At 40.9% G+C, this 57,671-nt stretch carries 51 protein-coding genes (1 of these 51 running past the window's edge); 30 read left to right on the forward strand and 21 right to left on the reverse strand.

Going from position 1 to position 57,671, the window contains the following annotated elements; all coding sequences use genetic code 11:
- Together AC1DRQ_RS13140 and AC1DRQ_RS13145 are read right to left on the reverse strand one after the other, a co-directional pair.
- Positions 1-2,061, reverse strand: a 2,061-nt coding sequence (locus tag AC1DRQ_RS13140; protein ID WP_477425017.1) for a glycoside hydrolase family 2 protein, incomplete at its 3' end; no start/stop codon positions are given.
- A gap of 188 nt (positions 2,062-2,249) precedes the next feature.
- Positions 2,250-3,290 (reverse strand): LacI family DNA-binding transcriptional regulator, encoded by a 1,041-nt coding sequence (locus tag AC1DRQ_RS13145; protein WP_477425019.1) that lies wholly within the window; start codon positions 3,288-3,290, stop codon positions 2,250-2,252.
- A gap of 310 nt (positions 3,291-3,600) precedes the next feature.
- Between AC1DRQ_RS13145 and AC1DRQ_RS13150 the strand changes: the two genes are divergently transcribed.
- The 8 genes from AC1DRQ_RS13150 to AC1DRQ_RS13185 all read left to right on the forward strand — a co-directional run bounded on the left by AC1DRQ_RS13150 (position 3,601) and on the right by AC1DRQ_RS13185 (position 12,493).
- The gene (locus AC1DRQ_RS13150) at positions 3,601-4,812 is read left to right on the forward strand and encodes a glycoside hydrolase family 88 protein (RefSeq protein ID WP_477425021.1); all 1,212 of its coding nucleotides are present in this window, start codon (positions 3,601-3,603) and stop codon (positions 4,810-4,812) included.
- Positions 4,813-4,820: 8 nt separating this feature from the next.
- Positions 4,821-5,918: an alginate lyase family protein gene (locus AC1DRQ_RS13155; protein ID WP_477425023.1), complete on the forward strand. Its 1,098-nt coding sequence runs from the start codon at positions 4,821-4,823 to the stop codon at positions 5,916-5,918.
- 124 nt (positions 5,919-6,042) lie between these two features.
- On the forward strand, positions 6,043-6,732 hold the full coding sequence (locus tag AC1DRQ_RS13160; protein WP_477425025.1) for a TapB family protein: 690 nt from the start codon (positions 6,043-6,045) through the stop codon (positions 6,730-6,732).
- A 231-nt stretch (positions 6,733-6,963) separates the two neighbouring features.
- On the forward strand, positions 6,964-7,515 hold the full coding sequence (locus AC1DRQ_RS13165; RefSeq protein ID WP_477425027.1) for an RNA polymerase sigma factor: 552 nt from the start codon (positions 6,964-6,966) through the stop codon (positions 7,513-7,515).
- 8 nt (positions 7,516-7,523) lie between these two features.
- A complete protein-coding gene (locus tag AC1DRQ_RS13170) occupies positions 7,524-8,342 on the forward strand; it encodes a zf-HC2 domain-containing protein (RefSeq protein WP_477425029.1) in 819 nt (272 codons plus the stop codon).
- A gap of 11 nt (positions 8,343-8,353) precedes the next feature.
- Positions 8,354-9,208, forward strand: a complete 855-nt coding sequence (locus tag AC1DRQ_RS13175) for a DUF4097 family beta strand repeat-containing protein (protein ID WP_477425031.1) — start codon at positions 8,354-8,356, stop codon at positions 9,206-9,208.
- A gap of 11 nt (positions 9,209-9,219) precedes the next feature.
- Positions 9,220-10,050, forward strand: coding sequence for a DUF4097 family beta strand repeat-containing protein (locus AC1DRQ_RS13180; RefSeq protein WP_477425033.1), 831 nt, complete (start codon positions 9,220-9,222; stop codon positions 10,048-10,050).
- An 85-nt stretch (positions 10,051-10,135) separates the two neighbouring features.
- Entirely contained in the window at positions 10,136-12,493 is a 2,358-nt protein-coding gene (locus AC1DRQ_RS13185; protein WP_477425034.1) for an ABC transporter permease, read from the forward strand.
- 6 nt (positions 12,494-12,499) lie between these two features.
- Here AC1DRQ_RS13185 and AC1DRQ_RS13190 read toward each other — a convergent pair whose 3' ends face one another.
- The gene (locus AC1DRQ_RS13190) at positions 12,500-13,354 is read right to left on the reverse strand and encodes a pirin family protein (RefSeq protein ID WP_477425036.1); all 855 of its coding nucleotides are present in this window, start codon (positions 13,352-13,354) and stop codon (positions 12,500-12,502) included.
- Between the two features lie 124 nt (positions 13,355-13,478).
- Positions 13,479-14,168 carry a class I SAM-dependent methyltransferase gene (locus tag AC1DRQ_RS13195; RefSeq protein WP_477425038.1) on the reverse strand — a complete coding sequence of 230 codons (690 nt, stop codon included), beginning with the start codon at positions 14,166-14,168 and terminating at the stop codon, positions 13,479-13,481.
- 82 nt (positions 14,169-14,250) lie between these two features.
- Here AC1DRQ_RS13195 and AC1DRQ_RS13200 point away from each other — a divergent pair, with 82 nt between their 5' ends.
- On the forward strand, positions 14,251-14,961 hold the full coding sequence (locus AC1DRQ_RS13200; protein WP_477425040.1) for a DUF92 domain-containing protein: 711 nt from the start codon (positions 14,251-14,253) through the stop codon (positions 14,959-14,961).
- 19 nt (positions 14,962-14,980) lie between these two features.
- Positions 14,981-15,772: a M90 family metallopeptidase gene (locus AC1DRQ_RS13205; RefSeq protein ID WP_477425041.1), complete on the forward strand. Its 792-nt coding sequence runs from the start codon at positions 14,981-14,983 to the stop codon at positions 15,770-15,772.
- Between the two features lie 134 nt (positions 15,773-15,906).
- Here AC1DRQ_RS13205 and AC1DRQ_RS13210 read toward each other — a convergent pair whose 3' ends face one another.
- Entirely contained in the window at positions 15,907-16,725 is an 819-nt protein-coding gene (locus tag AC1DRQ_RS13210; protein ID WP_477425043.1) for an MBL fold metallo-hydrolase, read from the reverse strand.
- 109 nt (positions 16,726-16,834) lie between these two features.
- Here AC1DRQ_RS13210 and AC1DRQ_RS13215 point away from each other — a divergent pair, with 109 nt between their 5' ends.
- Complete coding sequence (locus AC1DRQ_RS13215; RefSeq protein ID WP_477425045.1) at positions 16,835-17,488, forward strand: YceH family protein; 654 nt, start codon at positions 16,835-16,837, stop codon at positions 17,486-17,488.
- 109 nt (positions 17,489-17,597) lie between these two features.
- Here AC1DRQ_RS13215 and AC1DRQ_RS13220 read toward each other — a convergent pair whose 3' ends face one another.
- Both AC1DRQ_RS13220 and AC1DRQ_RS13225 read right to left on the reverse strand, forming a co-directional pair.
- A complete protein-coding gene (locus AC1DRQ_RS13220) occupies positions 17,598-17,900 on the reverse strand; it encodes a hypothetical protein (RefSeq protein ID WP_429401146.1) in 303 nt (100 codons plus the stop codon).
- 275 nt (positions 17,901-18,175) lie between these two features.
- Positions 18,176-22,468: a hybrid sensor histidine kinase/response regulator gene (locus AC1DRQ_RS13225; protein ID WP_477425047.1), complete on the reverse strand. Its 4,293-nt coding sequence runs from the start codon at positions 22,466-22,468 to the stop codon at positions 18,176-18,178.
- 250 nt (positions 22,469-22,718) lie between these two features.
- Between AC1DRQ_RS13225 and AC1DRQ_RS13230 the strand changes: the two genes are divergently transcribed.
- A complete protein-coding gene (locus tag AC1DRQ_RS13230) occupies positions 22,719-22,937 on the forward strand; it encodes a VF530 family protein (RefSeq protein ID WP_429401143.1) in 219 nt (72 codons plus the stop codon).
- On the opposite strand, the gene AC1DRQ_RS13235 is transcribed toward AC1DRQ_RS13230, so the two are convergent.
- The 4 genes from AC1DRQ_RS13235 to AC1DRQ_RS13250 form a co-directional block, all read right to left on the reverse strand.
- Positions 22,938-24,242: a DEAD/DEAH box helicase gene (locus tag AC1DRQ_RS13235; RefSeq protein WP_477425048.1), complete on the reverse strand. Its 1,305-nt coding sequence runs from the start codon at positions 24,240-24,242 to the stop codon at positions 22,938-22,940.
- An 82-nt stretch (positions 24,243-24,324) separates the two neighbouring features.
- Positions 24,325-25,134: a tRNA pseudouridine synthase A gene (locus AC1DRQ_RS13240; protein WP_477425050.1), complete on the reverse strand. Its 810-nt coding sequence runs from the start codon at positions 25,132-25,134 to the stop codon at positions 24,325-24,327.
- A gap of 110 nt (positions 25,135-25,244) precedes the next feature.
- Entirely contained in the window at positions 25,245-25,469 is a 225-nt protein-coding gene (locus tag AC1DRQ_RS13245; RefSeq protein ID WP_429401137.1) for a CDGSH iron-sulfur domain-containing protein, read from the reverse strand.
- A 114-nt stretch (positions 25,470-25,583) separates the two neighbouring features.
- On the reverse strand, positions 25,584-25,811 hold the full coding sequence (locus tag AC1DRQ_RS13250; protein ID WP_429401135.1) for a hypothetical protein: 228 nt from the start codon (positions 25,809-25,811) through the stop codon (positions 25,584-25,586).
- 183 nt (positions 25,812-25,994) lie between these two features.
- On the opposite strand from AC1DRQ_RS13250, the gene AC1DRQ_RS13255 reads away from it, so the two are divergent.
- The 4 genes from AC1DRQ_RS13255 to AC1DRQ_RS13270 all read left to right on the forward strand — a co-directional run bounded on the left by AC1DRQ_RS13255 (position 25,995) and on the right by AC1DRQ_RS13270 (position 30,537).
- The gene (locus AC1DRQ_RS13255) at positions 25,995-27,026 is read left to right on the forward strand and encodes an aldo/keto reductase (RefSeq protein WP_477425052.1); all 1,032 of its coding nucleotides are present in this window, start codon (positions 25,995-25,997) and stop codon (positions 27,024-27,026) included.
- A gap of 109 nt (positions 27,027-27,135) precedes the next feature.
- Positions 27,136-27,501, forward strand: coding sequence for an MmcQ/YjbR family DNA-binding protein (locus AC1DRQ_RS13260; protein ID WP_477425054.1), 366 nt, complete (start codon positions 27,136-27,138; stop codon positions 27,499-27,501).
- A 129-nt stretch (positions 27,502-27,630) separates the two neighbouring features.
- Positions 27,631-28,959 carry a Gfo/Idh/MocA family protein gene (locus AC1DRQ_RS13265; protein WP_477425055.1) on the forward strand — a complete coding sequence of 443 codons (1,329 nt, stop codon included), beginning with the start codon at positions 27,631-27,633 and terminating at the stop codon, positions 28,957-28,959.
- A gap of 210 nt (positions 28,960-29,169) precedes the next feature.
- Entirely contained in the window at positions 29,170-30,537 is a 1,368-nt protein-coding gene (locus AC1DRQ_RS13270; protein ID WP_477425057.1) for a 3-keto-disaccharide hydrolase, read from the forward strand.
- 108 nt (positions 30,538-30,645) lie between these two features.
- Here the strand turns inward: AC1DRQ_RS13270 and AC1DRQ_RS13275 are convergent, their stop codons facing one another.
- Both AC1DRQ_RS13275 and AC1DRQ_RS13280 read right to left on the reverse strand, forming a co-directional pair.
- Positions 30,646-31,188 carry a hypothetical protein gene (locus AC1DRQ_RS13275; RefSeq protein ID WP_477425058.1) on the reverse strand — a complete coding sequence of 181 codons (543 nt, stop codon included), beginning with the start codon at positions 31,186-31,188 and terminating at the stop codon, positions 30,646-30,648.
- Between the two features lie 173 nt (positions 31,189-31,361).
- The gene (locus tag AC1DRQ_RS13280) at positions 31,362-32,390 is read right to left on the reverse strand and encodes a GntR family transcriptional regulator (protein ID WP_477425060.1); all 1,029 of its coding nucleotides are present in this window, start codon (positions 32,388-32,390) and stop codon (positions 31,362-31,364) included.
- Positions 32,391-32,556: 166 nt separating this feature from the next.
- On the opposite strand from AC1DRQ_RS13280, the gene AC1DRQ_RS13285 reads away from it, so the two are divergent.
- Positions 32,557-34,215, forward strand: a complete 1,659-nt coding sequence (locus AC1DRQ_RS13285; protein WP_477425062.1) for an alpha-L-rhamnosidase-related protein — start codon at positions 32,557-32,559, stop codon at positions 34,213-34,215.
- A 255-nt stretch (positions 34,216-34,470) separates the two neighbouring features.
- Here AC1DRQ_RS13285 and AC1DRQ_RS13290 read toward each other — a convergent pair whose 3' ends face one another.
- The 4 genes from AC1DRQ_RS13290 to AC1DRQ_RS13305 form a co-directional block, all read right to left on the reverse strand.
- On the reverse strand, positions 34,471-35,499 hold the full coding sequence (locus AC1DRQ_RS13290) for a cytochrome d ubiquinol oxidase subunit II (protein WP_477425064.1): 1,029 nt from the start codon (positions 35,497-35,499) through the stop codon (positions 34,471-34,473).
- An 11-nt stretch (positions 35,500-35,510) separates the two neighbouring features.
- On the reverse strand, positions 35,511-36,818 hold the full coding sequence (locus AC1DRQ_RS13295; protein ID WP_429401119.1) for a cytochrome ubiquinol oxidase subunit I: 1,308 nt from the start codon (positions 36,816-36,818) through the stop codon (positions 35,511-35,513).
- A 142-nt stretch (positions 36,819-36,960) separates the two neighbouring features.
- On the reverse strand, positions 36,961-37,446 hold the full coding sequence (locus AC1DRQ_RS13300; protein WP_477425067.1) for a CYTH domain-containing protein: 486 nt from the start codon (positions 37,444-37,446) through the stop codon (positions 36,961-36,963).
- Positions 37,447-37,559: 113 nt separating this feature from the next.
- A complete protein-coding gene (locus tag AC1DRQ_RS13305; protein WP_477425069.1) occupies positions 37,560-38,597 on the reverse strand; it encodes a LacI family DNA-binding transcriptional regulator in 1,038 nt (345 codons plus the stop codon).
- Between the two features lie 130 nt (positions 38,598-38,727).
- Between AC1DRQ_RS13305 and AC1DRQ_RS13310 the strand changes: the two genes are divergently transcribed.
- From AC1DRQ_RS13310 to AC1DRQ_RS13345, 8 genes are all read left to right on the forward strand, one after another.
- Complete coding sequence (locus AC1DRQ_RS13310; protein WP_477425071.1) at positions 38,728-40,212, forward strand: xylulokinase; 1,485 nt, start codon at positions 38,728-38,730, stop codon at positions 40,210-40,212.
- Positions 40,213-40,293: 81 nt separating this feature from the next.
- Positions 40,294-41,622: a xylose isomerase gene (gene xylA / locus AC1DRQ_RS13315; protein ID WP_477425073.1), complete on the forward strand. Its 1,329-nt coding sequence runs from the start codon at positions 40,294-40,296 to the stop codon at positions 41,620-41,622.
- Between the two features lie 51 nt (positions 41,623-41,673).
- Positions 41,674-43,374, forward strand: coding sequence for a sodium/sugar symporter (locus AC1DRQ_RS13320; protein ID WP_429401399.1), 1,701 nt, complete (start codon positions 41,674-41,676; stop codon positions 43,372-43,374).
- A gap of 248 nt (positions 43,375-43,622) precedes the next feature.
- Positions 43,623-44,822, forward strand: coding sequence for a mannonate dehydratase (uxuA, locus tag AC1DRQ_RS13325; protein WP_477425075.1), 1,200 nt, complete (start codon positions 43,623-43,625; stop codon positions 44,820-44,822).
- Between the two features lie 132 nt (positions 44,823-44,954).
- The gene (gene uxaC, locus AC1DRQ_RS13330; protein WP_477425077.1) at positions 44,955-46,364 is read left to right on the forward strand and encodes a glucuronate isomerase; all 1,410 of its coding nucleotides are present in this window, start codon (positions 44,955-44,957) and stop codon (positions 46,362-46,364) included.
- Positions 46,364-47,404, forward strand: coding sequence for a PfkB family carbohydrate kinase (locus AC1DRQ_RS13335; RefSeq protein WP_477425079.1), 1,041 nt, complete (start codon positions 46,364-46,366; stop codon positions 47,402-47,404). The genes uxaC and AC1DRQ_RS13335 overlap by 1 nt, the downstream gene beginning before the upstream one ends.
- A complete protein-coding gene (locus AC1DRQ_RS13340) occupies positions 47,401-48,060 on the forward strand; it encodes a beta/alpha barrel domain-containing protein (protein ID WP_477425081.1) in 660 nt (219 codons plus the stop codon). Before AC1DRQ_RS13335 ends, AC1DRQ_RS13340 begins: the two co-directional genes overlap by 4 nt.
- Positions 48,061-48,080: 20 nt before the next feature.
- Positions 48,081-49,370 carry an MFS transporter gene (locus AC1DRQ_RS13345; protein ID WP_477425084.1) on the forward strand — a complete coding sequence of 430 codons (1,290 nt, stop codon included), beginning with the start codon at positions 48,081-48,083 and terminating at the stop codon, positions 49,368-49,370.
- A 100-nt stretch (positions 49,371-49,470) separates the two neighbouring features.
- Here the strand turns inward: AC1DRQ_RS13345 and AC1DRQ_RS13350 are convergent, their stop codons facing one another.
- A complete protein-coding gene (locus AC1DRQ_RS13350; RefSeq protein WP_477425086.1) occupies positions 49,471-49,704 on the reverse strand; it encodes a hypothetical protein in 234 nt (77 codons plus the stop codon).
- A gap of 172 nt (positions 49,705-49,876) precedes the next feature.
- Between AC1DRQ_RS13350 and AC1DRQ_RS13355 the strand changes: the two genes are divergently transcribed.
- The 3 genes from AC1DRQ_RS13355 to msrA all read left to right on the forward strand — a co-directional run bounded on the left by AC1DRQ_RS13355 (position 49,877) and on the right by msrA (position 51,885).
- A complete protein-coding gene (locus AC1DRQ_RS13355; RefSeq protein WP_477425088.1) occupies positions 49,877-50,812 on the forward strand; it encodes an MBL fold metallo-hydrolase in 936 nt (311 codons plus the stop codon).
- Between the two features lie 92 nt (positions 50,813-50,904).
- Entirely contained in the window at positions 50,905-51,144 is a 240-nt protein-coding gene (locus AC1DRQ_RS13360; protein ID WP_477425090.1) for a DUF3820 family protein, read from the forward strand.
- A 93-nt stretch (positions 51,145-51,237) separates the two neighbouring features.
- On the forward strand, positions 51,238-51,885 hold the full coding sequence (msrA, locus tag AC1DRQ_RS13365) for a peptide-methionine (S)-S-oxide reductase MsrA (protein WP_429401097.1): 648 nt from the start codon (positions 51,238-51,240) through the stop codon (positions 51,883-51,885).
- Between the two features lie 110 nt (positions 51,886-51,995).
- Here the strand turns inward: msrA and corA are convergent, their stop codons facing one another.
- Both corA and AC1DRQ_RS13375 read right to left on the reverse strand, forming a co-directional pair.
- Positions 51,996-53,129, reverse strand: a complete 1,134-nt coding sequence (gene corA, locus AC1DRQ_RS13370; protein ID WP_477425093.1) for a magnesium/cobalt transporter CorA — start codon at positions 53,127-53,129, stop codon at positions 51,996-51,998.
- Positions 53,130-53,768 (reverse strand): WbqC family protein, encoded by a 639-nt coding sequence (locus tag AC1DRQ_RS13375; protein ID WP_477425095.1) that lies wholly within the window; start codon positions 53,766-53,768, stop codon positions 53,130-53,132.
- A gap of 14 nt (positions 53,769-53,782) precedes the next feature.
- On the opposite strand from AC1DRQ_RS13375, the gene AC1DRQ_RS13380 reads away from it, so the two are divergent.
- Positions 53,783-54,667, forward strand: a complete 885-nt coding sequence (locus AC1DRQ_RS13380; protein ID WP_477425097.1) for a lysophospholipid acyltransferase family protein — start codon at positions 53,783-53,785, stop codon at positions 54,665-54,667.
- Positions 54,664-55,749 carry a glycosyltransferase family 2 protein gene (locus AC1DRQ_RS13385; protein WP_477425099.1) on the forward strand — a complete coding sequence of 362 codons (1,086 nt, stop codon included), beginning with the start codon at positions 54,664-54,666 and terminating at the stop codon, positions 55,747-55,749. Before AC1DRQ_RS13380 ends, AC1DRQ_RS13385 begins: the two co-directional genes overlap by 4 nt.
- Here the strand turns inward: AC1DRQ_RS13385 and AC1DRQ_RS13390 are convergent.
- On the reverse strand, positions 55,718-57,671 hold the 3' portion of the coding sequence (locus tag AC1DRQ_RS13390) for a mechanosensitive ion channel family protein (RefSeq protein ID WP_477425101.1). Its footprint extends 599 nt past the window's final position; only the last 1,954 of its 2,553 coding nucleotides appear in the window; its start codon lies beyond the right edge, outside the window; its stop codon occupies positions 55,718-55,720. The genes AC1DRQ_RS13385 and AC1DRQ_RS13390 overlap by 32 nt on opposite strands.

Below are 57,671 nucleotides of genomic sequence, written 5' to 3' on the forward strand. Positions count from 1 at the left end.
GCGTAATCCTGCAGCCGGGAAATCCTGGCTGTTGCGTTTTTTTGTACCATAACTTTTACCGTTCACAAAAAGCTCGGCATTATCACAGTTGGAGTATACTTTAACCATCTTTTGCTCACCTGCATCGCCCCAGCGAACAGGCCACGTGTGTCCGTAAATATGGGCCATCGGCTTATCTGTCCAGTAGGATTGAAATACGTAATAGGATTCCTTTGGAGTAAGATCACGTTCTACCACGCCCTTTTGGTTCATGTAGGGGATAGGGTTATCCGGGCGGATAGGGGTTGAGAAATCTTTAAAGATCCAAAAGGCCGCGCCTGTTAACCAGGGCATGTTTTCCTGTTCTTTCAGGTGCCAGTCGAACAGGTTACAGATATAGCTTTCGCTCCAGTCGCCGTCTTTTGATGCACGGGCCGCGCCTCCATATAATGAAGCATCTCCCAGGCGTTCATCGGTACCGCTACCGGTTTTTATCAAACTAAGTGCTTTATCCGGGTTTTCGGAGTGACGCAGGGCATGGCTGTCGCCGCCCCATTCGGCATGAAAAAAGTGTTTTACTTTCTTAAATTCATCTTCGCTGGTCTGTTTGTACTCAGTATATAAGCCACGGTACCAACCCGCCCAGATGGATGGTGAGTACACATCAGGTATATCTTTACAAAAATCACAACGCCTGATGGTTGTTTTGCGCGATGGATCAAGCTGATGAGCAAGATCGTTCTGCGCTTTCATGAACGTTCTTATCTTTTCTTTATCAAATACCGGGAAATCGCCCTCCCAGTCGTTCTCATTACCCAAACCCCATAAAATGATAGCCGGATGATTGTAATGTTGCTCAATCATGTTGGTCATCATTTGTTTGGCCTCATTTTGATAAATTTCACCACCCAAGCCACCACGACACCATGGTTCTTCTTCCCAAACCAAAATGCCCAGGCTATCGCATAAATTCAATATGGTTCTGGATTGCTGATAATGGCCCAGTCTGATGAAGTTGACGCCCATGTCTTTCATCATTTGCATTTCCTGGCGCATCATGCTGTCGGTCATGGCCTCGGCTACACCGGCCTGATCCTCATGGCGGTGCGTACCGCGTAATAGCAAGCGTTTGCCATTAAGGTAAAAAGGTCCGTTATCAGCAAATTCATAATTGCGAAAGCCCACTTTTTCTGTTTGTACATAAACCCGATCGCCTGATTTAACCGACACCTCCACCGTGTACAAAGCCGGGCTTCCCGGCGACCATAGCTTAGGCTTTTTAACCTGAAAATCGCCGATGGCAGCATCCCCGGCTATACTGTTCAGCTTATAAGTTTTTTGGGTAACAACCTTGCCTTGTGGGTCAGTAAGCTTAATGGAACCTTCGGCAGTAGGGCTATTAGCAGGGTTATAAAACCTTGCTTTAATTTGAAGCTGCCCCTGTTTGCCTTCTTTGTCCGTTTGGGTGGCAGCAAATATTTTATCTATGGAAAATGAAGGCACATACACAAGGTTCAGGTACCGGTAAAGGCCGCCATAAACATTAAAATCAGATAATTGTGAAGGAATGGTTTCCAGATCGCGGGAGTTATCACACCTGACCTCAATTGGTATACGTCCTTTAAACCGTTTCTGGTATGCATCTGTTTTTTTGAAATCCTCTACTGCTTTGGTAATGTCAACCGTCCACTCATCGTACCCGCCCAGATGGGCGCCCACTTTAGTGGTATATACATATACCTCTGTTTTTTGCCCGGCCCCCTCAAAATGCAGTAAGGTTTGTCCGTTAGCGTATGGGTTTTGAATATCGAGCTGGGTACGGTACCAGCCGGGGCCTTGATAATAGTTTACATCAGGATCAACCGCGTCACGGGCATTAAAGCAATGTGGAAGGATTACCTTTTGCCAAACCGGTACACTTTCAGGGTTACCAGGGGTAACCGGGCGAACGGCTTCCCATACGCCACCAATATCTTGTTTTAAAAATTCCCAGTTATTGGTAAGCCTTGTTTTTTTCTGAGCGTAACTAAAGCTGTACGAAATACAAATAAAAATTAAAAATAGTAATACTGATCTTCTCATAGGTGCAATAAATTCCTGATAAGTGTAATTGGATTTCTAATGAAAGGGGTACGATCAAAAGTATATACTAAAAATAATTAGCCATTAAACTTTAGGTTGTTTATTTACGCAATCGTTTTCGGGAGGTAATAAACGTTGCGGCGGCTTCGGTATATTAACTTAATATAGCACAATTCAATAGCTGTTAGTTATGCTTTTATTGATTTTAATGAAGAATTACGGATAAATAACTCAGTGGGTAAAACCACGTTTTCAAATTCGGTAACGGGGCGCTTGCTGTTAATAATGCTCAAAAGCATTTCGGTAGCTTTTCTGCCAATTTCAAAAGCGGGTTGATGTACCGAGGTTAATGACGGATTTAAAACATCGGCCAATACGGTATTGGTAAAGCCAACTAAAGCTATATCCTGAGGTATTTTTACGTTTAGTTTATGTAATAAAGTTAAAGTAGAAGTGGTGATCCTGTCAGAGGCCGTAACTATAGCATCCGGTTTTATATCTAACAATAGCAGTTCATCAATAGCTTGCTGAATTTCATCCAGGTCCTTTCCACCATGATGACAATATTTAATATATCGCTCATCTATCTCCAATCCGCTTTCGCTAAGTGCCTGCTTATAGCCAGATAACCTTTCATAGGTAACTGACGAGCTCACGGAACTGGTAATATGTGCAATATGTTTGAAACCCGAATCAAGTAAATGCATGGTGGCTTCAAATGCTCCTTTAGCATTGTCAACAATAACCTTATGGGTTTCAATTTCATTACTTACACGGTCGAAAAAAACAATGGGTAAACCCTGATTTTGCAGTTTTCTAAGATGTTCTACATTATTGGTTTCTGTGGATATTGAAATTAAAAGCCCATCAATGGCACGATGTATCAGGTGGCCTACATTTTGTACCTCCAGATCATATGACTCATGACTTTGCGTAATGATCACGTTATAGCCCTGGCTATACGCCTCTGATTCCATACCGTTAATTACCTGGGAAAAAAATTGATTGTCGATACTTGAAACTACAATACCGATAGATTTGCTATGCCCCCTTTTGAGACTTTGTGCCATAGGATTAGGCCGGTAATTGTTTTCCTGAGCATACTCCAGTACCAACTTCTTGGTCTTTTCGCTAATCTCATAACTATCTCTCAACGCTTTGGACACTGTTGATACGGATAGATGTAATTCTTTGGCAATGTCCCTTATAGTAATGGCATTAAAATTCATAATTGGCTCTTCACCGGCAAATCAACAAAATAAATAACAGCACAAGCCGGTTTTTCATAAAAATAGATAAAAAACTTCGAATCATAATGCTATTTAAACCTGTTTTTGAAATATAATAATACTTTTTGGCTGATTTTAAATCTTATTGTTTTACAGATAAAATAACCAACTCAAACGTTTTCGTAAAAATTAACCGGGTATACTTTTAATTTGGTGCTAATACATCGTAATATTGAACTAACCATCAGGGCCTTTAACTTCCCCTAAATTTTAAGGTACTAAAACTGATCATGAACTTCATGTATAAACTATGAGAACCAATTATTTCATTGCTTTTTTTTTGCTGAATTTATCGGCCATAAAAGCCTTTTCACAAACTGATGTAGCCCAGGCTTTTTCATTTGCCGAAAAACAAACTGTACTAATGCTTAAGGAGGTTGACAGTGCTAAAATTGATCCGGGCAATTCAGCATTAGCATCCCCCCGTACTTTAAATGCCGATGGAAAATTTGTAATGGTACCTTCAAAAGACTGGTGCAGCGGCTTTTTTCCTGGTGAACTGTGGTTTTTATATGAGTATTCAAAAAACAAAGCATGGATGGATCTGGCCAAAAAATTCACCGCTAATATTGAGGTTGAAAAAACCAATGGTATTACCCATGATATGGGCTTTAAGGTATATAACAGCGTAGGTAATGGCTATCGTTTAACAAAGGATCCGCATTATAAAGAGGTTATTATTGAAGCTGCTAAAACGCTCTCAACACGTTTTAACCCCGTGGTGGGGTCTATTAAATCATGGGATAACCGTAAACAATGGAAGTTTCCGGTAATTATTGATAATATGCTTAATCTGGAGCTGCTTTTTGAAGCTACCCGATTAACCGGCGATTCAACTTATTATAAAATTGCAGTTGCGCATGCCAATACAGCCATGAAAAACCATTTCAGGGCCGATTATAGTTCATATCATGTAATTGATTATGATCCTGAAACCGGCAAGGTACTACATAAGCAAACCCACCAGGGCTATGCCGATGAATCAGCATGGGCGCGTGGGCAGGCATGGGGTTTATATGGTTATACCATGTGCTACCGCGAAACCCATAACAAAGTTTATTTGCAGCAGGCAGAAAACATTGCCAAATTTATTTTCAGCAACCCTAATTTACCGGCTGATCTGGTGCCATATTGGGATTATAACGACCCTGCCATTCCCAAAGTGCCGCGTGATGTTTCGGCAGCAGCAATAGCTGCTTCGGCTTTATATGAATTGAGCACTTATAGTAAAAATGCCAAAGACTATCGCTCAACAGCCGATAAGATAGTTGCAACCCTGAGTAAACATTACCAGGCACAGGCCGGTGGGAGTAAAGGCTTTTTGTTACTGCACAGCACCGGACACAAACCGGCGGGTACCGAGATAGATGCGCCAATAATTTATGCAGATTATTATTACCTGGAGGCTTTGTTGCGCAAACAACACTTATACAAAGGGCAGCCTGTAATTAACCGTTTTTAAGATCAGCTATGAAAAAAATATTATTGCTGGCGGGGTTCATTATTTCATTTTTGAATGCCAGGGCACAGTATGTAAGTTTAACCGATACCGAAATCAACACCTTAAAAAATAATATTGAAAGTAAAGACGAGGTTAAAAAAGCATTTGAGCCTTATAGGCAAACTGCTGAAAATGCCATGGACGAGCAGCCGGATCCAATAGAAACCATCGTATCACAAGGGGTACTGGCCGGGAACCCTGCAAAAACCGCGAGCTTAAAGGCCCTGCATGACGGGGATAAAATATACGCGTTGGCCTTGCTTTATAAATTATATGGCCAAAAACAGCACTTACAAAAAGCGCAGGATTACCTGCAAGTCTGGGCAAAAATCAATAAACCCAACGGCGACCCCATCAATGAAAGTAAACTGGATGACTTTATAACCGGATATGACCTTATCAGGAATGAGGTTTCATCTGATGCCCGGAATGAGATAGATGCCTGGTTAACCAGTATTTATAATGCCGAACTTAACAGTCCATCGGCAAAACCAGGTAAAACTACAGGGTTTAACAACTGGAATTCGCACCGTATTAAAGTGATGACACTAACGGCCTTTACTTTGCATAATGACAGGTATACTGAGCCTATTTATCCACTGCTTGAAAAACAGATTGATGTTGATTTGTATGCCGATGGAACCAGCTTTGATTTTAAGGAGCGGGATGCCTTTCATTACCATACGTATACCCTTGAGCCACTGTTAAAAACCTGTATGGCAATATATCGTGCTACAGGGAAAAAATATTTCGGCTATGAGTCGGCTAATGGATCATCCATACAAAAATCAGTTGACTTTTTGGTGCCATTTGTTACCGGTGAGAAAACACATGCCGAATTTGTAAACAGCAAGGTAGCCTTTGATAAAGCAAGGGCCGCCAATCACGAAAAGGGCTATGAAGCAGGTACACTATTTGAGCCCGTAAATGGTATCAGCACGCTTTCACTTGCTGCTTATTTTAACCCGAGCTATGTAAATGCTATACAGCAAAGCCCGGTGAAGGAAAAATTTAACTGGCAGCTGGCACTTGATCAGGTAATGAAATCCGTAGCCATCAATAATTAATAACAATTGTTTATTTAAATTACTCATGGCAAACATGCGTAAAAGCCGAATGCGAATAACGTGTTTGTACTATTGTAATTGATTGATTTTAAGGCGAAATTTACTTGTAAATTGTAAACTTCGCATGAAAAAGATCATTACTCTCCTGATATTATTAGGAGGCGCTCTGTTTGCCAGTGCGCAAAATTGCAACCAGTTTATAGGTACCGTAAATGGTAAAAAGCTTATTTATTTAAATCAGGATGCTAAGGGAAATTCTCAGGGAAAACTAATATACACCGCAACAAAAAAAGATGCTAATACGGTAAGCGTTCATAGCGAGGTTTTTGATAAAAATGAAAAATCAATAGGAGGCGGCGATTCTGAAATGATATGTAATGGCGACGCTATTAAAATTGATATGAAAGCCTTTGTACCTGCTTCATCCATGAAACAATTCAGCAATATGCAAATGACTGGCGATGCCAAGTACCTGGCTTATCCGCTTAATCTTAGTGCCGGTCAAAAGCTGGATGACGGGGCAGTCACTATCGATATCAGTAATAACGGGCAATCCATGTCACAAATACAGATGGATATAACTAACCGCCTGGTTGATAAAGCCGAAACAGTTAGTACCAATGCCGGTAGTTTTGATTGTTATCGCATCACTTATGATGCCACCATGAAAATGAAAATGATGGGAATAGGTATACCCGTGCGTATGAAAGTGGCCGAATGGTTTGCCCCAAAACTTGGTCGCTTTGTAAAGTCAGAAACCTATAATAAAAATTCAAAGCTCATGGGCAGCATGGTGCTTGATTCCATAAATTGATGCCCGGATTGTTTTAATTAAAACGGAAAATCGGACGAAAAAAACTTTAACCTACCCTTATCACAAAAAGAAAGGCCAGCATTGCTAAATGATGGCCTTCTTTTTTATCGTATCTTCATTCGGGGAAATACCAGTAACGGGCAAATTTGTACTGTTATAATTTTTTTTAAATTTCCTGTAACCATTTTATTTTACTGAAGTCTCCAGTATAAATTAAAACACTAAACCTGTTTGAATACGCTAACTGATAATGCCATTATGCACCGGGTAAAAACCGGAGATCTGGAAAAAATGGGGTTGCTTTTTGAACGGCATCACCGGCCTTTGTATGGCTTTCTGTTTCACATGACATATAACAGGGAAGGAAGCGAGGATATGGTACAAACCGTTTTTTACAAGATGCTCAAATATCGCAACACCTTTACCGGCGATGGTGAGTTTGTAGCCTGGATGTACCAGATAGCCCGTAATGTGTTAAAGGACAGCTTTAAAAAGAAACCGCAACAAGCGCTGCACTATGATGTAGAAGCGTTTGCAGATAAGCTTGCGGGTGGTATTTCGGCAGATGAGCAGCTGGAAACAAAACAAACCCGTACAGAGCTTTATGGAGCTATGGGGAATTTGAGCAGCGATTATAGGGAAGTGTTGATCATGAGCAGACTGCAGGAACTTAAACACCAGGAAATAGCACAAATACTGCAAATTACCGAAGGTGCGGTTAAGGTAAGGGTACACCGGGCCATGCAAGAGCTAAAGGGTGTTTATTTAAAAATGAAACGCTAAACAGAAATATGATGAAATGTGAGCAATACCAGGATCTGTTTACAGATTATATGAATAAGCAGCTAACAACTGCCGAACAAGGGGAGTTGGAAGAACATATTGCCGGCTGTGATGCCTGCCAGCAGGAATTGGCTGTGATGAAAAATATATGGAACCAACTGGGTGAATTAAAGGCGCCTGAACCATCGGAACATGTTAAGGTACGGTTTCAGGCGATGCTGGATACTTACGCGGCATCGGTAACAGAAAACAGGAGTTTGGCGGATAAGATCAACGATAGCTGGAACAGGCTGTGGCAATTGCAGCCAAGATGGCCCCTTGCTTATAGCATTATAGTTATACTGGTGAGTTTTGGTTGCGGATTTTGGGTTTTTCATAACAGCCGTAATGATAAGCAGGCACAACAGTTACAAGCGCTTACTACGCAGGTGCATGAATTAAGGCAAACCATGATGCTGGCCCTACTCGAAAATCCATCGGCTTCAGAGCGGATCAGGGGGGTAAGTTATACCAGCGAGATAAAAAGCGCTGATAAGCAGGTTATTGATGCATTACTGGCTACTTTAAATAATGATCCTAATGTGAATGTGAGGCTGAGCACGCTTGATGCCCTGGCACATTTAGCCAATCATCCCGAAGTAAGGGAAGGGCTGATACAGTCTATTGTACAGCAGGATTCGCCCTTGCTGCAATCGGCTATCGCCGATGTGATGCTGAAGTTACAGGAAAAACGTTCGGTAGGCTCATTTAAAGAACTATTAAAACAAAAAGACCTTGACCATGGTGTACGTGAAAAGATCAAAGAAACCATAACCCAACTCATTTAAAAAAACAACATATGAAAAGATTACTGATCCCCGTTTTGGCGGGAGCCGGGCTGTGCTTTGCCCAAATTTCGGCCTCAGCCCAGGAATTTAAACAGCACGTTAGTAAACAATTTACACTACAAAAAGGTGTGGTAGCTATTTACAACATCAGCGGATCCATTAACGTAGAGGGTTATTCCGGCGATAAGGTTATCATGGAGATCGATGAAACTATTTCTGCCGATGACCAGGCAACACTAGAACAGGGGAAAAAGGAATTTAAGCTTGCCTTTGATCAGAAACAGGACACAGTAATGGCCTACATTGCTGAACCCTACGATTCAAGACCCCGCCATAACTGGAATAGGGGGAGGGACGATAGGGAGATTCATTACCAGTACAACCTGGAGTTTACAGTGAAAGTGCCATTCAATATGGATTTGAAGGTTTCCACAGTAAACAATGGTCATATCACGGTTAAAGATGTTTATGGAGTATTAAAGGTAAACAATGTAAATGGCCCCATTGATATTGTTAACGCGAAGAGTACCACAGATGCGCATACGGTTAACGGCGCGGTAACGGCCAATTATCTAAAGATCCCATCAGATGCTTCATCGTACAGAACCATAAACGGAGAAGTTAAAATTACCTATCCCGCGAGTTTAGCTGCGGATCTGGAATTTAAAAGTATGAACGGTCAGTTTTTTACAGATTTTCCTAATGCGGAGGTAATGCCCGGCAAAGTGATCAAAACGCAATCAAAAAGCAGTAATGGTACTGTTTATAAACTCAGCAAAAATTCAGACGTAAGGATTGGAGCGGGTGGTAAAACATTCAAATTTGAAACCCTTAACGGGAATATTTATATTAAAAAACAACAATAAAAGCTAACAACATGAAAAAGATAAAAACAATAAAAATTGCTGGAATATTGATGCTGGCTTTGTTGCTCAGTACGCGTACATGGGCGCAGGGTAACACGTCTGAACAGTTGGTAGTTCCGTTAAGCGACCCGGGTAAGCCCTATAAATTGTACGCGCACCTCATTAACGGATCAATTACATTAGTGAGCTACGAAGGGAAGGATGTAATTGTAGATGCACAATCGGGCGAAGAAAAGAGCGGGCGCGTAAAAGAGACCAATGGCATGAGGCGTTTAGCCCCGGCTAATAACCTGGATATAACAGCCGAAGAGAATAACAACCAGGTTAATATTCATAGCAGCGCCGGTAATAAGAATATCAATCTGACTATCAAAGTGCCACAAAATGGGGTTACGCTAAAACTTTCAACCGTAAACAATGGGAACATTAATGCCAGCAATGTGAATGGCGTTCTGGAGATCACTAATGTGAATGGTTCTATAAAACTAACTAATGTTTCAGGCTCGGTAGTGGCCAACACAGTTAATGGAGAGGTGAAAGTATCATTTAAAACCATTGACACTAAGGCGGCCATGGCATTTTCAACACTGAATGGTAATGTTGACGTAACCTTTCCTGCTACGCTAAAAGCCAATGTTAAGCTAAAATCAGATCGTGGCGATATTTATACCGATTTTGATGTAGTTACTAACCAGCAAAAGCCAGCGGTTAGTCGCAGCAATAAAGCTGGTATGTATAACTTAAAAATTGACGACTGGGTATACGGTAAAATTGATGGTGGTGGTCCCGAAATACTCATGAAAAATATGAACGGCAATATTTATATCCGTAAGGCAAAATAATAGCCATAGTTAATGGATTAATTTGATCATCTTATAGGTATCATCTGTATATCTGCGCATTCAAAATCTGCAAAGCTATAAAGTCATGTTAAAAAATTATATTAAAACAGCCTGGAGAAACCTCCTGAAGAATAAGTTCTATTCTATAATTAACATAACAGGTTTAACTGTAGGGTTGGCCATTGGGATATTGATATTGCTATGGGTACAGGATGAGTTTAGTTTTGACACTTTTCATAAGCAGGCTCCCAGCATTTACAGGCTTGAACTTTTTGGCGGCACAGGTACCAGCAGGCAAATTTATTCCATTGGAGTGGCCCCCATAGGCCCAATGGCCAAGCAGCAACTGCCTGAGGTAAAAGATGCGGTACGTATAACGGGTAATTATAATTATTCGTTATATAAATACCAGGATAAAGTATTTGGCGATGAAAACGTAATTTTTGCTGACCCCTCGTTTTTTTCAGTGTTTGATTTTCCTTTGATAAAAGGGAATACGGTAAAACCCTTTACTGACGACAATTCAGTTATCATCACTCAAAAAACTGCAGAGAAATTCTTCGGCGATCAGGACCCAATTGGTAAGGTGATCCGTGCAGATAATAAGACTGATTTTATTGTTAGTGGTGTAATAACCGATTTTCCTAAAAACTCCAGCATGAATTATGATATGATCATGCCCATGAGTTTTCATATTAAAGCAATGCTGGCCGGTAATACGGATATTAACAACAATTTTAGTTTTTTTAACTATGAAACTTATTTACTGCTTAAACCGGGCAGCCCATTAAAAAAACTTACTACTCAAATAAGGCAGATCCACCTTAACCATAAACCCGATGATACTGATGCGGAATACCTGTTATTACCGCTATCGAAAATGCATTTATACAACGCCGATCTTACCGATAAAGGGATCTCAACCGTAAGGATATTTATCATTATTGCCCTGTTGATATTGGTAATAGCCTGCATCAATTATGTAAACCTTTCAACTGCCCGTTCCATGCTGCGGTCAAAAGAGATCAGTATGCGCAAAATAATTGGCGCAGGAAAAATGCAATTGTTCATGCAATTTATTGTTGAAACGGCTTTACTCTTTTTATTGGCCGCTGTTTTGGCACTGGGCCTGATATTTACATTAATGCCTGCATTTAACCAGTTAACAGGTAAACAAATGGTGTTTAACCTGGCTAATTACCATGTCTGGTTCATCCTGCTTTCGGCCGTAGCGGGTACACTGATCGCTTCAAGTATCTATCCTGCTTTGTTGTTGTCGTCGTTTGAGCCATTGAAAGCATTAAAGGGTAAGATAACAGCAGGGGTAGGTGATGTAATGTTCCGGAAGGTATTGGTAGTTACACAATTTGTATTTTCGGTAATACTCATAATCGGCACCATAGTTATTACTAGTCAGCTTAATTACATTCGTAAAAAGAATCTGGGCTATGATAAAACAAATGTATTAACCTTTTGGATGCGTGACATAGGCGATCATTATGACGCGGTAAAGGCCGAATTAATGAAACAACCAGGTGTGTTAAATGTAACCCGATCCAATCAAAACATAGTTAGGTTTGGCGGTTTTACCGGAAATGTTAACTGGGACGGCAAGGATATTAAGCAAAACCTCATTGTACATCCCATAGTGATAGATAAAGACCTGATCTCATTTTTTAAAATGAAATTAGTACAGGGCGCACCTTTTACAGGTGCGATAATAGATACCGCACATTTTATTTTAAACGAAACCGCCATTAAGGAGGCCGGTATTAAAAATCCTATAGGCAAGCGGTTCAAAATGAATAATATCAATGGGACTATCATTGGTGTGGTAAAAGATTTTCACTACGCATCCATGAAAGAAAAAATAGCACCGGCAGTGTTTTGGTATTCCCCCAAAAACTTTAGTACCATATATATTAAAACTACGGGCAAGGACGCACAGAAGGCCATAAGAGCGGCTGAAACTCAGTTTAAACAATACAATGGCGAATATCCGTTTGTATATAATTTTCTGGACAACATATTTAATAAAATGTATCAAACTGAGCAACGCGAAGGAACTCTGTTTAGCTATTTTGCAACCATTGCTATCCTGATATCATGTTTAGGTTTATTAGGATTAGCAGCCTACACCGCACAGGTTCGTACCCGCGAAATCGGTGTTCGTAAAGTATTGGGGGCTACTGTAAACGGCATTATCGGGCTTTTGGCTAAGGATTTTATAAAACTGGTACTTATAGCCATCGTAATTGCCATGCCTGTTGCCTGGTACACAATGCATAAATGGCTGCAGGATTTTGCTTACAGAACAACTATTGGCTGGCAGGTTTTCTTGTTTGCAGGCACCATCGCTATACTCATTGCCTTTGTAACTATAAGCTTTCAGGCGGTGAAAGCGGCAGTAGCCAATCCAGTTAAAAGCTTAAGAAGCGAATAACTCAAACTAAAAGCTCAAACTCCCGAACAGGCCGTTTTTATAATCTGCAATGGCCTGTTCGTTTTCTTCGGGCGAGTTCATTACAAAATTATCTTTAGCAGCAACAGGTTCTTCAATAGGCTCGGCCGACAGGAACAGTACCTGCGCATCAGTAGTAGCGGTTATTACAATGTCCTCATTTTCCTTACTGAACACGATCAGGTGATGAGGGGATATGGTCTCATCGTTCACTACCACATCGCCATGTATAATATATAATAAGGTCCAGTAACCCGGTTTGGCGGTAAAATTTGCTGTTTTTCCCGCAGCTATTTCACCCACTATGGATATTACAGGGGTAAAGTTTTTTATAGGTCCCGTTTTTCCTTCATAATCGCCGCTGGCTAACCTGAAATTCAGGCCATCGCCTGGTAGTACCGATGGTAATTGATCTTTGGTGGCTGCCTGGTAAAAAGGTTCATCCCATTTATTGGCTTTAGGGGCGTTTATCCAAAGCTGTATAAGTTCCTGTGTACCGCCGTGTTTTAACAATTCATCTGTTGGGCCCTCACTATGCAAAATACCCCGGCCGGCAAACATCCATTGTACGCCGCCAGCCTTAACAATCTCGTCATTACCCGCATTATCCCGGTGGTAACCTTCGCCCTGCAGCATGAAAGTATAAGGACTAAAACCGCGATGCGGATGTGGGTTTATCCTGGATGATTGCCCCGGCTTTATCGTAACCGGCCCCATATGATGTAAAACGATGAACGGATTTGCAAACCGAAAATTTTGATGTGGCAGCGGCTGCCTTACAACATCTTCGTCGGTTATTCTTTTCTCGCGAGCTTCCAGTATATGATCAATAGCTTTTTTCATAGTGTAGATGAGGTATCAAATGTCATCTTAAATGTATTTATATTTCAGGTGAACAATGCTATTATAATGGCATAAAAACATAACATCATTTGCACTATCTATGAAATGCTAATGATTTGTCAGCTTATTTAAGCGTTAAACGTACCAGGTACTGCTTATATTCATCCTCCAGTAAAACTTCCATGTCATAACCTGCGGCATCAACAATTGTAGTAAGTGTTTTTTCATCAACATATAACCACGGGAACCAGTCCGTTTTTTGCTGATTATATTGATACTGGTATAGGATCTCGCCATAATATTGACCGTTATCAGGCAGTTTACCCTCGTATAAATAAGCTATATCTGATGAATCGAATAGTATTTGCCCGCCCTGGTTAAGCAGTTGTTTGGTGTGCTGTAAAAACACTTTGAGGTTAAGCAATGTGCCGGTAAGGCCTATCCCGTTCATGAGCATTAACAAGGTATCGTATTTTTGCTGTTGATATTCAAATATATCCGCGGTGATCACTTTATTAACCCCACGGACCTTCATCACATCAACAGCCAGGGCAGATATTTCCAACGCTGTAATATCAAGGCCTCGTTCCTGTAACAACAGGGAATGACCACCGGCACCGGCGCCAATGTCCAGTACTTCGCCTCGGCACTCATTTAAGGCCAGCCATTCTATATCAGGCATATCATCTTCCTCGCGAAAGTAGATGTCAATAGGCATTTCTTCTTTTGGGCCGTACTGATTATTGATCCACAACTTATGCTTTGGGTTTTTATAATAATGATCATGTATGGCCTGGCCTAATATATCTTTCATGCTGGGCCCAAAAGTATGAATTGATGGCTTAATTTAATTAATATGCGTACAATAAATACCTTTGGACATTGCACCTTAAATTATGCTGGCACATTACGGTTTACTGATCCTTATTTTAATTTCAGGTATTGCGTACAGTATATCTGCCAAAAAATTGACCGTTATAGCTGCAATAACCGGTGCTGCTGTGGCTTGTTTTGTTTTTGCGGGAGCTGGTTATACCGGTATAGCCATGATGACCACTTTTTTTATTTTAGGTTCGGCAGCCACATCGTGGCAGCGCCATAAAAAGCAAAGTTTTACGAACAAAGAAGAACATAAAAGCGGACGCACAGCCGGACAGGTTTTGGCTAATGCCGGGGTTGGTGTTATAGCGGGAATATTGGTTTTATTATTCCCTTTATATATAAATTTATGGGTACTCATGATGGCTGCCAGTTTTGCCTCAGCAACGGCCGATACGTTATCCTCAGAATTAGGCACGGTTTACGGTCGGCGGTTTTTTAATATCATCACATGGAAACCGGATAAGCGGGGACTTGATGGCGTAGTTAGTTTAGAGGGTACTTTAATAGGCATCGGCGGGAGCATGATCGTAGCCATAGTTTATGCCATAGGCTTTGGCTGGAGTACTACCCTGATCAGTATTATTATTGCTGGAACGGTGGGTAATTTAGTTGATTCGGTATTAGGTGCAACGCTGGAAAGGCGTGGTTACATAAGCAACAATGCCGTGAACTTTTTAAACACCCTGATAGCGGCTTTGGTTATGCTGCTGATTTATTTTATTTAATGCCGATATTTGAATTATCATGATTTTAGCCATCATTTTGTTAAGTATAATTGCGGTTTGCGGATTTTATTTTTTGAGCAACAAGCATAAGAAAAAAGTAAATATAAGGGCTTCGGGTACTGTTTATAAATCCCTTTTAACACAGCAAATTCCATTTTATCAAGCCCTGGATAACTCGTCTAAAATTTTGTTCGAACAAAAAATTGCTGAGTTTTTATTGGGAATAACTATTGAAGGGGTAGGTACCGTAGTTGAAGATATAGACCGGGTAATGATCGCATCGAGCGCGGTTATCCCCATATTTGGATTTAAGGATTGGAGATACAGGAACTTGACCAACGTGATATTATATCCGGATACTTTTGATAGCGAGTTTCAGTTTGAAGGGGAAAACCGAAGCATTTTGGGTATGGTAGGAACGGGTTATATGAATGGGCAGATGATCCTGTCGCGGGCTGCACTTATCAAAGGATTCTCCCGGTCGGCGGGTAAGGAAAATACTGCCATACATGAATTTGTTCACTTGCTGGATAAATCGGACGGAGCAACTGACGGCATCCCCGTAAATTTGCTTGCGCACGATTATGTTATGCCCTGGCTCAAAATGATACACCAGGAGATACATCAAATTGAAGAGGGTAAATCTGATATAAACCCATACGCTATTACCAATGAGGCAGAGTTCTTCGCTGTAGCAGCCGAGTACTTTTTCCAGAAACCCGATGAGCTAAAACACAAACACCCGGAGCTATATGCCATGCTGAGCACTATGTTTATGCAGGATAGAGCCGGGGGAGTATCAAGTAGTTAGTATCAAGTATTTTTTAGGGCAAGCACTCTTTAAAAAAATTAAGTATTTGTTAGTCTTGATACTTGATACTCGCTACTTGATACTATAATTTAATTCGTTAGTCTTGATACGTGATACTAACTACTTGATACTTTCTATGAGTTAAATCCAAGATCCAACTGCCCGGCATAGGCATAGGTTTTATCGGTATGGCCAATGTGATAAACCGGCGTTTCCTCAAAGCGCGAAGCCACGACAATATTAATGCCGCTATCACAAGCTACAAACAGATCCTCTACCAGTTTTGGGTTATTGTTGTTGTGCGAAAGATGTGACAGCAGCAGGTGGGTCATGTGCGGTGGTTTATGCGTCATGAATAAAGCCAGCGCCTGTTTGTTTGATAAGTGGCCTTTACCGCCACGAATCCGTCTTTTCAGATGATAGGGGTAACCTCCCTTATCCAGCATTTCATCATCATAGTTAGCTTCCAGGAACGCGGCATGGCACTGACTAAAATATCGGATCAGTTGATCACAAACCACGCCTATATCTGTAAATACACCTACATTAACATCGCGGCAGCTCACCATAAAACTATGCGGCTCGGCGGCATCATGAGCTTTGGGGAAGGAGGTAACTTGCAGCTCGCCAATGTTCACGGTTTCGAACTCCCTCAAATGATGAACAAGCTCCATATTCAGGCTGTTGCCTAAATGGAGCAACGTTCCCGGCGTTATATATACCGGTAGTTTAAACTTTTTTGCCAGTACAGGTATACCACGAATATGATCAGAATGCTCGTGCGATACAAATATGGCTTTCACCTTTTGCATGGATAAGCCCAGCCTGGCCATGCGTTTTTCAGTTTCACGGCATGAAATGCCTGCATCAACCAATATAGCCTCCCGCTCGTTCCCTATGTAATAGCAATTGCCATTACTCCCCGAATTTAGTGATGTAATGAATAAAGACATGTAAATACAAAGTAACGGATTTAAGCCAAATTTTACCATTCATTAATATGAAGTGTTTAAAAATAATCGCTAATATTTTGAGGCTATAAAAAGCTGCTTATATTTAGCCATGGATTCACCGCAAACTTTACCCGAACTTGATGCCACCGAACTGCGTGTACTTGGTTCCTTAATGGAAAAAAGTAAAACTACGCCTGATTATTATCCAATGACCCTGAACGGTTTAACGGCGGCATGTAATCAAAAAACGTCGCGCAAGCCGGTGGTTAGCTATGATGAGGGCACTGTTACCGAAGCATTAAATACACTAAAAAGAAGAGGACTGATCTCGACCGCAACCGGTGGATCTATCCGTAATATAAAGTATAAACACAATTTTGCCATTGTTTTCCCGGTGATACCTGCTGAAGTGGCATTAATTTGCCTGCTGATATTAAGAGGGCCGCAAACTCCAGGAGAGCTGAATACCAACTCGGGCAGGTTGTATGAATTTGAATCGATAGAAGAAGTACAGGAGATGCTCGAGAAACTGGCTGACCCTACTATGCCCTATGTGGTTCAGCTCCCCAAACGCCCCGGACAAAAAGAAGTGAGATATGCTCATTTATTAGGCGGTATTCCTGACATAGTTGATGATGATTACACCGAAGAAACCAGCAGTAGATCAAGTAGCGGCTTAGAAGCCCGTGTAGCCAAACTGGAGCAGGACCTTGCCGAAATGAAGGAAGCGTTTGATAAGCTGATGAAGGAATTGATGGGGTAGGGTTGTATATGAATTACGCTCACTGCGGACTGACATCAACATCTAAAGAGTTCTAAAGCCTTTAGATGTTGATGAGAAACAGCCCCGGAATTCAGAATGGTGAAACCATTTAATAGTGAGTTACTACTGCACCTTCATATTCATTATACAACTGCGTTATCATGGGCTTAGACTGGTCAACAGCAACACCAGCTTTCCTTAAAATTGGCATTAAGGTTTCGCTAAATTTGTTAAATGCTTCTTCCGATTCCCAAACATCAACCACCAGCCAGTTATTGCCTTGTTGTGCACCTACATGGTGGTGAAGTCCCATTGGGTTTGATTGACCTGCTCTTTGCAGTTCTGCCCACACCTGGTCATACATTTTAGCAGTCATGCCAGGAATGTTGAATTGAACGATTACTCTTTCCATGATTAATTCTATTTAATATTTAACTGAATTATTAAAATTCAAAGTAATATGATAGCAGTAACAAGAAGAAAGAACTATTAAGATAACAAAAAAGGTTTTAGAATAGGAAGATATGATTATAATGGGAACGCTGTAAGCATTTATTTTATTTTAATTTTTTTTAAATAAATGCGCACTAATTTGTTTGAACCAGGATTTTTCACTTGTTATTTGTTTTTCAACGGTGTTCAGGAAGGCTTCGCCGTTTGTAGGATGGAAGGGTTATAGAAAGTTATTTAAATCGCCCTTTCCCTAATCTCCTCAAAGGCCCTTTTCAACATTGCTATCAAAGTATCTGTTTTCATGGGTTTGGCAATGTAATCATTCATACCTTCTTTAATACAATGGTCGCGGTCATCAGGCCCGGCATTGGCTGTCATAGCTATGATATACGGCTGTTTAAAAACATATTTACGTATGTACCTGGTGGCTTCAAAACCATCCATTTCGGGCATTTGAACATCCATAAATACCACATCAAAGGGTTTTAAGTTTAATTTATCCAGCGCTTCGTTGCCGTTATATACCATTTCAAAATCATAGCCCAGTTTGGTGAGCATTCTGTCAATCAATTTTTGATTGATCTGGTTATCCTCCGCAACTAAAATGCGTAGTGGAAATTGGGACGCGAAGCTTTCATCAAGTAGTTTTTGTGATTTATTTTCGGGCAAGGGTTCTGGTTTGATGTGTTGCAATTCAACCTGTATACTTTTGCCTAACTGACTTTGTTTAACAGGCTTGGTTAATATAGCCGAGAACAATCCCGGATATTTTTTCTTAGAACCATCGCCAATGGAGCTTAGCATAATAACGGGTAAGCCTTTATAATTGCTTTTAATGGCTCTGGCAAGTTCAACACCATCCATATCGGGCATTTCCATATCAGTTATGACCAAATTTAACCCAGAATCGGCCGATAATAATTCAAGTGCTTCCACAGCCGATGAAGCGGTTACGGTTAACAAACCCCATAGTTCAAGCTGGGTTTTTAAGATAAACCGGTTTGTCTGATTGTCATCAACAACCAGTATCTTTTTACCTTCCAGGTCGGTTGGATTAAATATTATAGGTATATTTTTTGATTGCTTTTTGCTCATAGCCGCCCTGATGGTAAAAACAAAAACAGATCCTTCGTTAAAAACACTTTCTACCCAAATTTCACCGCCCATTAGCTTCACCAGGCGCTGACTAATCACCAGGCCTAAGCCAGTGCCACCATATTTACGTGTTGTAGATGAATCAACCTGCGAAAATGCACTGAACAAGTCAGGAACCTTTTCTTCAGGAATACCTATGCCGGTATCCATTACGCTAAAACCTATTTCAATTTCGCCGTTACTAAAGCTTTTAGAAAGAAATACCTTTATAAATACTTCACCTTTTTGGGTGAATTTTAGGGCGTTGCCGGTTAAGTTGGTTATTACCTGTTTAAGGCGCAAGCTATCGCCAATAATTTGCTGTGGCAATGCCGGATCTATTTGATATACCAGTTCAAGATCTTGCTGGGCGGCTTTTTGCGCAAAAAGGTCCATCACTTCTTCAATACAATGGCGCAGGTCAAAATCTTCCTGCTCTATATCCATTTTTCCGGATTCTATTTTTGAAAAATCAAGGATATCATTAATTACGTTCACCAGGCTATCGCCGCATGATATAATGGTGTCAGTATATTCACGTTGTTCGCTGTTCAGGTCAGTTTCTCCTAAAAGCGAGGCCATACCTATCACACCATTCATTGGCGTTCTTATTTCATGGCTCATGGTGGCCAGGAATATACTCTTGGCCTGGTTAGCTTTATCGGCTTCTTCGCGGGCCCGTTCTTCCTGTAAACGCTGCAATTCTAATTCTTCCGATTGCGCCAACAGTTCTTCGTTCAATGCCTGTAACTCTTCTGATTGTGCCTGTAGTTCAGAATTTAAGTCCTGCAGATCCGCGGCTTGTTTTTTTAACTCTTCTGATTGTTGTAAAACTTCCGCTGTACGTTCTGATACCTGCTGCTTTAATAAAGCCTTTTGTTTAATGATGGTATTTACCTTTAAACGATATAAAACATAAATAACACCACATATAAATAAGATGGTAAGGGTAATAAACCACCAGGTTAGCCAAAACGGAGGTAAAATAGTTAGCTCCAAACTTAACTGACGGGTTGACCACTTACCATTGCTGCTTTGACTTTTTACCTTAAATATGTAGTAGCCGGGTGCTAAATTGGTATAGGTTGCCGTGTTTTTGCGACCTACAACGTTCCAGTTTTTATCAAAACCTACTAATTGGTAAGCATAAACAGTTCTGTTTGTTAAAGCATAATCTAACGAAACAAATTCAAACGAAATTACCGATTCCTTATTTGTTAAGGTGATAGTTTTGGTTATAGTGACATCCTGTTTTAAGGGTGACGGATCGTTGCTGCTTTTAGCAACCGGTACAGTTTTGTTGAAAATTTGAAAGTCGATTAAAATAAGCGGCGGATTATAAATAGTTTCGGTTATTTTATTTGGATCAAACACATTAAAGCCATTAACACCTCCAAAGTATAAGGTGCCATCATTGCTTTTTAAAGCAGCGTGCGGTTTAAACTCATCTGCCTGTAAACCATCATCAACGGTGAAGTTTTTAAAAGTTTTTGTTGAAGGGTTATATTTTGATATGCCATTGTTGGTGCTTATCCATAAGTTCCCCTTGTTATCCTCTTTAACGGCATATGTATAGTTGTTGGGTAAACCATCTTTTATTTTAAAACTGTTAAATCTGCCCGTTTTAGGATCAAAACGGTTTAAGCCATCAAAAGTACATATCCATATGTTACCTGCATGATCTTCAAGCAAATCAAGCGCTGTATTATTACTGATGCTGTTTTTTGATATGTCATATTTATAGCTGGTGAAAGTATTGGTTTTAGCGTCAAAAAGATTAAGCCCCCCATCATTAGTGCCCACCCAAAGGTTACCCTTCGAATCTGTTAGCAATGAATTGATATTATCACTGCTCAGGCTTTTGGCGTCATTGTCATTATGCCTGTAATGGATAAACTTATTAGTTTTAGGGTTATATAATTCAAGGCCCTGACCAAGTGTACCAATCCATACCTTATGATCTGGTGTGGTGGTTATGGCATATATATTATTGCCACTTAAGCTCGCAGTATCATCGGGATTATGTACGTACGATTTAAATTTGCGGGTTTTGGTATCCATAACACTTAAGCCATTGCCCCAGGTACCTATCCATAAATTATCTTTGTCGTCTTCTTTTACCGCTAAAATATAATTGCCGGCAATACTGCTTTTATCATTGCTGTTATGTTTATATACAGTAAAACCGCCTTTTTCGGGGTCAAAAAGATTTAAACCGCCACCGTCAGTACCTATCCATATATTTTCTTTTTTATCCTGATAAATGCTTAATACAAAATTATTGGACAGGCTATTGGGTTGAGAAGTATGTTTATAATGAATAAAGTTTTCCTTTATTTTTTTATACAAACTAACGCCCGATGCAAATGCACCAATCCACATATTACCTACATTATCCTTTAATATAACATCAACAGAGTTACTTGGTATACTGCTGTTATCAACATCGTCCTGGTAATGGTTATTAAATTTTCCAGTTCTGTAATTAAATATGCTTAAGCCGCCGTTTTCTGTACCAACCCATAAATTTTGATAGCTGTCCTCTACGATGCATTGTATACTGTTGTTTGAAAGCGAATTGATGTTTTTTTGGTCGTTCTTAAAATGCTTAAAAGTGCCGGTATTACTATTATATAAATTTATGCCACCTTCCGTAACGCCTATCCACAAATGGTGATTGCTATCCTCAAAAATGCTGCTTATTGTATTTCCGGCTATTGATCCCTCTACATTTTTATCATGTTTAAAGCTTTTAAAAGTTTGGGTTTGGGAATTGAACTGGTTTAAACCACCATGTGTAGTGCCAACCCATAAATTGTTATGGCTGTCAACATAAACAGTTCTTATATTATTATCGCTCAGGCTTTGTAGATTACCACTATTATATTTATAGTGTACAAATTTGTTTTGACCTATCAGGTATTCATCAAGCCCTTCTTTTTGATTGCCTATCCACAAATTTCCAGCTTTATCAAAAGCAAGCTTTATAATATAGTTACTCGCAGGGGTGTTTATTGCTTTATCCTTATGCAGATAACGGTAAAAACGATTTTTTTTGCGGTCGTACCTGTTTAATCCCCCACCAAGGGTAGCTATCCACAGGTCGCCATTTTTATCTTCGGTAATATGGTTGATATAATTATTACCTATGCTTGTGCTATCAGCAATATCGTTTCTGAAAACCTTAAATTTATTACCATCAAAACGATTTAAACCATCCCTGGTACCTACCCATATAAAGCCCCGGCTGTCCTGAAAAATGGTATTTACGTTCAGCTCAGATAAGTTTGCCCTGCTGCCAATTCGCTGAAAATGAATGGGCTGATCTTGTGCAAATACATATAATGATATAGCTTGGAAAAGTAAAATAAGAAAAAACTTAAAGCCGGTCATTATATCAAATAAATTACATGGTTGTTTGTAGCAATAATGTATATGAAGTGGTATCTAATTTAGCAAATTACTTTGAACATACCATATACTTATGTATGGTATTTAAACGGATTAATGACAAGTTTAGTTATGCCTAAGTTAAAGGAACTTAACTTAGTGTAAAATATGTCGTGAAAAGCAAAATGTATTATACCTTGTTTTTGAGTGATTATGTAAGTGATTATGTATTAAACAAGTCTTACTTTTGCGTATGCAACAGCAAAGTAAGGACCCGCTTCATGGTAAAACATTAGAGATGATTTTGAACGAGCTTGTGGAACGCTTTGGTTGGGGCGAACTTGGCGCACGCATCCGCATTAATTGTTTTAATGATAACCCAACCGTATCATCAAGCCTTAAATTTTTACGTAAAACACCCTGGGCCCGCAAAAAGGTAGAGGACCTGTATATAGATCACTGTACCAGGTAATTAGTGTTTGCGTTTGTTGTTCATCTTGGCTTTTTGGCCCGAACTGTAATTGTAAGTTTTTGAGTTAGCTGCCTTTTTCTCATGGAAAGCCGCGCCCACAATAGGAGCATCGGGATTTGATTTGGCAGGTTTTTCTTCCTCTTTTTTGGCTTTTATCTCTTTTTCAATAACAAGTTCATCGGGCAGGGCAGCCAGAGGTATTTTTTTACCGCTAACCTGTTCAATCTTTTTAACCTGGCTTAGTTCAAGATCGGTAGCAAAGGTGATGGCCAATGTTTCATCGCCACTATCGGGCTGGTTATTTGCAATGCGCTCAATAAAAGTTTCTTTTTCAAGGGGCAAATCAAAATGGATGAGGAAGGGAATGCCACTTAAATCAATGGTTTCGTTATTTTCATTGGCTACTATTAAAACCCTTGAATGGTCTGCTGCTTTAAAATCTTCCACATTTTTAAAACCGTTGGTGTCAAAAAACTGGGGATTTAAAAATGCCACGGCATCGCGCAGGCGGCTGTGCAGGCTCTTGTATAATTTATCGGCTGTAACACGGGTATTTACAAAAACAACAGTTTTGGTAAACAGCTCATCATCATACATGAATAAATTAAGCAGGTTTAGCTTGGTGCCAAAATTAGGAACGTTGTATAATAGTTGCGGATGTGTTTGTATGGGTGTTCCTTCCAATGCTTCAACCTCAACAATAGCGGGTTGATTCATAAAAGGGGCCAACATTTTTTCTAACCGGCTATGCATTACTTCGGTAAATACCAGGTGCTGACATTTACCTATGCTGTTAGCCAGTTCAACTACAGGTAGTTGTAGTCCCTTTTTTATCATCATATCGGCATCATCAACCACAAACATATCAACCTTGTTAAGGTTAAGACCAAGTTTGAGGTAAATTGCCCTGGCCCTGTCAGGAGTGGCTACTACAATATCGGCGCCATCTGCAAGCGCATCCATCTGGGCTTCAATACCCGGAGCTACGTATAAGCCAACTATTGAGATAGATTTGTTTTTATTCAGGAGCTCAAACTGCTCCAGTACAGCCAATACCTGTTCCTTTTCGGGCACCAGGATCAGTACACGCGGAACGCCTTCAGGAGCATAGTTAAAGCGATTTAAAACTCCTAAAACATAGGTGGTTGTTTTGCCACTGCCTTCATGGCCTATGGCTATAATATCCTGACCGCCAACTATTCTTGTCAGGGTTTTTAGCTGCAGTTCTTTGGGGGTTGTAAAACCAGCTTCATTTACCGATCTAACCAGTTGCTTATTCAGCTTCAATTTTTCAAACCACACCATCAGGACTTTATATTAAATTATTTAAGAGGGCGAATTTACCAATTTAAGCGCTCATATTCATAAAGATTAAATATATAGCTGTTTATAGTGCCTGCCACATTGCATCATTATCACTTTGAAGCGTACCAGAAAAGGTAGTTCGTGGTGCCAGGTCAAGATAAGGGTATGTAACTTTTGTAAGGTATAATCCCTGCGGATGGGCCGGTATTATGATCCTGGGCGTTTGTTTACTGGCCAAATGATGCTCAAATTCATCAACGCTCATCACCCCGCGGCCAATCTCCAACAGTCTGCCAATTATTATCCTGATCATCCTGCTTAAAAACYGGTTGGCCGATATATGGAACCTGAGCCTGTCGCCACTTTTATCAACAAATAAACCAGCCGATGTTACGTAGCAAATGGTATGATCAATCCTGTCGGGCATTTTACAGAACGCGCGATAATCATTATATAACGGCAACACCGCTACAGCCTTTTTCATGGCCGCAACATCCAAATTCGTTTCAGGATAAAGCGAACTGAAACCACTCAAAAACGGGTCTTTATAGGTATGTATAAAGTAATCATAAGCACGCTGTATGGCATCAAACCGGGCATGGGGCAGGCCCTGCATAGGGATGATATCAAACACAGCAATATCATCGGGCAGTATTTTATTGAGCCTGAAAAATAAGTCGAAATCCCATTCTTGTTCCACATCTATATGGAAAAAAAATTGGCTGGCGTGTACATGGGCGTCGGTACGGCCACAACCAACAACGGTAATGGTTTTTTTTAAGATTTGGCTGAGCGCGATTTCTAAAACTTCCTGAACGCTAACAACTCCGGCGTGTTTTTGCCAGCCGCTGTACCGTGTACCATGATAACCTATATGGAAAAAATAGCGCATAAATATGTAGTTCAAAATTCCATAAAAAATCTGATAAAACGGGTATAATGCAAAAGCCCCCTGCATATTAACAAGGGGCTTTTATATATAAGCTGGTTATACGCCAATAATTAAACCTTTTTAGGAGGCAGGTCAAAAGCAATAGCGTTATGCTCAAAATGTCCTTTGTGCGAACCATCGCAAAATGGTTTATTGGCCGACATGCCGCAACGGCAAATTGAAACAACTGTTCTGCCTTGTAAACCGTATTGATTGCCCTGCATATCTACAATTTCAAAGTCGCCTTCAATTTTTACAGAGCCATTGTTATTGATAGTAAGTTTAGTTTTCTCCATTTGATAAATTTTTGCGCAAAGTTAACCAACGCCAACACCTTTAATGGAGCTATTTGCAATTTAGACCTGTTCCTGATTAGCAGATGTCTTAAACTTTTATCAAAGCTTAAATACTCAATTAAAAGATTGACTAAAGGCAACAAGCACTTGCAAAAACACATGCCTGTCGAGCCCAAAGGAGGTGGGCTGTTCGGGTTTTACCGGAGCGCCGTTTTTGTATCTCAATGGGAATAGCGCAATAAAATCACGAATGGTGATCTCGTACCGTAGCAAAGGGTCACGCCGGTGAATTTCTTCCAGCCTCATCTCAAAAAGGGATACACGTAACGGGTCTGCTATCATTGCCTCAAAATTAATAATTAATATCACTTTACATGATCGAAATGATTTAGTACAATACCCCAAGCGCACATAAATGACAAATGTATGATGTGCAAAACGTAAAGCTAAAACACATAAGTTTTAGCTTTGTTAAGCATGAACCACCAAGGGCACATGTTAGTTTTTACATCAAAAATACCACAAATGGAATACAGACAATTAGGAGCATCTGGATTAAAAGTACCAGTATTAAGTTTTGGAACGGCCACTTTTGGCGGCGGCAACGAATTTTTTAAAGCCTGGGGAAATACACAGGTAGATGAGGCTAAAAAGCTTATCAATTTATGTTTGGATGCCGGGGTTAATTTTTTCGACACGGCTAATGTTTACTCCAGGGGGTTATCTGAAGAGATATTAGGCAAAGCGCTGGAAGGTTTGCGCAACCAGGTACTTATTTCGTCAAAAGCCACCTTTACTATGGGCGATGGTGCTAATGATTATGGATCATCACGTTTCCACCTGATTGAACAATGCGAGGCCAGCCTTCGCCGCTTAAATACCGATCACATTGATATTTACCACATGCATGGCTTTGACGGTACCACACCGGTTGAAGAAACCCTGCGGGCATTGGATGACCTGGTTACCAGTGGTAAGATCCGTTATATAGCCTGCTCCAACTTTTCGGGCTGGCACTTAATGAAATCATTATCCGTATCAGAACGCTATGGCTGGAGCAGATATGTAGCACAGCAGGCTTATTATTCATTACTGAACCGTGAGTTTGAATGGGAACTGATGCCTTTGGGGATTGATCAAAAGGTAAGCACCATAGTTTGGAGTCCTTTAGCATCGGGCCAGCTAAGTGGTAAATTCAGAAGGGGACAACCGATTCCTGAAAATTCRAGAACAGTACAGGGCGGCAGCCACGGCCCGGCCACCAATTTTGATCATCTATACAACATTGTTGATGCATTGGATGAAGTAGCCGAAGAAACCGGCAAATCTGTTGCGCAGGTTTCATTAAACTGGTTATTACAAAGGCCAACCGTTGCAAACCTGGTAATAGGCGCCCGTAATGAGGAGCAGTTAAAGCAAAATCTGGCCGCCATTGGCTGGAATTTAACAATAGACCAGGTTAAAAAGCTGGATGTTGCAAGCGAGGTTGACCCCATATATCCATACTGGCACCAGCGTCAAAATATCAAGCTTAATCCGCTGCCGAATTTTTATTAAGAATTTGTCGGGACCGGAATTTGTGGGATTTTTTAAAACAGATGTTGCAAATTCGTCGTTACATTTGTAATTCTTAAATTCCGGTTCTGATATTCTAAATTCTTATATCATGGCTACTGATATGCAAGTTTTCATGCAGTTTATGCGCCACACCTTGTTGCCTTTGCCCGGTGTAACCGAAAAAATGTGCTTTGACGATCCTGCTTTTTATGTGAACAAAAAGATATTCACCAATGTTAAGCTAAAAGAGGAGTTCCTGGCAATACATACCCTTGAACGTGATAAATGGATGGCGGCAGATCCAATTACGTTTTTTATTACTGATCATTATTTTAATTATAAATACATGCTGGTGCGCCTTGAAACCGTATCGCCTGATGATCTGAAAAATCTCCTGATCACTGCCTGGCATAACCGGGCTACTAAAAGGCTCATCAGTGAGTATGAGGCGCTCAAATTGCCCCGTAAAATTTAAGTAACAGTTAAATTACAATTGCTTTATAAAAAAATCACCAGTTTTTCTTTAATGCTTTATAAAACTTAACTAATTTGCCATATCTGCTCACAGATATGGCGGGATATAGACCAATTAACCGATTTAGATATGATTAGCCGTAGAAAGTTCATTCAGACAACTTCATTAGCGGGTACTTGTTTCCTGCTAACACCGGAAATATCAAAAGCCGGATTTTTTAAGGGATCACCCGGCAATAAGGTAGTATTGGGTATGATGGGAACCAACAGCCGTGGATTATATCTTGCCCAGAGTTATGCCAAAATCCCTAATGTAGAAATTGGATATATATGTGATGTAGACTCCAAAGTGGTTGAAAAAACCATCAACGAGATATTTAAAATAACAGGTAAAAAACCAAAGGGTATTACCGACATCCGCAAAATGTTGGAGATAAAGGATATTGATGCGGTTGTTATAGCAGCACCAGACCATTGGCACGCGCCCGCTACCATTATGGCCTGCCAGGCGGGTAAGCATGTATATGTTGAAAAACCATGCAGTCATAACCCCCATGAGGGTGAAATGGCTGTTGCCGCATCAAAAAAATATAACCGGTTGGTGCAAATGGGCAGTCAGCGGCGGTCGTTCTCTAATGTGCAAAAGATGGTAAAGGAATTGCATGATGGTGTTATTGGCCGGGCTTACTATGCCAAGGGCTGGTACACTAATCACCGGCAAAGCATTGGTCGCGGAAAGCAAATACCCGTACCCGAAAATTTAAACTATGAGCTATGGCAAGGACCTGCGCCAAGAAAGCCGTACCAGGATAACCTGATACATTACAACTGGCACTGGTTCTGGAACTGGGGAACCGGCGAAGCCCTGAACAACGGAACGCATGAATTGGATGTGATACGGTGGGGACTGGGTGTTGATTTTCCAGGTAAAGTGGTTTCAACAGGAGGCCGTTTTCATTTTAATGATGACTGGCAAACACCCGATACACAAAATATACTGTATAATTTCCCGAATAATACGGCCGCGGAGTGGGAGAGCCGTAGTTGCAACGGGTTCGAGATTGAAAAATTAGGCAGGGGTGTAATATTTTATGGCGATAAAGGAACCTTATTTTATGACGGTGGTAACGGTTACCAGGTTTATGATGGCGACAACAAACCGGTAAAAGATGTTAAAGACGGTACTAAAGTTGATGCCACGAATAAAGTAAGCCCTACTGAGTCACTGGACGGGTTACACTTTAAGAACTTTATTGATGCAATAAGGGGGGATGCCGCTTTGAATTGCCCCATCGAGATCGGGTTCAGATCAACCTTATTACCACAATTGGGCAATATATCCTACAGGGTAGACAGGGTACTGCATATAGATCCTTCAAACGGACATATTTTGAATGATCCCGAAGCCACTAAATTATGGAGCAGGGAATATGAAAAGGGTTGGGAGGTAAATGTATAGCAATAGTTATTGTCCCATACGTCATTACGAGGAACCAAGACAACCGACCGTAGGGAGCTCATTAATACAAATAAAAACAAACACAACATTAATAATATTTTTAAGACAAATTATAAGCCTTGCAACCTGCATTGCTTCGTACCTTACAAAACACTTTTTATTTAAAAACCATTTTTAAACAATATATAAAACCAATATTTTAAATCACACATGAAGAAGATCATCTACCCTGCCATAGTCCTGTTTGCTGCGGCTGCTTTATTACCTGTTAAAACCCATGCACAAAATGCCATATTTGATGGTAAAACCCTTAAAGGATGGAAGCGTCTTGCCGGTACTGCCGATTATAAGGTAGAAGACGGACAAATTGTAGGTACTACTGTTTTAAACTCAGGCAATTCATTTTTAGTTACCGAAAAAGAATATGGTGACTTTATATTGGAGCTTGATGCCAAAATTGAAAGTAACCTGAGTAACTCAGGAGTGCAAACCCGCAGCCATTATGATCCCATTGGCCATGAAGGTAAAGGCAAGGTTTATGGCAGGCAATTTGAAATTGATCCGTCAGTTCGTAACTGGACCGGAGGTATTTATGACGAAGGCAGGCGCGACTGGCTTTATCCCTTAGATTTGAATGCCAAAGCAAAAGATGCTTTTAAAGTGGGCGTATTTAACCATATCAGGATTGAGTGTATTGGTAACGAAATGAAAACCTGGGTTAATGGCATCCCGGCTGCTGACGTAGTTGATACCATTGATCAAAAAGGTTTCATAGCTTTGCAGGTACATGCGGTAAGCAAGGAAGAACAGGCTGGTAAAAAAGTATATTTTAAGAATTTTAACCTGCAAACCACTAATTTAAAACCTAAACCTTTTCCAAAGGATGTATATGTGGTAAACCTGAAACCCAATAGCCTTACACCGGCCGAGAAAGCTGCCGGATGGAAATTATTGTATGATGGTAAAACTAATACAGGCTGGCGCGGTGCAACGCTTAAAGCATTCCCAACTAAAGGATGGGAGTATGCGCAGGGCACTATGCATGTATTGCCTTCGGTTGGTAAGGAAGAGTCTGGCGGCGGTGATATTGTTACCAACGACAATTACAGTGCTTTTGATCTTTCGTTCGAGTTTAAGCTTACGCCCGGCGCAAATAGCGGGGTGAAATACTTTGTAACCCTGAAAGAAATTACAGATGGTTCGGCCATTGGCCTGGAGTACCAGGTGCTTGATGATAAGCTGCACCCTGACGCCAAACTCGGCCGAGACGGCGACCGTACACTGGCTTCGCTTTATGATTTAATTAAGGCAAACAAGCAAGAGCGCTTTGTGCACCCAATAGGCTCCTGGAATATAGGCAGAGTAGTGGTTTATCCGAATAACCACGTGGAGCATTACCTGAACGGCGTTAAAGTGCTGGAATATGACAGAGGCTCAAAAGCCTACCGCGACCTGGTAGCCATCAGTAAATACAAGGTTTGGAAAAACTTTGGTGAAGCACCTCAAGGCCACCTGTTATTGCAGGATCATGGCAATGAAGCATTTTTCAGGAATATAAAGGTTAAGAATTTGAAGTAAGAAGCCCCACCCAACCCTCCCCTGAAGGGGAGGGCTTTAAAAATTGATTGTTTTTTTTCGGCCTCTTTTGATAAACCTTTGTTTATCTCGAAAACAAATAGCAGGAATTTACAACTTTACACCAACCAATTGTGTCTGATTTACATACCAATTATCTTTATAATAAATATAATTTCCTGATATTTTTGATGTTTCTAAGCTTGATGTTTTACTTATTCTCAAAAAAGTGGCTGGATTATTTGGATAAAATGGGTTTATAAAAACATTTTCCTGGGAATCGACACTCAACAGGCAAAATTTATAATACCTGAACTTTTTTATAAAAGAAGTAATTTGATTTCTTGAAAAATAATCGCTTATTTTTTTTGCTCTTAATTCTGAATTGCTTACCTCCGTTATTTCATTTGTACTTTCATTATAAGTTACTATATATACGGGTAAATTGCCTTCACTTTTTTGTAATATGTACGAAGTACTTGATAGACTTGTTTGTCTAATAGAAATAAATACGTTTTTAAACTCCGAAAATGATTCGGCTTGATATTTCTTTATAAAACTATCGATTACATCCTTTGTAATGATCTTGCTTTGATGCTCACAGGAACAACCCATTACGACAATAATACTGCACAAAAAAAATAATCTCTTCATATGTTATTAATTATTTATTTTCACCAATTCCATCTACGTTGTTGTGCGTAATGAACCTCTTGCGCTATCGAAAATTGATCATCTACCGAATTTGGCTGTGCGGTATCGTCATTTGTAGATGAATTATGTAGGCTATTATAATTAGCCCCCAAATCTCCCCCTTTAGAGGGGGCTTACAACGAGCTCCTCAGCGTAACATGAAACGGCACTGCAAAGTGCTCATAGCAGTTACTTAATGCAAATTCGGCGGCTTTACTGCCCATCAGCTTAAAATCAGTCGATATGGTGGTAATGCCGTCTAATATGATTTCTTTGAGCGCGGTTTCATTGTAGGATATTACACCCACATCTTTGGCCACCTTCAGGTCAGATGCGATGATCTTTTTAATCAATTCAACAAGATCATCCTCCATCAGGCTGATATAAACCGTTTGAGGCTGGATCACCTCCGTAGCTAAAGAATCAACTACAGCATATTCAAAAGCATATTGCCGGCAAAAATTCAGGAAGCCTTTCAAAATTTCTTTGGAATGATAGGTTTTGCCCGGGAATACCAGCTTAATGGTATTGTATTTACTCAGTTTATCCAGCAGCTTTTTTAGTGCTTCGTACACATCAAACGCGAAGTTTTCATAAATGGCGGCGAACTTACCGCTCACTCCCGGCACCAGGTTATCCAGCAAAATCAGTTTATCCTTGGGGATAGTATTGATGATCTCATGCGCTTTGTTCTCATTATCCAAAAAATGCGGAATGATGATGTATTTGGCATAATCGCTTTGTGAGCTTTCGGCTATTATCTTTTTAAAAAAGTAAAAATCGTTGTTATAAATATAAAAATCGATAGTGGCCTGCTCGCCTATAGTGGCTACAAAAGCATCATAAATTATCTTCTTATGTGCGCTTAATTTGTTAAAAAGCAGGAATATTTTGAGCGGCTTTTGAAAATCGGTGTTCGAAATAAAAAAACCTTTGCCTGGTACCGAACTCACTATCCCCTTATCCTTTAATTCCTTGTATACACGCTCAATAGTATTACGCGAGGTGTCAAGTGCAAAGCTCAGATCATTGATGGAGGGGAGCATATCATCCTTAACAATATCACCGCTTTCAATGGCCCTGATAATGGCATTGGATAATTGAAGGTATTTTGGGGTGATGGAATACTCGTCGATCGATAATATTTTAAGATAATTCTTCACACTTTATAATTGGGATAGCACAAATGTAATATTACATAATTGTATTTGTACCTTAAAAAGATAGTAGGGGATAGTATGAAAAATGTATATATTTATCTTGCTTTAACCAATTATATAACTTCGTTACAAGTAGTTACGGAAATCTTAAAATTTAAACTATTCCCCTATGGTATTAAACTTACTCAACCCAAAATTTACCCTTCTATTAGCCGCTTTTATTACACTTTTTACCAACAATGTAAAAGCGCAGGACCCTTACCTATCCTACCGGCAGGACTGGTTAAAAAAAGCTGAAGAAAACAAGCCTAAGCTTGTCGAAACGGAAAAACAACCCATTAGTATGATAAAGCTGGAAAAAGACCCCGCTGCTTTTCAGGGTTGGAAAGCTGTAAATACAGATAGTGTGGGTGCATTTTACAGCAAATCATTCAAAACCCAAAGTGGTGTAGTAGCCGATTTTGGCGAACATCTTACCGGGTATTTTACATTTACCATCCAATCATTAAAAGGTACGCCGGATGCACCGGTGAGGCTGAAATTTACCTTTGGCGAAGTGCCATCTGAATTAACGGTGCCATTTGATCCATATCCGGGCACTATAAGCCGGGCCTGGCTGCAAGACGAAACCGTTACTGTTACCGAAATGCCGGCCACCATTACCATACCACGCCGACTGGCTTGTCGCTATGTAAAGATGGAATTGCTTGGCGCTTCTCCTTATTTTGATTTTCATATCACCAATATGGAGTTTAAGGCCACAACCTCAGTAATGGCTAAACCACCGCTTTTAGCCCCTGGGACATCCCAGCTTATTGCCGATATTGACAGAATAGGGCTTACCACCTTAAAGGAGTGTATGCAAACCGTATATGAGGATGGCCCCAAACGCGATCGCAGGCTCTGGATAGGCGACCTATACCTTGAATCGTTGGCTAACCTGTATTCATATCAAAATAATGGACTTACCAAACGTTGCTTTTACCTGCTGGCAGGATTGTCTGCTGATGATGGTGTACTTATCTCCAACGTATTTGAAACTCCCGAACCACATGCACAGGTTGGTAACAGGCTGCTGGATTATTGCTTTTTATATAATGTTGCACTGAAAGAATATGTAGCTGCTACTGATGATAAACAAACTGGTCTTGACCTGTGGCCCGTAGCCAAAAAACAGCTCGATATGATCCGAAAATATGCCGGCAAAGATGGTATGATGGATTATATAAAAGCCGGAAAGGAGTGGTGGGTGTTTTTTGACTGGAAAGATGGTCTGGATAAACAAGCCAGCTTACAAGGTTTATCTATTTATACGCTTAACCAAACCTACGCCCTGGCCAAAATATTAGGTAAGGAAAATGAAGTGTCGGATATCCCCGCATTAGCCCGAAAACTGAAGAATGCGGCATATACAAATCTGTACGATAAAAAATCGGGTTTATTTGTAAGCGGGGTAAAAAAGCAAATATCCTATGGCTCACAGGCCTGGATGATATTGAGTGGGGTGGCCTCCAAAACTGAGGGACAAACAGCGCTTAAGGCATTGCCATCTATAAAAGATGCCGTACATCCTGGCGCACCCTACATGTTCCATTACTATGTAGCTGCGCTGATAGAAAGCGGCCTGAAAGCAGAAGCCAAAGAAGCGCTGCAAACTTACTGGGGTGGCATGATCAAAAAAGGCGCTGATACTTTTTGGGAGGTTTATGACCCTAATGATGAGCTGAAATCGCCGTATAACTTCTATCCGGTTAACAGCTATTGTCATGCCTGGAGCTGTACACCGGTTTATTTTATCAGGAAATACCCGGAAATATTTCAGCGATAGACCGTTGATTTTGGTGATTACGTTGATTGCGTTGATTTTCTGAACCATGATTTTTGGGATTAAGGGATTGCCATGATTTTTCAACAACTTGTCATTCTAAGCATATCGAACATTAGATTTTTTCACTTCGTTCAAAAGGAGTTCTTCGCTATGCTCAGAATGACAATAGGAAAGGAAATCAAGAAAATCCTGAAATCCTTTAATCATGGTTCAGACAAAAATCAACGAAATCCACGCAATCACCAAAATCAGCGGTCAATGCTCAACAGCCTGCCCGGAATCTTTCTTCTTAAAACTATAATACAAATACCCCAGTGCCGGAAGTATGAATAAACTACCGATGAGCAGGCCTATGCCCAGGTCATCAATAGTTTTGGTAGTTGCATGATCTGTAAGCAAAGACATGGAGCTGCCATCTTTAAATATCACAAAACGAGGGAAACGGGTGTGCCCAACTGCAATCAGGATCATGCTCACCTGAAAAGCGGCCAATACCCTGATCCACTGTTTGTTTTTTATATCTGAAATAATGAACCATAGTAATATCAGTGACAATGTAGCTGCAATAACAACTACTAAACTTATTGGGTTACCAAATATCCAGTTGGCCAAATGGACTTGTTCAAAGTTCGAAGCCAAAAACACAAGAGCTCCTAATATTACGGCGGCTATATTCATAGCCTTTGCTTTTTTTATAAAGCGTTTTATATCATACACCTCGGTACATTCGCCAATGAGATAAATGGCTGCAAGGAAACCACAAAGCGCCACAGTGAAAAGCCCAACAGCTACTGAGAACCAGTTAAGCCAGCTAAAAATATAAGCGCCCGCAAAGGTTTTAGCTGTAGGATCTATCTGGCCCGATAGGGCACTGCCTGCTATAATGCCCAAAAACAAAGGCGTAACAAAGCTCGAATAAACAAACATGTGGTTATAAAATCCCTGCGTTTTCTCATCCTTTATAGCATCATAATTACGAAACGCGAAAGCCGTTCCGCGGGCAATAATACCCATCAGCATGATCAATAAGGGGATATGCAGGTAAATACACATCTCACTGTATATGGTTGGGAAACCTACAAACAAAATTACCACGGTAATAATAAGCCACATGTGGTTGGCTTCCCATATTGGCCCAATAGCCTGGTAACTGGTTTTACGGGTACGGTGTTTATTATCGGTTGATGTAAAAAGCTCAATGATACCCGCGCCAAAATCGGCCCCGCCTAACAGAAAATATAGGGTGATGGCAGCAAATAAAAACAGGATAACAACGTATAACATAATCTTATGGGTTAACGGTCGTACAATTCAGGTACCATTTGTATTTGCCTTTTCAGCAAGAAAATAACAAACACACTTAGTGTAAAATAAATAAAGGTGAACAGGTAAAAGGAATACTGTATGCCCGGCATGGGTGTTACGGCTTCACTCGTGCGCATAACCCCCTGTATTATCCAGGGCTGGCGGCCAACTTCGGTAACTGTCCACCCGGCTTCCAGCGCTATAAAACCGGCAGGAGTAGCGTAAATAAACATTTTCAGGAACCAACTCTTATTAAACCAGCTTTTCTTTTTCCACAATGCAATAAAATATAATATCCCGATCAGCATCATCAGCATACCAAAACCGACCATTATCTGAAAAGCATAATGGGTAACCGCAATTGGTGGCTGGTCCTTAACAGGTATCTGGTCTAACCCCTTTACTTCCTGTTTAAAATTATCATGTACCAGGAAACTCAGCAAACCGGGGACTTCAATTCCATAGTTTACTTTTTTTGCCGCGGTATCAGGTATACCCCCAATAACCAGCGGGGCATAAGTTTGTGTGTGGAAATATGCTTCCATTGCCGCTAATTTGGCAGGTTGCCTTTTGGCAGCGCCTTTGGCAGATATATCGCCGCTTAAAGGTTGTAAAATAGCTGCCGCAGCACCAAATATAATGGCGATCTTAAATGCTTTGCTGTGAAAATGCACATTACGTTTCCGGTAGATCATCAACGCATGGATCCCCGCTACCGCGAAACCTGTGGCCGAAAATGCTGCTATGGTCATGTGCAGCGATTCGGAGAACCAGGCCTCGTTAAACATGGCTTTTACCGGGTCGATGTTTAGATACTGGCCATTCACAAAATCAAAACCTGAAGGACTGTTCATCCACGCATTGGCAGATACCACCAAAATGCCAGACGCTATACCACTTACACCCACTACAACACCCGTTACCCAGTGGAACCAGGTGTTGAGCTTGTTCCAACCGTACAGGAAAAAGCCCAGGGCTATGGCTTCAATAAAAAAAGCTACACCTTCTAAAGAGAACGGCATTCCGAAAATAGGGCCGGCATGTTTCATAAACCCAGGCCAGAGCAAACCCAGCTCAAAAGAAAGCATAGTGCCTGATACAGCTCCTGTCGCGAAAAAGATAGCTACGCCCTTACTCCAGGCTATGGTAATGTTTTTATAAACCGGGTCTTTGGTTTTTATCCATTTATAGTGGGAAATGGCCATAAAAACAGGCATAACCATGCCAATGCAGGAGTATATGATATGAAAACCTAATGATAAGGCCATTTGCGACCTTGCTGCAATAAAATCATCCATATTTTTGTATATAAATAATGGTTGAATTTAAGGCTTAATGTAACAAAATCGTTAAGATTTATTAATTGATATTGAATATAAAATATACTTTTTATACGTAACGTGTTGTATTAGTGGATAAAATTTATTAAAGATGGCTGGTTTAATAATCTTTTTGGAAACGCTTTGCAAGCTCAAAGCCATTAAATTCGGGATTGGTTGTTACCTCTCTTAAATATATTAAAGGCATCTGAAAGTTATCCATCTCCTCCTGTGTAATAAATTCTATTTCTGCTATCCATAATTCTTCAGATGAGTTTGTATATCTATCCAAACCAATAACCAAAGACCCCGCAGCTATCAGGTATCTGATTTTTTCTACTACAACACACTCAGAGTTATTTAACTGCAAGTATTCTTCCTGGTCCAAGTAAATGGTTGTGATTAGATGCTCTGCCGTAATATTTAGAGGTGTCTTTTTGGTTAGCTTATAGGTTGTTCCGTTGTCATCTGTAACCAGGCGGAATCTTATAGCAGTATTGAGCATGTAATGATCTGTAATATGTTTATAGGGCAAGCCACTAATATTAACATGATCGGGAGGTATCACGAATTTCCTTTCTCTTTCTACTAAAGCATATTTAGACATAAACTTGCAAGTACTATTAATTATCGATCTTTATATTTTTATAATACTGAGCCTTACTTTTGTCCCAGCAGGGTCTCTCGCAGAGGCCCCTGTGAAAGCTTTTACTTAAAATCCTATTGTTTCCCATTCCTTGATGTTGATCCCCTGATGATCAACTCTGGTTTTATGCTGATGATCTTGGGTTTGGCTGTAGTATCGGTATTACCTATCTCCTGGAAAAACAAATTGGCAACCGTATTACCCATGTAAACGCTAAACTGGTCAATAGTGGTAATAGACGGACTGGTGATCTCAGAAAAAGCCTCGTTGGCATAACCGCATACCCCCAGCTCCGATGGTACTTTGATGCCCATAGCATTGGCAACTTCCAATACACCCAGCGCCGAAAAATCAGAAGTGGAGGCAAATATGGCATCAGGGGGTTGGGGCAGGTTTAATAGCTTGCGTGTACCCTCGGCGCCCAGTTCTTTGGTCCAGGCATTTTCAACAATCAATTCATCTATCACTGGGATATTATATAGCTGTAGTGCTTTCAAATAGCCCTCTTTCCGTTGTCTGAAAATATTGAGGTTTTGAGGGCCTTCCAGCAGAGCGATCCGTTTATAACCGCCTTCAATTAAGTGCGACATCGCCTCAAATGAGGCCTGAACATTATCATTGATCACCTTTAGGGTTTCCAGTTCTTCGGCAACACGGTCAAACTGGATTAGTTGTATGCCGTGATCTATTACATTTTGCAGGTGCTGATAGTCATAACTATCGGCCGATACTGATATTACAATACAATCCACATGTTGGTTTATCAGCGTATTTACGCACTGGATCTCCTTATCATGATCCTCGCCCGATTGGCAAATGATCAGATTATAGCCCTTTTGATAAGTGGTTTCTTCGATGCCCGCAATTACGTTCGAAAAAAAATTCTGATTAATACGCGGTACAACTACACCAATAGTTTTTGATTGCCCCTTTCGCAGGTTTGAGGCCAGTATATTACGTTTATAGTTTAGCTCATCAGCTGTTTTAATAATGAGCTCCTTCGTTTTTTCGTTCACCTGGCTGCTGTTATTCAGCGCCCTTGATACGGAAGAAGCGGTTATGCCCAGTTTGGCGGCAATATCATAAATGGTGGTCCGTTTTACTTTCTTCATTATAAAGTGCAAGTTGGAAAAAATATTTTACGCAATCGATTGCAATTTCAAATATTTATTTAATTTCGTCTCGTTAAGTTACCAAAAAATAAACGCACCATAGTATTCACGCAATAATCCCACAAAAAATATGCTGTTATTAGGCATTGATATAGGTACCTCGTCAGTTAAAGTTAGTGTTGTTGATGCAGCTACTCAACAAATAGTGGCATCGGCGCAATATCCCGATGAGGAATCGCCAATTAAAGCTTTGCATCCGGGCTGGGCCGAGCAGTCGCCGCTAATGTGGTGGGAGCAGGCTCAAAAAGCACTTGAACTTTGTCACGCTAAAAAATTATACAACCCAACCGATATTGCAGCCATTGGCATAGCCTATCAGATGCACGGTTTGGTTTTGGTTGATAAAGACCAGAATGTACTGCGCGATAGCATTATATGGTGCGATAGCCGCGCTGTTGAAATTGGTGATAAAGCTTTTGTCGCCATAGGCGAGGAGAATTGCTTGTCGCATCTGCTAAACTCTCCCGGAAACTTTACAGCATCAAAATTAGCTTGGGTTAAGCAGAACGAACCGGAAATTTACAGTAAGATAGATAAGATCATGCTGCCCGGTGATTTTATTGCCATGAAGCTTACAGGAGAGATCACTACCTCAGTTTCGGCATTATCCGAAGGGGTGTTCTTTGATTTTAAAACAAATGGCATTTCTAAAGAGATCATCAGCTACTTTGGGTTTGATGAAAGCTTGTTCCCAGTTATTAATCCAGTATTTTCATCACATGGCAACCTGCTGGCTTCTGTTGCCGAAAAATTGAAATTAAAAGCAGGCATCCCGGTAACCTACAAATCGGGCGATCAGCCAAACAACGCGCTTTCCTTAAATGTGCTTAATCCCGGCGAGGTTGCTGCTACGGCGGGTACATCAGGGGTAATATATGGGGTAAGCGACCAGTTGGCTTATGATCAGGAATCGCGCATTAACACCTTTGCGCATGTTAACTATACCGAACAGCAAAAACGTCTGGGTGTACTTTTGTGCATTAACGGTACAGGCAGCCTATACCGCTGGGCCAAATACAATTTTGGGGCAGGTTTAAGCTATACACAGTTAAACAACGAGGCAAAGAAAGCACCATTAGGCAGCGATGGCTTGCAGGTATTACCCTTTGGTAACGGTGCAGAGCGTATGCTCAATAATAAACAGGTAGGGGCACATTTTCAAAACATCGACCTGAACTTGCATACACAAGCCCATATTTTTAGGGCTGTGCAGGAGGGCATTGCCAGCGCTTTCCGTTACGGGTTGGATATTATGCGTGGCAACGGCATGAACCCGACAGTGATCCGCGCCGGAAAAAGCAACCTGTTTTTAAGTGAACTATTTACCGAAACATTTGTAAACGCTACAGGTGTGCCTGTTGAACTTTATAATAATGATGGTAGCGTAGGGGCAGCCTTAGGTGCCGGAATTGGCGCAGGGATATTCGCATCGCCAGCCGAAGCATTCAGCAACACTAAGGCCATTCAATTAATTGAACCATCAACCCAAAAGTTTGAACCTGTTTACCAGGAATGGAAGGAGCTTTTGAGCTTAAAGCTGAAGGCACAAGGCTAAAAGCTAAAAACAACTAATCAACAATTCAAAAAATAATAGAACTCAATATTTCAATAAATCACTAATTCAACAATTAAAAATATGAGCATCGTAACCGGAGAAAAGGAATTTTTTAAAGAAATAGGTCAGGTCAAATATGAAGGACCGCAGTCTGATAATCCACTGGCATTTAGGTGGTATGATGCGGATAGGGTAGTGGCCGGCAAAACCATGAAAGATCATTTACGCTTTGCCTGTGCTTACTGGCACTCGTTCTGTGGTAACGGCGCAGATCCATTTGGCGGGCCTACTCACGTATTTGCATGGGATGAAAAAACCGATGCGGTTGAACGTGCCAAAGATAAAATGGATGCCGCGTTTGAGTTTATCACCAAAATGAACCTGCCATACTATTGTTTTCATGATGTGGATGTGGTTGATTATGGCAATGATGTAAACGAGAACGACAGACGTTTACAGGCCCTGGTTGATTATGCTAAACAAAAGCAAGCCGCGAGTGGTGTTAAATTGCTTTGGGGCACGTCGAACCTGTTCAGCCACAAAAGGTATATGAACGGCGCCTCAACCAATCCCGATTTTCATGTTTTGGCCCATGCAGGTGCGCAGGTTAAGGCTGCTATCGATGCTACCATTGCTTTAGGCGGCGAGAACTACGTATTCTGGGGTGGTCGCGAAGGCTACATGAGCTTGCTTAACACGGATATGAAACGTGAGCAGGAACACTTTGCCCGGTTTTTACATACCGCTAAAGATTATGCCCGCAAGCAAGGCTTTAAAGGTAATTTCTTTATCGAACCAAAACCTTGTGAGCCTACTAAACATCAGTATGATTATGATGCGGCTACCGTATTGGGCTTTTTGCAGAAATACGATCTGATGAATGATTTTAAACTGAACCTGGAAGTTAACCACGCTACACTGGCCGGTCACACTTTCCAGCATGAACTGCAGGTAGCGGTTGATTCTGGTTTATTAGGGTCTATAGACGCCAACCGTGGCGATGTGCAAAATGGCTGGGATACCGATCAGTTCCCGAATGATATCAATGAGATCACCGAATCGATGCTGATCATTTTAGAAGCAGGTGGTTTCCAGGGTGGTGGTATTAACTTCGACGCTAAAATACGCCGTAACTCAACTGATCCGACCGATCTTTTCTACGCACATATTGGTGGTATGGATATTTTTGCCCGTGCTTTGGTAACGGCTGATAACATCCTGCAAAAATCAGAATACAAAAAAATACGTGCAGACAGGTATGCTTCATTTGACTCAGGTTCTGGTAACGATTTTGAAACAGGTAAGCTTTCGTTAGAAGATTTACGTAACTATGCAATAGCTAATGGCGAGCCTAAAGCCATAAGTGGTAAACAAGAATATTTAGAAAATTTGATAAATCGCTATATATAGTTTATAATTGTCAATCTAACATATTAAACCAACAGAACCAAAACAATGAACCTGAAAACCCTCTCGTATGGCGATTATGCTGTATTTTTGATCTACTTTGTATTAGTTTCCAGCTATGGCTGGTGGGTATATAAGCGTAAACACAACGCTGATGCCACCTCAAAAGACTACTTTTTGGCCGAAGGGTCACTAACCTGGTGGGCTATCGGTGCATCATTGATCGCTTCAAATATATCTGCCGAACAGTTTATCGGAACCAGCGGATCAGCATTCAAGATGGGTTTGGCCATTTCAACATACGAGTGGATGGCAGCTATTACACTGATCATTGTAGCGGTATTTTTTATACCTGTGTATCTTAAAAACAAGATATTCACCATGCCRCAATTCCTGCACCAGCGGTATAATGGTACAGTAGCTATGATCATGGCCATATTTTGGCTGCTACTGTACATTGTGGTTAACTTAATGTCCATATTATATCTTGGTGCATTGGCTATCAGCGGCATATCTGGTTTAGATATTCACCTGTGTATCTGGTTGCTGGCTATATTCTCCATAGTAATTACACTGGGTGGGATGAAGGTTATTGGTTACACTGATGTTATACAAGTGGCTGTGCTTATACTGGGTGGTTTAATGGCTACATACCTTGCATTAACGCTTTTAAGTGAAAAAGAAGGAACCACAGGTTTATTGAATGGATTTAAAATATTGCATTCAGAGGCTACTGATCATTTCCATATGATCTTTAAGAAAGACAATCCTAACTATATGGATCTGCCGGGCTTAACTGTACTTATTGGCGGTATGTGGATCACTAACCTTAACTATTGGGGCTGTAACCAGTACATTACGCAAAGGGCTTTGGGTGCAAACCTTAAAACTGCACGTGGCGGTATCCTGTTCGCGGCTTTCCTTAAATTGCTGATGCCCGTTATTGTTGTATTACCAGGTATAGCGGCATATTTACTATACCAAAAGGGTATGTTTCACCAGGAAATGATGAGTTCATCGGGCGTTTTGGATCCTAATAAGGCATATCCATCATTGTTAAACTTATTACCGTCGGGCTTAAAAGGACTTTCATTTGCTGCTTTAACAGCTGCAATTGTTGCCTCGTTAGCAGGTAAAGCAAACAGTATAGCAACCATATTTACACTTGATATCTACAAAAAAGCCATTAATCCCGGAGCTACAGATAAAAAGCTGGTTACTTTAGGTAAATGGTCTGTAGTGGTTGCCATGGTATTAGGTATAATTTTGTCAGAATTGATAGGTAAAACACTAATGGGCGAAGGTAAGCAGGGCTTCCAGTACATACAGGAGTATACAGGCTTCGTATCTCCGGGTATTTTTGCCATGTTTATCCTCGGTTTCTTCTGGAAAAAAGCAACCTCAAACGCGGCATTGTTTGCAACTGTGGGCGGGTTTATATTCTCCTGTTTCTTTAAACTGTTACCGCGCTTTGCCGATCTGAGTTTCCTGTCGCCTTATGGTTTCTCGAAACTTGCACTGCAGGACGACAAAGTTACCCAGCTATACGAAATACCATTCCTTGACCGCATGGGTTTTGTATTCATCATTTGCGTTGTTGGTATGTATATCATTTCAAAAATTGATGAAGCGAGGGGTATTACAACCAATGGTTTAGAGATAGATGCATCCATGTTTAAAACATCACGTGCATTTACTGCCGGCGCGCTGATTGTTACCGGTATAGTAGTTGCGCTTTATTCTATCTTCTGGTAGCAGATACGCACAACTAAATATAAAAGAGGGCGATAGATCTGGTGATATGTCGCCCTCTTTTTTTAATCAAACTATATCAATTGCTAAAACGTTATTCAATTTAATAATACCCCTTAATGGTATTTGGCATTTTAACCCGTATCCGCAAACGTTTGCGTTGATTGTTTTTTAATATCGCTTTAAACTTGTGCGAATGATGTGTAATTTGCCGGTCAACAACAAACCTATTATACTACGATACCATAATCATGGTGAATAATTTAGAACAAACATTTCGCTGGTTTGGGCCTACCGATCCGGTTACACTTACAGCCATCAGGCAAACTGGGGCTACTGGCATTGTTACATCGCTTTATCACATCCCCAGCGGGGAGGTGTGGCCTTTGGATGAGATCACCGAACGTAAAAAAATGATTGAAGCAGCCGGACTTACATGGTCGGTGGTGGAGAGCGTTAATATTCACGAAAGCATAAAAACAGCTTCGGTCGGCAGAGACAAATACATCGAAAACTACGTTAGCACCCTTAAAAACCTATCAGCAGCAGGTATACATATTGTATGCTATAATTTTATGCCGGTGCTTGACTGGACGCGGACCGATTTGGATTTTCTGTTGCCTAATAAAGGAACCGCGTTAAGATATGATGCAAACGCCCTTGCCGCTTTTGATCTGTACATCCTGGAACGTGAAGGCGCTGCCAATGATTTTACTACTGAGCAACAGCAAGCCGCTAAAAACTATTTAGATAAGATCAGTGCTGATGAAAAAGCGCAGCTGATCGATAACCTGATGGCCGGCTTACCTGGAACCAACAAAGTATTAACCATTCCTGAATTTAAAGAGCATTTAAAACGATACGCCGATACCGATGCGGTTGCTTTAAAAAATAACCTTGGTTATTTTCTGAAGGGTATTATCCCGGGTGCAGAAGCGGCCGGTGTAAAAATGTGTATCCACCCTGACGATCCGCCGTTTCCTATATTGGGTTTGCCGCGGGTAGTGTCAACCGAGCAGGATTTGGTTGATGTGATTAATTTTAGCCCTTCTCCAAGTAATGGCTTAACCTTTTGTACTGGTTCATTAGGTGCAAGGGCAGATAATGACCTGCCTGGCATGGTGGAGAGGTTAGGTGAGCATATTCATTTTCTGCATTTGCGTAACGTACAGCGTGAACCTGACGGCAGCTTTTATGAGGCCGAACATTTAAATGGTAGTACTGATATGTACGCGGTGATGAAAAACATTATTCTTGAGCAGCAAAAACGCCAGCAAAACGGTCGCGAAGATATAGCTATACCCATGCGCCCGGATCATGGTCATAAACTGCTTGACGATTTTAACTATAAAACATACCACGGATATTCGGCTACTGGAAGGCTAAAAGGTCTTGCCGAACTAAGGGGTTTGGAAATGGGCGTTAAACGTTCCTTATTTGATAAAGCATAACAGCCTCACCCTGCCCTCTCCAAAGGAGAGGGTTCAAAAAGTGAAGTTAAAGTCCTCTCCTTTGGAGAGGATTAGGTGAGGCTAACACATAATTTAAAAATTTAAAAGGCAGTTTACCTGCTTATCACACTAATGAAGAGTTTTTTAGATCAGGATTTTTTACTCAATACCAAAACAGCACAGCGCCTGTACCACGAGTATGCCAGCGAATTACCTATTATTGACTATCACTGTCATTTGCCACCTGATCAGATAGCCGAAGACGTTAAGTTTGAGAACCTAACGCGTATTTGGCTATATGGTGATCATTATAAATGGCGGGCCATGCGTGCCAATGGTGTTAATGAGGAATATATCACCGGGAATAAAACCGACCAGGAAAAGTTTGAAAAATGGGCCGCCACAGTACCTTACACGCTGCGTAACCCATTATACCATTGGACACATCTGGAGCTGCAACGCTATTTTGGCATTAATGAACTGCTTTCGCCTGCAACCGCGCAGAAAATATATGCGGACTGTAACGCTAAGCTGCAAACACCTGAATTTAGTGTAAGGGGTATCCTCAAAAGTAAAAATGTAGAGGTGGTTTGTACTACTGATGATCCGCTGGATAATTTAGCTTATCATCAGCAGATTAAACAAGATGGCTTCAGTGTAAAGGTATTACCAGCTTTTAGGCCCGATAAAGCCATGAATGCTGATGATCTTAATGCACTAAACACTTACATTGATCAGTTGGAAGTGGTAGCTAATGTATCTGTATCAAACTTCGACGATTATTTAAAAGCGTTAAAAGCCCGTCATGATTATTTCGCCGCAAATGGCTGCCAATTGTCTGATCATGGCCTGGAGCAAATTTATGCCGAGGATTATACCGACAGCGAAATAGCGGCTATATTCTTAAAAATAAGAAATAAGCAGGCTTTGTTGCCTCTGGAAATATTAAAGTTCAAATCGGCTATGCTGGTGCATTTCGCGCTTTGGGATCATGAAAAAGGCTGGGTACAGCAATTTCACCTGGGTGCGTTGCGCAACAACAATACCCGCGGGTTAACAAATTCCGGTCCGGATACCGGCTGGGATTCAATAGGCGATTTTACGCAGGGCGTAGCTTTATCGCGGTTCCTAAACAAGCTCGATCTGAATAATCAACTGGCAAAAACTATCCTCTATAACTTAAATCCGGCAGATAATGAGCTTATGGCTTCTATGACCGGTAACTTTAATGATGGTTCAGTGGCAGGTAAAGTTCAGTTTGGTTCGGCATGGTGGTTTTTGGATCAAAAAGACGGGATGACTAAACAGCTGAACGCGCTATCGAACATTGGTCTCATCAGCCGTATGGTAGGGATGCTTACCGATTCGCGCAGTTTTTTATCGTTCCCGAGGCATGAGTATTTCCGCAGACTGATTTGTAACCTGTTTGCCGAGGATATAGAGAATGGTGAATTGCCTAATGACCTGGAATGGACCGGCAAGATCATACAGGATATTTGCTATTATAACGCTAAGAATTACTTTAATTTTGATAAGCAGTAATGAGTAACCCTTTTGAAAACGGATCACCGAAAGGCAGTGTTCTTTCATTTGGCGAATTGCTGCTCAGGATTTGCCCTGATGCCGGCGGACAATGGTTGGTTGATAACCAGCTTCCATTTTTTGTTGGCGGCGCCGAATTAAATGTAGCCACAGCCTTAGCGTTATGGGGACTGCCATCAGCTTATTTTACGGCCTTGCCGGATAATGCCATGTCGGCACAGATCTTAACCTATCTGCAGGATAAAAAAGTGGATACTACGCCCGTTTTTATGCATGGCGATAGGATAGGGTTATACTATTTAACCCGTGGTAAAGACATCAAGAATAACGCACTGATATATGACCGGGCCCACTCGGCTTTTGCAGCTTTAAAACCCGGCCAGGTTGATTGGGATAAAGTGCTTGATGGTGTAAGCTGGTTTCACTTTAGCGCGATATGCCCGGCCATCAGCCAAGATGTGGCTGACGTTTGTGCGGAAGTACTGGAAGCGGCATCTGCCAAAAATATTACCATATCGGTTGATCTGAATTATCGGGCCAGGCTTTGGCAATACGGCAAACAGCCGATTGATGTGATGCCGCAATTGGTAAAATATGCAGCCCTGATCATGGGCAACATTTGGGCTGCCGAAAGGATGCTGGGCATACCCGTAGAACCAAATGTTACAGAATCAGGGCAAAAAAGCATCTATTTAAAAGAGGCTTTATTTTCATCAGAAAGTATCATCAGCCAGTATCCTAAATGTAAAGCGGTAGCCAATACCTTCCGTTTTGATGCCGGCGAGGGTATTAATTATTATACTGCACTGTACGATGGCGATCTATTGCATAGTTCAAAACAGTACGATACAGATAAAGTGATAGACAAAGTTGGTAGCGGTGACTGTTTTATGGCAGGGCTGATCTATGGTTTTTACAATAACCTTGATCCGCTGCAAACACTGGAATTTGCAACCTCGGCAGCTTACCAGAAATTATTTATAGAAGGCGATGCAACTACTAAAACGGTTGAGGAAATTACAAAAGCGATAATATCATGAGCAAAAAAGATACAGTACTTGATGCCATATTAACCCAGGGATCGTTACCACTCTTCTTTTATGAAGATGCAGAGGTGAGCCTGGAAATAACACGTACGCTATACAAAGCAGGCATCCGGGTTTTTGAATATACTAACAGGGGCGCAGCCGCGTTGGCCAATTTTATAGTGTTAAAAAAGGCTCAGCAAGAAGAAATGCCGGGTCTGTATTTGGGTATAGGTACAATAAAAACAGCTGCAGAAGCCGCTGCTTTCATTGCTGCAGGTGCCGATTTTATTGTAGCCCCTACCGTAAACCCCGAAGTTGGGGCCGTGGCCAAGCAGCATGATTTATTATGGATCCCCGGTTGCATGACCCCAACCGAAATTAGTGTTGCACAACAGCATGGTGCGGCTTTGATAAAATTATTCCCGGCTAACATCCTGGGGCCTGAGTTTATGTCGTCGATAAGAGAACTATTTGGCGGGCAATTGTTTATACCAACCGGTGGGGTCGAGCTTAACATCGACAGTATCAGCACCTGGTTTAGGGCAGGAGTTTGCGCAGTAGGAATGGGCAGCAAGCTGATCAGCAAAAAGGTATTGGACAATCGTTTATACGACCAGCTATATTCAGATACCATTAAACTAATGGAAATGGTGCAAACCAGTAAATAACCAATTAAAAACCAATTATAATGAAAGAAACCAAAGTTGGAAACTACAGATGGGTAGTAGTTACACTTCTATTTTTTGCCACTACCATAAACTATCTTGACAGACAGGTTATAGGTTTATTAAAACCTGTGTTGGAAGTTCAGTTTAAATGGACCGAAACTGACTACGGTTATATTGTAATGGCATTTGCTACGGCCTACGCTTTAGGACTATTGGCCTTTGGTAGCTTTATTGATAAAATAGGCACCAAATTAGGTTATACCATATCATTAATTGTATGGAGCGTAGCGGCTATGCTTCATGCCATCGTTAAAAGTACCCTGGGTTTTGGGATAGTTAGAGCTGCTTTGGGCTTAGGCGAATCAGGTAATTTTCCGGCTGCCATAAAGGTAGTGGCCGAGTGGTTCCCTAAAAAGGAGCGGGCGCTGGCTACCGGGATATTTAACTCTGGAGCTAATATTGGAGCAGTAGTGGCGCCGGTAATGGTACCCTGGATATTAGGTATTTATGGATGGGAGATGGCCTTTTTAATTACCGGGGCCATCGGTTTTGTATGGCTTATATTCTGGTGGATATTTTATGAAATACCTTCAAAACACAAAAAAATAACACCCGAGGAATTTGCATTCATTCATAGTGATGTGGAGCTTTCGGTTGTACCAGAAGAAGAAAGCAAAATAAAATGGGTGCAGTTATTCGGTATCAGGCAAACCTGGACATTTGTTATTGGTAAATTTTTAACAGATCCAATATGGTGGTTTTTCCTGTTCTGGTTACCTTCTTATTTTTCAAGTACATTTCATCTTGATCTCACCAAACCAAGTCTGCCTTTGATCATAGTTTATACGGCTACATCAATTGGGAGTATTGGCGGTGGATATTTATCATCGTACTTCATTAAAAAGGGATGGCCGGTGTTTAAAGCCCGTAAAACTGCCATGTTTATATTTGCTTTATGCGTAATACCTATAGTAACAGCAAAGTATGCAACTAATATTTGGCAGGCAGTTGGTCTGATCAGTTTAGCGGCAGCTGCCCACCAGGCCTGGAGTGCCAATATTTTTACTACCGCATCAGATATGTTCCCTAAAAGGGCACTTAGCTCGGTTGTAGGTATAGGTGGTATGGCCGGTTCAGTAGGTGGTATATTATTCCCTTTTTTAGTAGGGCATATATTGGAATTTTATAAAGAAAGCGGGCACCTGATAACAGGCTACAATATTATTTTCCTGATATGCGGTTGTGCTTATTTGCTGGCATGGTTTATCATGCACCTGCTTTCGCCTAAAATGAAACCTGTTAATTTATAATTAGGTCATAAGTTACAAAACAAAGCGACCAGCATATTAGAATATGCTGGTCGCTTTGTTTTGAGCATTTTTATTAAATAATTAAACTTGATCAACTTTTTTATTTGGCAGCTACCTGTTCTGCCAATTCATCAATCCAGCTTGACAAATAAGGTTCAGTACCGGTTAGCCTGATCCATTGAYCGTCAGCATCTTTAGCTATGATCAGGTGCAGTGTTCCATCAGTTGACTTAAATTCAAACGCATTGTTAAAATTGGGATAGGCTATTGCTTGGGCGGTACCGTCAATCTCACTATCGGTACCGGTAAGTTTGGCATTAAATTGTTCTTCCATTGTGTATACTTTAATTATCTAACACGTTTATATGCATTTGTGTTTTACTTGTTAACCCAGATGCGTATGACGCAGGTGCATTAAAGCGTTTATATCTTTAAAATTAGCCCTAAACCAAAGCTGTTAAAACTTTTAACATCAGCTTGTTGTTCTGTTAATAATTATAAAATAAATGAACAGATTACTTAGTGCCAAATATTTTCAGGTAACTCAAAGGGTATGGGGAACCAGGCTGCTATTTGTAAATGTATACATGATAGCCAATCGCCCCGGTTCAACAAAAGGTTGGGTATTGGTTGATACCGGATTAAAGGGCTCGGCAGATAAAATTATTGCTATGGCCGAAGCCCTCTTTGGCCCTGGTACTAAACCAGGTGCAATTGTACTTACACATGGCCATGCAGACCATGCCGGCAGCCTTCGTGAACTTTTAAAACACTGGAATGTGCCGGTTTATGCCCATGCACTTGAACTGCCTTACTTAACCGGGAAATCATCCTATCCGCCTACCGATCCGTTTGTGGGTGGCGGCTTAATGAGCTTGTTATCTGCGTTCTTCCCGGTTAAACCGATCCATATTCGCCATAAAATTAATACTATAGATGTGGATGAAGGGATACCTTACCTGCCAGAATGGAAAGTGATTGAAACGCCCGGACACTCGCCCGGACATATATCTTTATTTATGTCGGCTAATTCCGTCTTGCTGGCAGGCGACGCACTGGCCACAACCCGCACAGAATCGGCACTTTATGAGCTTAATTATATCAAAAAACTAACCGGGCCTCCTCAATATTTCACCGTGAATTGGTTGGCTGCTGCGATATCTTTACGGAAAATAGCAGAACTTAATCCACGTACTATAGCACCTGGGCACGGGCCGGTTATGCGCGGCCGTGAATTGCAGGATGATCTGCAGGAACTTGCAGCTAATTTTGAAGCGGTAGCCGTACCCGCAAGCGGACGATATGTGGGACATCCCGCTATTGCAGACGAAACAGGAGTAACCTATGTGCCGCCGTTTGTGAGCAATGTTAAGTTTAAGGTGATTGTTGCCTTTGCCGCAGCATTTGCAGGGTTTATAATAATGCGACAATTGCAAAGATAAGGCGGGAAAGACTAATGAGTTTGTTATCGTGACAAAGTTGTTTTTTTCACTATTGATCTATCGTAAAACTCTACCTTTACAGAGTGGAAAACATGCAGCCTGACCCGAAGATACTTGTGGATATTGTACAAACAAGAATGCCGTATGGTAAATATAAAGGCACTATTATAGCCGATTTGCCTGTATATTATTTGGAGTGGATGTCGGGTAAGGGATTTACAAAGGATAAAATGGGAATGCTGTTATCAACTACGTTCGAGATCAAAACAAATGGATTGGGCGAAATACTTTTTATGGTTAAAAAGTCCCTTAAACAGGGTGGCGGTTTTTAATTTGCATAAAACAGTTCAAGATTACTTTGTTGTGACCAACCGACTGAAAGGTTTACAACGTATATCCGTCTAAATACATAAATCATTATAATCATGAAAAAGTTGATCTTATATATCGCAGGCATTTTTTTATTTGTAGGCTGCGCTAATGGACAGTCGTCTGATAAGTTTCCCTCATTGCCAAACCCAAAGACGGGCGAAGCCGTGGCTACCTTTGGAGGTGGCTGTTTCTGGAGCATGAGCGAGGCTATGTCTGAGCTTAAGGGTGTAAACAAAGTTGTTTCGGGATATGCGGGTGGTAATACCAAAAATCCAACCTATCAGGAGGTAAGTTCACAAAATACCAATCATGCCGAAACGGTACAGGTTTATTACGATCCTAAAGTGATCAGTTATGATAAACTGGCCGAAGGGTTTTTCTTTGCGCATGATCCTACCACCTTAAACCGCCAGGGTCCCGATGAAGGTACCGATTATCGTTCCATAGCTTTTTATCGTACACCAGAAGAAAAAAATACTTTACTGGCCACTATTAAAAAAGTGAACGAATCGAAGCACTACAACAACCCAGTGGTAACCCAGGTTGTTCCGTTTGCTGCCTTTTATCCGGCAGAAACCTATCATCAGGGATACTACAGGACACATGATGACAATCCTTATATAGAAGGTGTATCGAAACCAAAAGTGTTGAAATTCAGGAAAGCTATGGCTGCCGATCTGAAACCGGAGTTTAAGAAGTAAAGAGCTCCTCTAAATCTCCCCCTAAAGGGAGGATACTTTTGAATGTCTTTTTAAATTGCGGAAAAACTTTTATCTAAAGCCCTCCCCTTTAGGGGAGGGTTGGGTGGGGCTTAAAGCTTATTAAACCAACCTTTTCGCCAGAATACAAATAGCTGAAAAAGGGCTATTAAAAACATAAATATAAGGGCATATACATAGCCATGGTTCCAGTATAACTCGGGCATGTTATCTTTAATAATGTGGCCTTTATCGTCCTGTCTTGAAAAATTCATTCCATATATACCGGCAATAAAGGTTAAGGGAATGAATATTACCGATATAATGGTGAGCACTTTCATGATTTCGTTCATGCGGTTGCTCACCATCGATAAATACAGGTCAATAATGCTGGAGGTTACTTCCTTATAGTTCTCTATCAGATCCATGGCCTGTATACAATGATCGTAAGCATCGCGTAAAAACACCTTTACTTCGGCTGTTATCAACGGGCTTTCAGAACGGATCATATCATTGATCTTGTCGCGTTCGGGCCAGCTTGCCCTGCGTACGATGATCAGGGTGCGTTTAATTTGCTGGGAGTTAAACATGATGCTTTTATCCGCATCGCTGTATACCTTATCCTCAATGGTGTCCAGTTTGTCGCCAATCTGGGCCAGCAGTATAAAGTAGGTATCAATAATGGTATCAGTTAAGGCATAACACATATAGCCCGGGCCAGCAGTACGTATTGCACCTTTACCTGCCTTAAGCCGGGCTTTTACCGCTTCAAAATGCTCCTCATAATCTTCTTCAAAACTAATGATTATGTTATCCTTAATAATGGCCGAAAACTGGTTGTTCACCAGTTCATCCTCCTTGTTAAAATGAACTATGCGGCTGGTGCTAAAAGCATAATCATCATATTCATCAAACTTAGGGCGCTGATGGGTATTGGCAATATCCTCAAGCACCAGCGGATTTATGTTGAGATACGTTCCTATTTGCTCAATCAGTTCGGCATCGCCAAGGCCATTGATCTTTATCCAGTGGGTCCATTTAACATGGCCATTACATTTCTTAAACTGGTCCAGTATAACTTTTATATTCTTTCCTTCAGAAGTCAGCAGCTCATCCTTATGATAAGAGAATATGGCTATATGCGGTTTAACCGCATCTTCGGGAATTATTACCAGGCCTGGCCGGTCGCCAACATTACCCGTATGCCTGCGAACTTTATAACGTACGCGTTTAATCCTGTTGTCCATTTATAAATAATTAATACTTTGCGGGCCCTGGTTAAATAACAGATCAACAATGCTCAGATTTTTCAGGAACCCTTTACGCTCTTCAAAAACCTGAAAGTAGGGTTTTTGTTCCAGCTCAGCTTCTTTTTTGGGGGTGATGGAAGTTCTGAAGTCAGCAACGGAGGTATACTCCGGATGATACTCGTCGGTGTACAGGATATCGGTTTTGATCTTCAAGAGCCTGAACAGTAGTTGCAGCAGTTGTTCATTATAATCAAACAGATAAGGAATTTGCTTTTGCTTCTGATAAAACGTAATAAAATCGTCTTCATAATATTCAAAAAAAGCCGACCGCCGATAACAGGCCCCGAGGCTTCGCCAATGCAGGGTCTGCCAGTCAAAATCGTAGCTTATTTTTACATCTTTAAATTTGGTGTGGTTTTTTGAACCTTTTACAACCGGTACCACCAACGTTAGTGAACCATCGGGCGAGTAAATATTGGCCCGGTTGCGATAAGTTTGTTTAGGGAAATGTTCTTCTCTTTCTATCAGTATATCAGGTTTATAAGTATTTAGTTTTACAAAATACTCTACCGGTGGAAGATAAAACATAGGGAATACAGCACCTTTTTCAATCATATATTTTATGTTTGTGTCCAAAATTGGTTAAAATAATGATAAAAAAAGGGTTTTTAAGGTTGGGTATATTTTTTTTATACCTTACGTCGTTACTTCCCTTTTGGTTTTTATACCTGATAGCCGATGTTTTATTTGTTATTATCTATTATTTTATCCGTTATCGTCGTGACGTTGTACAGCAAAACCTGGCCAATGCTTTCCCTGAAAAAACTAAGAAAGAACGCCATGATATTGAATTTAAATACTATCGCTACCTTGCTGATCTGATTGTGGAAACGGTAAAAATGATCACCGTATCTGAAAAGCAAATTCAACGCCGGGTAGTGGCAACCAACTCCGAACTGGTTCATGAGTACTTTGCCAAAGGAAAAAGCATTATTGCCGTAGCCGGTCATTACTGCAACTGGGAAATGGCGGCATTGAACTTTAACTTTGTTACCGATAAAAGATTCATGATAGTTTACAAGCCACTATCAAATGCCACATTTAACGATTTTTTTGTTAAGATACGTTCGCGTTTTGGAGGGCAGCCCGTTGCTATGAGGCAAACCATGCGTAAAATGGTTGAATATAAGAATGAATTAACGGTGAGTGTGCTGGTTGGCGATCAAACCCCGGTGATGCACGAAGTAAATTACTTTACCAATTTTTTAAATCAACCAACTGCCGTATTTTTGGGCATCGAAAAAATATCAAAAGCAATTGATGCTGCTGTGGTGTTTTACGATATGAAACGCGTTAAAAGAGGTTATTATACGTACACTTTGGTTCCCTTAACAGAAAATGCTAAACAAACTGCTGAACATGAGATCACGGACGCGCATGTGCAGTATTTAGACGGAATGATCAGGAGGGAACCGCAATATTGGCTATGGTCTCACCGGAGATGGAAGTTTAAGCCGGAGGACACACATAAATGATCAATACACCTAAAGTTGCTGTAGTTATATTAAATTGGAACGGCGTTAAATACCTTAAACAATTTTTACCCGCTGTTTTGGCCTCAACCTGGCCAGGGCTGGAAGTTGTAGTAGGCGATAATGCTTCCTCAGATGATTCTCTGACATTTATAAAAGAAAACCATCCAAGTATACGAATCATACAAAATGATCAAAACTACGGCTTTACAGGTGGCTATAACCGGGTATTGAGCCAGGTGGATGCCGACTATTACATATTACTGAACTCTGATGTTGAAGTAATGCCCGGCTGGATTGAGCCTGTGATCAGTTTGATGGAAAGTGACCCTTTAATTGCTGCTGCTGCACCCAAAATATTATCATTTGCCCAAAAAGACCAGTTTGAACATGCCGGGGCCGCCGGTGGTTTTATAGATACCTTTGGTTACCCGTTTTGTCGCGGCCGTATGTTTTATGAAGTAGAGCATGACCAGGGGCAGTATGAGCAATCAGACGAAGTGTTTTGGGCCTCGGGTGCTTCCTTGTTCATTAAAAAGAAGTGTTGGGATGAAGTAGGCGGCTTTGACGAATACTTTTTTGCCCACATGGAAGAGATAGACCTTTGCTGGCGCCTCAAAAATATGGGCTACAAGGTAATGTATTGTGCACAATCGGCCATATATCATGTTGGGGGTGGTACGCTCAATGCCGAAAACCCGTTTAAAACCTATCTGAATTTCAGGAACAACCTGCTGTTGTTAAAAAAGAACCTTCCGTTTTGGAGAGCCTTATTTGTGATAACCCTGCGTTTTTGTATGGATCTGCTTGCCATAGCAAGATTTTTAGCCGAAGGCAAACGCAAAGATGCCTGGGCGGTAAGCCGTGCGCATCAGAATTTTGTACTTCATCTTTTTGGGATACGGGTTTCGGGATATGGGGTTAAGGATTTAGAAAACGGAAAAAACAGTTCATCCCCTAAAACACATCATTCAAAACGCACAATCCATAACTTAAAAGGCATGTACAAAGGTAGTATTGTATGGAGCTTTTTTGTTAAAAAGAAAACCAGGTTTACTGATCTTGATCAGGCTGATTTGCTTTAACGTCATCCACGTCCTGTTTTTTTACCTTTTTTGTTGCCTTAACTTTAGCCTTAACCTGATCACTTTTCACAATGCTATCCTGTGGTAACAATAGGTGTACATCCTGCTGAGGGAAAGGTATCTCAATACCTTCTTTGTTAAACGTGTCATAAATATCGGTCAGTACACTGCTTTTAAGCCCTAACCATGTATTGATATCGGCTGCCCAAAAAAGCACCCGAAAATCTACAGTGCTTTCACTCAGGTTATGCAGCAATACCGATGGTTCTGGTGTCGGCATAATATCATTATGAGCGCTTAATACACCGTTTAACAAGCCTTTAACTTTTTCAATGTTGGTGCCATAGGCTACACCCACAATAAGCTCAACACGGCGGTTATTGTTACTTAAGGTCCAGTTAATTACATGGTGCGATATCAGGTCGCCGTTCGGGATGATCACCTCAGCGCCATCGCTGGTAGCGATTTTACTTGCCCGTATGCCAATATCAAGTATAGTGCCCGAGCGGTTATCCACCTCAATAATATCACCCACCTGTATCGGTTTTTCAAAGGCCAGTATCAGTCCCGAAACCAGGTTGTTCACAATATTTTGTAAACCAAAACCTATACCTATACCAAATGCGCTTATGATGATGGTTATTTTATCAATAGGCACTCCGGATGCCGCAACCGCCAGGAAAAAGCCTACTGCAATAACACCGATACGGATCAACAGGGTGGAGGTACGGTTTTTCTTTTTAAGCACATCCATATCATGGGCGTGCTTGGCAGATACATCATACAGGTAACTGATGATCTTTGAGAAAATGGACGACAGCCAGATCACGGCAATAAATATGATCACGCTTTGAAAGGTGAACTGTGTATTGGTACCGCCAATGCTGCGGTTGGCTGTTAAAAAGTCTTCAATATGGGTAAACACAGCGTCCTCAATACTCAAATTTTGGGTAAGCATAACCAACCACAATAAACTGGTTAATACTGTAAGCACGCTTCTGAATTTGTTTTTAAGTAATTGAAAATCAATATACGAAGTAAGGTTATTACTGTTTTTACTGGCTTCCAGCTGTAAAAACAAGGCCTCCATGATCATCTGCACTATGTAGTACATGGCCATGGCCAGCCATAAGTTATGTACGGCGGTTACACCAATTATTTTGGCCAGACTAAAACGGCCAAAAACATTGCATATAAATGAAGCAGCCTGAAGCACAATAAAAAACTTCAATACAATACCTGTATAAGGTAAAAAATCATTGGGCGATTTACGTACAACAGGTAAAAGCCTGATGCTGATAATAGCCGAAGCCAGCCCAAGAACAAGTACAATAACCCTGTCAGCATTGGTTACCTGTATAAATAAATTACTTAAACAGTAAATATTGGTAATAACAAATAACTGAACCAGGTAAGTGAATAAGGGTTTGGTACAGGTTTTTTTTGCCAGGTAAAGCATAGCTGTGATCAGGATAACAAAAAAGGTTTCCAGTACCACTACTGGCGGGTGATCATAAAAATTAGGGATCARCGTAAAAGCGATAATGATTGAGGAAGTTATTGGATAATTAATTACATACTTAGCCTGGCTAAATACATTATCTGAAGCATCATTGGTTTTAAGTATTTTCTTTCGGCTTGCATACACCCATGCCAAAAAGCCCAATAAAACCAATAACCCCGAAAGGTGTATCAATATATCGCGCCCGATAAAAAAGCTAAAAAGCTTGGAGTTCATGGCGGCGGTTTTTGACAGGGCCTCTTTGAAATCACTCCCTTCATCGGCTTTCATAGCCCAAATGTTGCTGTACTCGGCAGATAATGCCCTAATGCTAAAGTCTCTTATTTTAAGATCTATTTGGTCTTTTAGGTCAAGTATGGATATGTATACAGACGAAGTACGGTTTTGCAGTAAACCTATC

The sequence above is a fragment of the Mucilaginibacter sp. P4_E8 genome, assembly GCF_056401495.1.

What these genes read in the sequence shown, in the direction of transcription:
- AC1DRQ_RS13235 (WP_477425048.1), bottom strand. Translation starts at nt 24,242, where the DNA reads ATGGTGTGGTTTGAAAAATTGAAGCTGAATAAGCAACTGGTTAGATCG.
- AC1DRQ_RS13250 (WP_429401135.1), bottom strand. Translation starts at nt 25,811, where the DNA reads ATGATAGCAGACCCGTTACGTGTATCCCTTTTTGAGATGAGGCTGGAA.
- uxaC (WP_477425077.1), top strand. Translation starts at nt 44,955, where the DNA reads ATGAAGAGTTTTTTAGATCAGGATTTTTTACTCAATACCAAAACAGCA.
- AC1DRQ_RS13190 (WP_477425036.1), bottom strand. Translation starts at nt 13,354, where the DNA reads ATGAAAAAAGCTATTGATCATATACTGGAAGCTCGCGAGAAAAGAATA.
- AC1DRQ_RS13225 (WP_477425047.1), bottom strand. Translation starts at nt 22,468, where the DNA reads ATGACCGGCTTTAAGTTTTTTCTTATTTTACTTTTCCAAGCTATATCA.
- AC1DRQ_RS13160 (WP_477425025.1), top strand. Translation starts at nt 6,043, where the DNA reads ATGAAAAAGATCATTACTCTCCTGATATTATTAGGAGGCGCTCTGTTT.
- AC1DRQ_RS13210 (WP_477425043.1), bottom strand. Translation starts at nt 16,725, where the DNA reads ATGTCTTTATTCATTACATCACTAAATTCGGGGAGTAATGGCAATTGC.
- AC1DRQ_RS13185 (WP_477425034.1), top strand. Translation starts at nt 10,136, where the DNA reads ATGTTAAAAAATTATATTAAAACAGCCTGGAGAAACCTCCTGAAGAAT.
- AC1DRQ_RS13215 (WP_477425045.1), top strand. Translation starts at nt 16,835, where the DNA reads ATGGATTCACCGCAAACTTTACCCGAACTTGATGCCACCGAACTGCGT.
- AC1DRQ_RS13300 (WP_477425067.1), bottom strand. Translation starts at nt 37,446, where the DNA reads ATGTCTAAATATGCTTTAGTAGAAAGAGAAAGGAAATTCGTGATACCT.
- AC1DRQ_RS13275 (WP_477425058.1), bottom strand. Translation starts at nt 31,188, where the DNA reads ATGAAGAGATTATTTTTTTTGTGCAGTATTATTGTCGTAATGGGTTGT.
- AC1DRQ_RS13385 (WP_477425099.1), top strand. Translation starts at nt 54,664, where the DNA reads ATGATCAATACACCTAAAGTTGCTGTAGTTATATTAAATTGGAACGGC.
- AC1DRQ_RS13200 (WP_477425040.1), top strand. Translation starts at nt 14,251, where the DNA reads ATGCTGGCACATTACGGTTTACTGATCCTTATTTTAATTTCAGGTATT.
- AC1DRQ_RS13310 (WP_477425071.1), top strand. Translation starts at nt 38,728, where the DNA reads ATGCTGTTATTAGGCATTGATATAGGTACCTCGTCAGTTAAAGTTAGT.
- AC1DRQ_RS13245 (WP_429401137.1), bottom strand. Translation starts at nt 25,469, where the DNA reads ATGGAGAAAACTAAACTTACTATCAATAACAATGGCTCTGTAAAAATT.
- AC1DRQ_RS13295 (WP_429401119.1), bottom strand. Translation starts at nt 36,818, where the DNA reads ATGGATGATTTTATTGCAGCAAGGTCGCAAATGGCCTTATCATTAGGT.
- AC1DRQ_RS13345 (WP_477425084.1), top strand. Translation starts at nt 48,081, where the DNA reads ATGAAAGAAACCAAAGTTGGAAACTACAGATGGGTAGTAGTTACACTT.
- AC1DRQ_RS13285 (WP_477425062.1), top strand. Translation starts at nt 32,557, where the DNA reads ATGGTATTAAACTTACTCAACCCAAAATTTACCCTTCTATTAGCCGCT.
- AC1DRQ_RS13150 (WP_477425021.1), top strand. Translation starts at nt 3,601, where the DNA reads ATGAGAACCAATTATTTCATTGCTTTTTTTTTGCTGAATTTATCGGCC.
- AC1DRQ_RS13180 (WP_477425033.1), top strand. Translation starts at nt 9,220, where the DNA reads ATGAAAAAGATAAAAACAATAAAAATTGCTGGAATATTGATGCTGGCT.
- corA (WP_477425093.1), bottom strand. Translation starts at nt 53,129, where the DNA reads ATGGACAACAGGATTAAACGCGTACGTTATAAAGTTCGCAGGCATACG.
- AC1DRQ_RS13380 (WP_477425097.1), top strand. Translation starts at nt 53,783, where the DNA reads ATGATAAAAAAAGGGTTTTTAAGGTTGGGTATATTTTTTTTATACCTT.
- AC1DRQ_RS13290 (WP_477425064.1), bottom strand. Translation starts at nt 35,499, where the DNA reads ATGTTATACGTTGTTATCCTGTTTTTATTTGCTGCCATCACCCTATAT.
- uxuA (WP_477425075.1), top strand. Translation starts at nt 43,623, where the DNA reads ATGGTGAATAATTTAGAACAAACATTTCGCTGGTTTGGGCCTACCGAT.
- AC1DRQ_RS13335 (WP_477425079.1), top strand. Translation starts at nt 46,364, where the DNA reads ATGAGTAACCCTTTTGAAAACGGATCACCGAAAGGCAGTGTTCTTTCA.
- AC1DRQ_RS13175 (WP_477425031.1), top strand. Translation starts at nt 8,354, where the DNA reads ATGAAAAGATTACTGATCCCCGTTTTGGCGGGAGCCGGGCTGTGCTTT.
- AC1DRQ_RS13265 (WP_477425055.1), top strand. Translation starts at nt 27,631, where the DNA reads ATGATTAGCCGTAGAAAGTTCATTCAGACAACTTCATTAGCGGGTACT.
- AC1DRQ_RS13270 (WP_477425057.1), top strand. Translation starts at nt 29,170, where the DNA reads ATGAAGAAGATCATCTACCCTGCCATAGTCCTGTTTGCTGCGGCTGCT.
- AC1DRQ_RS13170 (WP_477425029.1), top strand. Translation starts at nt 7,524, where the DNA reads ATGATGAAATGTGAGCAATACCAGGATCTGTTTACAGATTATATGAAT.
- AC1DRQ_RS13195 (WP_477425038.1), bottom strand. Translation starts at nt 14,168, where the DNA reads ATGAAAGATATATTAGGCCAGGCCATACATGATCATTATTATAAAAAC.
- AC1DRQ_RS13305 (WP_477425069.1), bottom strand. Translation starts at nt 38,597, where the DNA reads ATGAAGAAAGTAAAACGGACCACCATTTATGATATTGCCGCCAAACTG.
- AC1DRQ_RS13220 (WP_429401146.1), bottom strand. Translation starts at nt 17,900, where the DNA reads ATGGAAAGAGTAATCGTTCAATTCAACATTCCTGGCATGACTGCTAAA.
- AC1DRQ_RS13340 (WP_477425081.1), top strand. Translation starts at nt 47,401, where the DNA reads ATGAGCAAAAAAGATACAGTACTTGATGCCATATTAACCCAGGGATCG.
- AC1DRQ_RS13145 (WP_477425019.1), bottom strand. Translation starts at nt 3,290, where the DNA reads ATGAATTTTAATGCCATTACTATAAGGGACATTGCCAAAGAATTACAT.
- msrA (WP_429401097.1), top strand. Translation starts at nt 51,238, where the DNA reads ATGAAAAAGTTGATCTTATATATCGCAGGCATTTTTTTATTTGTAGGC.
- AC1DRQ_RS13355 (WP_477425088.1), top strand. Translation starts at nt 49,877, where the DNA reads ATGAACAGATTACTTAGTGCCAAATATTTTCAGGTAACTCAAAGGGTA.
- AC1DRQ_RS13360 (WP_477425090.1), top strand. Translation starts at nt 50,905, where the DNA reads ATGCAGCCTGACCCGAAGATACTTGTGGATATTGTACAAACAAGAATG.
- AC1DRQ_RS13205 (WP_477425041.1), top strand. Translation starts at nt 14,981, where the DNA reads ATGATTTTAGCCATCATTTTGTTAAGTATAATTGCGGTTTGCGGATTT.
- AC1DRQ_RS13230 (WP_429401143.1), top strand. Translation starts at nt 22,719, where the DNA reads ATGCAACAGCAAAGTAAGGACCCGCTTCATGGTAAAACATTAGAGATG.
- xylA (WP_477425073.1), top strand. Translation starts at nt 40,294, where the DNA reads ATGAGCATCGTAACCGGAGAAAAGGAATTTTTTAAAGAAATAGGTCAG.
- AC1DRQ_RS13260 (WP_477425054.1), top strand. Translation starts at nt 27,136, where the DNA reads ATGGCTACTGATATGCAAGTTTTCATGCAGTTTATGCGCCACACCTTG.
- AC1DRQ_RS13155 (WP_477425023.1), top strand. Translation starts at nt 4,821, where the DNA reads ATGAAAAAAATATTATTGCTGGCGGGGTTCATTATTTCATTTTTGAAT.